Raw genomic sequence first — 56,197 nt, forward strand, 5'->3', positions numbered from 1 at the left:
GTGAACAGGGATGATCCCTGGTCACGTATTTAGAATATATGAAGCGAATCCAAAAGTCACGTTCTGATCACGGAACGGTGACAATTGCCGTTATAACCAGGCCTCGGGGTTTACCCACTTGCCGTTGACGATGACTTCCAGGTGCAGGTGGGGGCCGGTTGAGTTGCCCGTGCTGCCGCTCAAGGAGACGACTTCGCCGCGCTTGACCTTCTGGCCCACCGAAACCTTCAGCGACGAATTGTGGTTGTAGCTGGTGTGCAGTCCGTTGCCGTGGTCGATCTCCACACGGAAGCCCGAGTGGCCGGCCCAGGCGGCCTGCACGACGGTGCCGGCGGCGCTTGCCTTGATCGGCGTGCCCATGGGAACTGCGTAGTCCAAGCCGTTGTGGTTCATGTACCCCGGACCGGTCGGATTCTTGCGGTGGCCGAAGCGCGAGGTCAACCGGATGCTGTCCACCGGCTGGGCCAGGACTCCTTCGGCGGCCAGCTTGGTGACGTCTCCGCCGGCTGCGGTCAAGACCGTTGCCAGCTTGTCTTCCTCGGTGAATTCGCTGGTCAGCGAGGCTCGCTCGATCTTGACCTCGTCGTCGGCCGGGGCCATGACGTCGACCACGACGGACTGGGCGACGCGCTCGGATCCCGCAGCTGCCGTTTCGGCTTCCTTTGCGGGAGAGGCTGCGGCGAACGCCAGACCGGAAACGGCGGCGACTGCCGCCAGCTTGTGCGTGAAGCCAAGGCGGGGGCGCTGGGCCCGGGGGGCGAACTTCAGGACATTGTCCAGTTCGTCGACCTCGGCCGGGGCGGCAACGGGTGCTGCCGGCGCAGCCAGGGCGACGGGAATTTCGGTGGCGGCAATTGCGTCCGCGTCCGGGGATACGCCATAGCGCAGGCCCGCTACGAAGCGGCGGCCGGTGTACTGCGTGTTGTCAGGGGTCTCGACGGAATCAGGGACCGCGCTCAGGGCGCGTCGACCGGAACGTCGGGAAGTGTTTTCACCACTCAGGGCGGTGTCCACGATCTGCTCTAGTGAACCTTCAGCAGGCGAAGCATCAACGGGTCCGGAAGCACGGCGGCGCCCGGGAGTGTGCTGCTGAGTCAAATGTCAACCTCTCATGTATCGCCTGCGAAGTTAGCTGTCGGATTCGAGTCATGAGATCAACTCGGCAGAGCCTACATAGTGGACTCAGCTTCACCCCAAGATCCATGGTCCAAGACCAGGAACGGCTGAATGGGTCCTCCGCCCCTACCGGGAATTCTTGCTCCGCGATCCGCCGGTAGGGTTATGCGAACCGGATCGGGACTAGATTGCCTAGGTGCAACCCAACGTGAAACACTACCGGGATTAATGTCAAAGTTACAATTCCGTTATCAATCCATGCGGCGGACAAACACGTGGGCGCTGACTTCCGTCGGAAGCTCCAGCGCGCCCTCGATCCCCTGCACCCGAACAACGACGTAATCGCCGGCCCGTTCGAGGGTGACTAGGGCGCCTGGGCGGATGCCACCCTCATCGAGCTGCACCAGCAGCTCGGGTTCCACCTGGATGGTTTCGGCCAGTCGCTCGACGCGGACCGGGCCCGTATTCCCGTCGACCAGGGCCGAATCGAGACTTTGGACACGTATCGAGATTTCACCCAGTTCCGGCCCTCCCAGGGTCTCGAGCCCGGGGATCGGATTTCCATAGGGAGAGGACTCGGGCGAACCGAGCAACTTGAACAGGCGCTGCTCCACGCGCTCGCTCATCACGTGCTCCCAACGGCAGGCCTCTTCATGGACGTACTCCCACTCCAAGCCAATGACGTCGGCGAGCAGGCGTTCGGCCAGACGGTGCTTGCGCATCACGCCCGTTGCAACTTCTGCGCCATGTGAGGTCAGTTCGAGGTGGCGGTCGGTGGTCACCACGACCAGTCCGTCGCGCTCCATGCGGGCCACCGTCTGTGAAACCGTGGGCCCGGAGTGCCCCAGTCGCTCGGCAATGCGCGCGCGCAGGGCAATGATGCCCTCTTCCTGGAGTTCCAGGATGGTGCGCAAGTACATTTCGGTGGTATCGATCAAATCTGACACGTTTGCAGCTCCCGCAGGGGTTGATTGTTACAAGAGATCACTACGCGATCCACTCTACCCGCGTTCACATTGGCGACTCGCTATTACACAATGGGCCGCCCAGTGCGCGATTATTGAACCACTGGGCACCCTCAATGCGCATCGGATTGCCGCATCGGAAGTGCCCACAGCGGATAACCCCCCCTTATGAGGAGCAACATGAGCACCGGCGTGACCATCCCCCAAGACCTTTTGCCCGTGGACGGACGATTCGGCGCAGGACCTTCCAAGGTCCGCCCCGAACAGATCCAGGCTCTCATCGATGCCGGCACGCAACTCCTGGGGACCTCTCACCGCCAGGCCCCGGTGAAGAACCTGGTCCGCGACATCCAGGAAGGCCTCAAGACGTTCTTCAACGCCCCGGCCGACTACGAAGTGGTCCTGGGCGTGGGCGGATCCACCGCGTTCTGGGACATTGCCGCATTCGGCCTGGTCCGCCACAAGGCCCAGCACCTCTCCTTTGGCGAGTTCGGCTCGAAGTTCGCCGCCGCAACCAACAAGGCGCCCTTCCTTGAGCCGTCCTCCATCATCGTCTCCGAACCAGGCACCCGGCCTGTTCCCGTGGCCGAGGCAGGCGTGGATGTATACGCTTGGCCCCAAAACGAGACCTCCACGGGCGTCGCTGCACCGGTTCACCGCGTTGAAGGCGCCGACGAGGGATCGCTTGTCCTCATCGACGCGACCTCCGCAGCCGGCGGACTGGACGTCGACGTCTCGCAGGCAGATGTGTACTACTTCGCCCCGCAGAAGAACTTCGCCTCCGATGGCGGCTTGTGGATTGCGCTCTTCTCCCCCGCGGCCATCGCCCGCGCCGAGGAAATTGCCGCCTCCGGCCGCTGGATCCCGGACTTCCTGAGCCTGAAGACGGCGATCGACAACTCGCGCCTGAACCAGACGTACAACACCCCGGCCCTGTCCACCCTGGTCACTCTCAACGCCCAGGTGCAGTGGCTCAACGCCAACGGCGGCCTGGCGTTCGCCGCAGCCCGCACCGCGGACTCGGCCTCCCGCATCTACGACTGGGCCGAGGCTTCCGAAGTGGCGACCCCGTACGTCACCGCCCCCGGGGAACGCTCCAACGTCATTGCCACGATCGACTTCGACGATTCGATCGATGCCGCTGCGGTGGCCAAGACCCTGCGCGCCAACGGCGTGGTCGATGTCGAGCCGTACCGCAAGCTCGGCCGCAACCAGCTGCGAGTGGCGACCTTCGTCGCCATTGAGCCCGAGGACGTTTCGTCCCTGCTCAAGTGCATCGAATACGTGCTGAAGAACAGCTAGCTTCTTCAGCCTACGAATCGGGCGGCGCCCACCCACGGTTGATCCCGCGGGTGGGCGCCGCCCGATCTATTTGAGCCGATACCTGCCGCCCGACGGCAAGGGAGCGGGTAGCCATCCAACGATCGCTACCCGCTCCCTTGTTCATTTCAGGGGACAAGTCCCCTGGTTGCCTATTCAGCTATTTGACGTCTTCGTCCCAGACGTCTTCACCGGAGGCGACTTCGTCCGTCGCGGCCGCGGATTCGGTCTCGGTTTCCGCGGATTCTTCCTCCGTGCCTGAGGGGGCGGAATTGTCCGAGCCCTCCGGAGCCGATGCTTCGGCGATACCGTCCGCAACTGCGGCGGCGTCTTCGGCGGCCTGGCGCTCGGCGTCCATTTCCTCCGGTCGAACTCGCTCGGCCCACGGCACCCAGGCCGGGGCCAGCAGTGCGTCCTCGCCGGGAAGGATCCCGACCTCGCACACCGTGAGGTCCTTGGCCTGGGCACGCGGGATGCGGGTCAGCGTGGCAAACCAGCTCCAGCCCTCGTAGCCGGGGAGCAACACGTCGAAGCGGTGGGTCACCAGGCGTTCGCCGTCGTTCACGGCTTCCTGGTATTCTCCGATCGTTGCCTCGTCGGTGATTTCCAGCAGCGCCTTGCGCGCCTGGTCCACGGCCTTGGCCAGTGTCGTATCGAGCATTACTTTGCGGGACATGGGTTCAGGCATCCAAATCGTCGGCTACGGCGCGCAGCACTGCTGCAACCTTGGCGCCTTGGGCTTTTTCGGGGTAACGGCCCCTGCGCAGTCCGTTGGAGACCGAGTCGAGCACCTTGATGAGGTCTTCGATCAGCACCGCGGTGTCCTCGGCAGGCTTGCGCTTGGCGCGGGCCACCGAGGGTGCGTCGTCAATGATGCGAACGCTCAGGGCCTGGGCACCCTTGCGGCCTTCGGCGACACCGAATTCCATGCGGGTACCCGGTCGCAGCTCGGTCGTGCCCACGGGCAGCGCCGAGGCATTCAAGTACACTTCCTGGCCTTCGTCGGTCACCAGGAACCCGAACCCCTTGGAGGGCTCGTACCACTTCACTTTGCCGGTTGGCACGTCTAACTACCTCGTTCTTGCGTCTCAATGGGGCAACGACGGCGGGCCATTCAGGTTCCGCGTTCCCATTTCTGGCGATGTCCCGGCGCGAAACCACGCAGCCCGTCCCCCTATGGAGGGCTTGCGGGCGGGCTCATGCGTCCGGGGAAGTCTATATCTTCTAGGGTACGACATCAGCGGCGTGCCCCCTTCCCACCCACGGGCCAGGGCCTCCATGATGGCCGTTTCGCCGGTGCACGGTAGTTTTAAGGGGTGAACACCTCCGCCGCCACCCCCACATCCCTACGCATCCTGACCTTTCTTGCCGGTGGCGTTGCCATCGCCTCACTCGCCGCGCTGGCCGTGATCCTCATCCAATACGCGATGCAGCTTTCCCCTGCCCCGGCGCTGCTGGCCGTGGCGCTCTATGGATTGCCGTTGGCGTTCATCCTGCTCATCGTGATCCTGGTGCTGAACTTCCGCGAGCGCCGCCGCTCCCACTAGCCCAGGTCCCCTGATACCCACCCAAGTGCCCTGCCGGCTCCGGGCATCTTGGGGGTGATCATGGGGCGCGGCACCCTTGCCCGCACACCAAACACACAGCGTTCTTACAGATAGCGGTTGCAGACTGGTACCCATGAATGCCAAAACCCCCGAAGCGAAGCTCCTGGTCGTCGACGACGAACCAAACATCCGCGAATTGCTCTCCACCTCCCTGCGTTTCGCGGGCTTCGAGGTGGTTGCCGCGGCGAACGGCCGCGAGGCCCTGGCAGCCGTGGAGGCCGACACCCCCGATCTGGCGGTGCTCGACGTGATGCTCCCGGACATGGACGGATTCACCATCACCCGCAGGCTGCGCGCCGCGGGCAAGCACTTCCCGGTCCTCTTCCTCACCGCACGCGACGACACCGAGGACAAGGTCACCGGGTTGACCGTCGGCGGGGACGACTACGTCACCAAGCCCTTCAGCCTCGACGAGGTGGTCGCCCGCATCCGTGCCGTGCTCCGGCGTACCCAGCCGGCCGAGGAAGACAGCGCGATCATCCGGGTGGATGACCTCGAGCTGGATGACGACGCGCACGAGGTCCGCCGCTCCGGCGAGGTCATCGAGCTTTCGCCCACCGAATTCAAGTTGCTGCGCTACCTGATGATGAATCCCAACCGGGTGCTGTCCAAGGCACAGATCCTTGACCACGTATGGGAATACGACTTCAACGGGGACGCTTCCATCGTGGAGTCCTACATTTCCTATCTGCGCCGCAAGATCGATTCCCGCGCCGAGTGGCCCTCGCTGATCCAAACCAAGCGCGGCGTCGGGTACCTCATGCGCACCGCCGACCGCCGCTAAGACGAAAGGCCGGTTCCCACACGTGGAAAGTGCCCGCAGATTCTGGCGACAGGTGTCGTTGCGGACCAAGCTCGTGGCGCTCATGAGCTCCCTGATGATCCTGGGGATCGTGGTCACGGCCGTCGGCTCTGCCCAGTCGCTGCGGCTGATGCTCACCGCACAGCTGGACACTGACCTGAGGTCCAACAGCGCGACGATCACTGCCACCATGCTCAATGACTATGCGGGCATTGCCAATATCAACCCCAAGTCCAACGGGCTCGCCCGTTTCTACGGGGATCTGCGCAACGAATCGGCCGAAATCCTCTACACCATGCCGCGCCGTGCCGCGCCGGACAACAAGCCGCTGGATGCCCCGGCTGTCGATGCGCAGGTCATCGAGCGCTTGCGGGAGGACCCCGCAGCCTCGCTCTCGGTGCCCGGCAGCACCCTGGGCTCCGCCGGGTGGCGGGTGCGCATCGTGGACCTACCGCGCACCGACTACGACCTCATCTATGCCCTGCCGATGACCTCGGTGCAGGACACCGTCACCAAGGCAACGATGCTGGTGATGTCCACCGGAATGCTGGCCACGCTGCTGATGTCGATGATCGCCTACGGGATCACCACCCGGGCCCTGCTGCCGTTGCTGCGCGTTGAACGCACGGCGGCGGCCATTGCCGCCGGGGACCTGTCCCGCCGCGTGGAGGACTACCCTCCGGAGACCGAGGTCGGACGGCTATCGCGCTCGCTCAACGCCATGCTGGCGCACATCGAACACGCCTTCCGCGGGCGTGCCGCTTCCGAACGCAAAATGCGAAGATTCGTCCAGGACGCCTCCCACGAACTGCGCACCCCGTTGGTGACCATCCAGGGCTACTCCGAGTTCTACCGGCAGGGCGGGCTCAACGACCCGGAAATGCTGCGCACCGCCATGGGGCGCATCGAGGCCGAGTCCAAGCGCATGGCCCAGCTCGTCGAGGACCTGCTGACCCTGGCGCGGCTCGACGAGCAGCGCCCGCTGGACCGCAAGCCCATCGATTTGCTCCTGCTGGCCGGTGACGCCGCCGAGGACACCCGGGTCAATGCCGTGAACCGCAAGGTGCGCCTGATCGGCCTGGATGGCGGGGCCCCGCAACCTGCACCCACTTCCGGGGACGAGGCCCGGCTGCGGCAGGTGGTGGCGAACCTGATGACCAACGCGCTGCGCTACACCCCCGAGGGCAGCGACATCGAGATCGCCGTGGGCGTCAAGCCGGTCATCGACGGAAGGTCCGATGCGGTGCTGGAAATCCGCGACCACGGCCCGGGGATTTCCGAGGAGGACGCGGGACGGGTGTTTGAGCGGTTCTACCGCGCCGATTCCTCGCGCCAGCGCGAGACCGGCGGCACCGGGCTGGGGTTGGCCATTGTCGCGGCGATTGCCGCGCAGCATGACGGCTCCATTCGACTCAGCGAGACCCCCGGCGGCGGGGCCACCATGTCGATCCACCTGCCCTACGTCAAACCCGAGGACGACCCGGCCGAGGATGAGGACGACTGACCCATCGGCCGCGGAGTTGTCCACACCCCGTCGCGACCACGGGGTCGCGGCGGGACAGGGGCCCTAGCCTGAACTCGGAGGCGTGCATCCATCCATGGCGCGCCTCCCGCCGGGCCGCTTGCGCCATTGCCATTGCGTCCCAAGGCCCGGTGCCAAACAGCCATTGCACGGGAGTGAAGCCAATCATGAGCACCTTTGCCGCCAACACCAACGAAATGCAGGCCCGGTCCATGAACCTGCATGCCACCATCGAGCGCGTGCGGGCGGAGGTGAACTCGCTGACCTCCTCGCTGCAGGACCTCCAGGGCACCTGGCAGGGAGCGGCCTCGACCAACTTCCAGTCCGTGGTGGCCGACTGGCGCAACACCCAGGCACGCGTCGAGGAATCCCTCTCCTCCATCGGCACCGCGCTGAACCGGGCCTCTGTGCAATACGACGAGGCGGAAGCCGCCAACGCCTCCCTGTTCACGTACTGACCTTTCCAAGGCCACTTGCCGGGACGGGGTGTGCAGGCGTATTAGTCTGGGGACGTGTCCATCCTCATTGATCCCCCGTTCTGGCCGGCCCACGGAACGCTCTTTTCGCATTTGGTCTCCGATGCGTCGCTGGACGAATTGCACGAATTTGCCAGGGAACAGGGCCTGCCCGAGCGCGCCTTCGACCGCGACCACTATGACGTGCCGCAAAAGCGCTACGACGACCTGGTCGCGGCCGGGGCCGTCCCGCTCCCGGCCACCGAGCTGGTGCGGCGGCTCATAGCCTCGGGGTTGCGCGTGCGGGCCAAGGAACGGCCCGAGCGCCTCGACGCGGTGCTGCTCGCGCGCTGGGACAACTTGGGCCTCAATGACCCGGGCTTGGGCCGCGAACTGCTGGGGTGCTGGAGCCAAGAGCAGCGCGTCTACCACGACAGGGCGCACCTGCTGGCGGTCCTGACGGCCCTGGACGCCCTGACGGGCGGGGCCGCCTCCGCGCAGTCACACCTGTCGGTGTATCTGGCGGCTTGGTTCCACGACGCGGTGTACCGCGGCACGGCAACCGATGAAGATGAATCTGCCGCGCTGGCCGCGGCACGCTTACCGGACCAAGGCATCGGCTCATCCGTTGTGGACGAGGTCGTGCGCCTGGTCCTGCTGACCAAGACGCACAAGCCCGCACCCGGCGATGTCGCCGGGGCCCTGCTCTGCGACGCGGACCTGGAGGTCCTGGCCCGTCCGGCGGCCGCCTACCGGCGATACACCGTGGCCGTGCGCCGCGAGTACGCCCACGTGCCTGACGCCGATTTTGCCCGCGGGCGTTCAGCGATCCTGCGCGCATTGCTGGCCGGCGGCTCGCTCTACTCCAGTGACAGGGGCCGGGCGTTGTGGGAAGAAGCCGCTCGGGCCAACCTCGTGGCTGAGCTTAAGGACCTGGAAGCCCTCGCCCCATAGGCTTCGGCTGCCTGGCCCTAAAGCGCAAGGGCTGACACCCAGAGCGCTTCGTGTTTCCTCACGAATCTGGCGGCATCGGCCCAATGCCGGCCATGCCCGTTGGCGAACATCCGGCCCCACGGCTGGACGTCCTTGAGATGGGCGTCGCGAAGAAAGCCGTACATGGCTTCGGTGCGTTCGCCCATGGCCGCCGGCAGCTTGGCGCGCAGATCGGCATCGGCCCTGTAGCCGTTTACGACCAACGTCCGCAACCGCGCCGCGGCCTGGTCCGGATCCTCACCGGAGACAAGAAGGGCAAGCGACTGGGCAGCATAGGCCAGATCCCAGAGACGCGTGCTTGGCCCCGCACCGTCCCAGTCGATGAAGGCCGGGCGGTCCCGGCCAACCAGGTTCCAGGGTGCCAGGTCGTTGTGGCAGATCAGGTCCTCACTGGGTGCCTGGATCAGGGTGGACCAGCAGTCGTCAGTGGATCGCTTGAAGCTTGCGGAGGCGTCATGGATCCGGCGTACCAGGTCCCATGCTTCTTCCAGGGGTTTCTGCGCCAGGGGCCGGTCGTGGGGCGCTGGGGCACCGGAAACAAATTCCGTAATTTGCCGGCCTTGCCTATCCCGGCCCAATGGCCGTGGGACCTCGGACAGCCCATGCTCACGGAGGTGGGCCATGAACCTGTGAACCGATGGCGTGCTTTCTAGCCAGGGCTTGCGCACTGTGGAACCGACGCGCACCACCTCACCGGCGGCGTTCCCGCCGACCAGCGGCACTTCGATGTGGGTCACGGCTCCATGCTAGCCCGCCGCAAGCAATCCCCCCATGCCTGAAGGCGTAACCGGCGCGCATGGCGGTCCGGGCGTCAGGAGCCCGTTAACGCCGCGAGCCGCCTTCCATGCGGTGTCCCATCCTCCCCGAGGGGGAACGGGACACCGTGGGAAAGCGGCTCACGGTTTAGTGCCAGGTACTGCTAACGCGCGGGGCGTGGTGAAACAGGAGGGATTAGAATCCGCCCATGCCGCCCATGCCACCCATGTCGTCGCCGCCCGGTGCTGCTGCGCCGGCCGGAACCGGCTTGTCAGCGACAACCGCTTCGGTGGTCAGGAACAGACCGGCAATGGAGGCGGCGTTCTGCAGGGCAGAGCGCGTAACCTTTACCGGGTCGTTCACGCCGGCGGCGAGGAGGTCCTCGTAGACGCCGGTGGCTGCGTTCAGGCCGTGACCTGCGGGCAGGCCCTTGACCTTGTCGGCGACAACGCCCGGCTCCATGCCGGCGTTGAAGGCGATCTGCTTCAGCGGAGCCTCGATGGCAACGCGGACGATGTTCGCACCGGTTGCTTCGTCGCCGGTCAATTCCAGCTTGGCGAATGCGGCAGCGCCAGCCTGGATGAGGGCCACGCCGCCACCGGCAACGATGCCTTCTTCAACGGCAGCCTTGGCGTTGCGCACTGCATCTTCGATGCGGTGCTTGCGTTCCTTGAGCTCGACCTCGGTAGCGGCACCGGCCTTGATGACTGCAACGCCGCCGGCCAGCTTGGCCAGACGTTCCTGCAGCTTCTCGCGGTCGTAGTCCGAATCGGAGTTCTCGATCTCGGCGCGAATCTGGTTCACGCGACCGGCGATCTCCTCGGCGTCGCCTGCACCCTCGACGATGGTGGTCTCGTCCTTGGTGACAACGACCTTGCGGGCGGAGCCCAGCAGGTCGATGGTGGCGTTTTCGAGCTTCAGGCCGATTTCCTCGGAGATGACCTGGCCACCGGTGAGGATGGCGATGTCGGCCAGCATGGCCTTGCGGCGGTCGCCGAAGCCCGGCGCCTTGACGGCGACGGACTTGAACAGGCCACGGATCTTGTTCACGATCAGGGTGGCAAGGGCTTCGCCTTCGATGTCCTCGGCGATGATCAGCAGCGGCTTGTTCGACTGCATGACCTTCTCAAGGATCGAAACCATGTCCTTGACGTTGGTGATCTTCGAGTTGACGATCAGGATGTACGGATCCTCAAGGACCGTTTCCTGACGCTCGTTGTCGGTAACGAAGTAGGCCGAGATGTAGCCCTTGTCGAAGCGCATGCCCTCGGTGAGCTCAAGCTCGAGTCCGAAGGTGTTCGACTCCTCGACGGTGATGACACCTTCCTTGCCGACCTTGTCCAGTGCCTCGGCGATCAGGGCGCCGATTTCGTTGTCGCCGGCGGAGATCGATGCGGTGGCGGCGATCTCTTCCTTGGTTTCGATTTCCTTGGCGGAAGCCAAGAGCTCAACGGTGACGGCCTCGACGGCCTTCTCGATGCCGCGCTTCAGGGACAGCGGGTCAGCGCCGGCGGCAACGTTGCGCAGGCCTTCCTTGACCAGTGCCTGTGCCAGGACGGTTGCGGTGGTGGTGCCGTCGCCTGCGACGTCATCGGTCTTCTTGGCAACTTCCTTGACGAGTTCCGCACCGATCTTCTCGTACGGATCCTCGAGCTCGATCTCCTTGGCAATGGAGACACCGTCGTTGGTGATCGTGGGGGCGCCCCACTTCTTTTCCAGAACGACGTTGCGACCACGCGGGCCAAGGGTGACCTTGACGGCGTCGGCCAGGATGTTCAGGCCGCGCTCAAGGCCGCGGCGTGCTTCCTCGTCAAATGCAATGATTTTGGCCATAGCGGCTTATGTCCTTTCGGGACGTTCATGCGTATCTACGACCTGAGGCAACGCCCGCGACGGACGAAGAATCCACGATGTCATGGGACGATCGCAAAAGCTTCTCGCTGCCCTGGTCAAGGACTCACTCAAACACCGCCCCAAGGCTGCATGTATCCGCTCGAAACTCCGATCGAATTAGCAGTCGGGACGTGCGAGTGCTAATACAAATCTTGGCACTCAACCACTCGGAGTGCAAGCTGTGGGTCTTTGCCGTAAGCGTATTGCGGCGCCAGTGCGGCTAGTTGTAGTTGCTTCCCAACACGATGGCGATATTGCCCGGGATGTTTGCGCTCTGCATGACCGAGGTGATGCCCAAGGCGTCGGCCGCGGCCTCCGCGGTGGCCCGATGGGTCTCGGCGCGGTAATAGACCGTGGAATAGTTGACTTTCTTGGTCCAGTTCGATGCCGCGACATTGCTGAACCCGGCATCCTGCAACTCCGTGCGCGCCTTGCCGGCAAGGCCGCCGACCTTTGCACCGTTGTAGACGCCCATTGCCATGGAGGTGTCAGCGTCTTCCGCCAGACCGCTTTCGCTGGCCTCGGTGGAGGAGCTGGCTTCCGTGGATTCGCTAGCCTCGTCCGCCGATTCGCTCTCTGCGGGCGTTTCGCTGGCTTCGTCTGCCGATGTGGACTCTGAGGAGTCCGCGGCGTCCTGGGTGCCCGAGGAGCTGGCGGCAACCGGTGCCGGGTCGGTCGTGGCGCCCGTGAGCTTGGGCAGGACCATGAAGGAGAAAAGTCCCACCACCAGTGCAATCGCCCCAAAGACCATCAGCCAACGCAAGCCGGATCGAGCCCCGCCCACGGACGCGGCGGAAGCCCAGCCGTTTTCGCGGTGCGAGCCGCTACGGTTGCTGAACTCTGGGACGCGATCAAATTCATCGCGCGGATAGTTGGTCATGCCCGTCCTCGGTGATCTGGCTTGCAATGTGGGCATGCGCGGCTGCAGGAATACAAGCGCGGCCGGGCCCCGAAACGCCAGACGTGCGTTGCAATCATGCCTCGGGTCCGAGCCGTTTCGCCGACCGAGCGCGATGCCTCGTCGTTCGTAGTCTACGCAATCGCTTGACCAGCATGGGGTCATGGGCCAGCGCTGCGTCCGTGTCGATGAGTGTGTTCAACAATTGGTAGTAGTTGGTTGGCGAGATGGAAAACAGCTCGGAGATGGCTTGTTCCTTGGCCCCGGCATACTTCCACCACTGGCGTTCCAGCGCGAGAATCCGCTGGGAACGCTCGTCCAGCCCGCTGGATTCGTCGAGCTCAAACTCGAGCTCAAGTGCCTCGGATGACATTGCACTTCCCTCAACTATCCGGTTCCCGGTTTACGGTGAACTACCGGGCAATCTGCCCCAACCGTAACTATTCTAACGTGTTGCCCCCGCAAACCGTTTGCCCTCTCGGCTTGGCATCTGCCCACAATGTATGTCATGGACACCCATGAGACGCCGCTCTTCGAGCTCCCCGAGCCGCAACCCGACACCACTGTTTTCCCCTTCGGCCAAGGACTCGCCGAGGCGGTGGACGGCGGATTCGTTGCCGCCGACTGGGCAGAGGCGCTTGCCCCGGTGGAGGGAAAGCTGGTGTCCCTCGCCAAGGAACTCGAAGCCAGGCGCGCCTCCGGCGAGCGCATCCTGCCCGCACCGCCGAACATCCTGCGCGCCTTCAGCCGCCCGTTGGCCGAGGCCCGGGTGTTGGTCATGGGCCAGGACCCTTACCCCACGCCCGGCCATTCCATGGGGCTGAGCTTTTCCGCCCTGCCCCAGGTGCGCCCGTTGCCACGCAGCCTGAAGAACATCTACCTCGAGCTGCACGAGGACACCGGCCTGCCGATCCCGGCACACGGCGACCTCTCCGCCTGGGCAAACCAGGGCGTGATGCTGTTGAACCGGGTGTTGACGGTGGCTGCGGGTGCCGCGGGTTCGCACCGACGGCTTGGCTGGGAGTCCGTCACCGATGCCGCCATGGCGGCGCTGGCGGCACGCGGGGGGCCGCTGGTGGCGATCCTGTGGGGCAAGGACGCCCAGGCGCTGGCGCCGGCGCTGGGCTCGATCCCCATCATTGCCTCGGCCCATCCCTCGCCCCTTTCGGCGCGGCACGGGTTTTTCGGCTCCAGGCCCTTCACCCGGGCAAACGCGCTGTTGGTGCAGGCTGGCGGCGCGCCCATCGACTGGGCACTGCCTCTGGTGGTCCCGCGCGGCTAGCGGCGGCGGATGTTTCGGCGCTCCGCCAGCACCTCGGCACCGATCAGCGGGCGGGCGATGGTGTCGCCGAAGACCACACCCCCGGCAATCGCCATCATGATGGTGAACGCGGTGAACATCTGCACGATGGCCGAGTTCATGTCGTCGACGTCAAAGACGATCCCGTACATGGAACGGAAGATCATCAACCCGGGCAGCAGGAACACGATGGCGGGGGCGGCCAGCACCAGCTGCGGAGCACCCATCTTGTAGGCCACCCAGCGCCCGGCCAGGCCGACGAAGGTCGCCGCGACGGCCGGCGCGGCCCGGTCTCCCACGCCCAGGGCCTGGATCCCCAGCAGGATCAGGTAGCCGAGCAGGGCGATGCCGCCGGTGGGCAGCAGGAGCTTAGGTTCCGATTGCTCGGTGATCGCGCCCATGATGACCGCCGCAACGACCAAGGCCGCCAGCAACCAGCCGGGATAGGAAATCGTGTCGATGACCCGCACGTCCAGCTCCGGGGCGCCCAGTAGCTCGCCGCCGACCAGTGCCGTCATGATCCCCGTCAGGATCGCGGCATAGGTCAGTGCAGCGGAGAAAAACCGTCCGGCGGCGGTGACGGGGAACCCGTTGATGGCATCCTGCAGGGCGGAGACAAACCGGGCCGAGGGCAACAACAGCAGGATGCCGCCGGCGACCACCAACGCCGCGTCCATGGGCGCATTCAGGGCGTGGAAGAGCACCGCGATGGCCGTGACGACAAAGCTTGCGGTGGCAATCGAGAAAAACTCGGGCACGCGCCAGCGTGCCGCGTACTTGATGATCTGTCCGACAGCCAACGAGGAGACGAAGGCCAGGATCGCCCCGGGCAGGGAGCCGCCGATGAAGATCACGAAGAAGGCAGCAAAGGCGCCGGCGGCCGAGCCGATCATCCAGCGCGGGAAGGGCTTGGGCCGACGCGAGATCTCCCGCAGCCGGTCCACCGACTGCTGCCGGGTCACGCCTCCGGAGACGATGTCGGAAACCAGCCGATGCACCTCCGCCAACCCGGCAAAGTTGTTGGTCCAGGAGCGCACCACGCGCAGCATCGAAAACGACTCACCCTCCGGCGGGGAAAAGTTCAAGTGGATCGACTGGTTGGTGATGTCGACGTCCGTGTAGCTGAGCCCGAGGGCCGCGGTCACGGCAATGACGCTGGTTTCCACTTCCAAGGCGCCGGCACCGTAGCGGAACATGGTTTCAGCAAGGTCCAGGGCGAATTCCAGGGTCTTGCGCGCCGAGGCGTCCTGTGCGGCATTGACCTTCGGGTTGGCATAGGGGGTTCCCTTGAGCCGCTCGACGATGTTGAACGCCTGGGTGGGCGGGGTGTCGGAGGCCAGCAAACGCGAAATCATGCGCTTGGCTGCAGGGTTCGCGCGCGGCGGCAGCGCCGGGGCACCCGTGGAGGTGATGCCCACCTGGCCGGTCTTGGCGTTGATGGCGTCCTGGGCCAGCGTGGTGGGCCGCGGCCGCTTCGTGGGCTTGGCAGGCTTGGGCGCCTTGGGCGGCCTGGGGCCTCCGACCCGCTTGGCGGCCGGCCTTCCCGAGGGCTTGCCCGCCTGTTTGGGAACGGGCTTCGTGGGCGCCGGCGCGACGGCCGGCGTGCCGGTTGCCGGTTTGCCGGTTGCCGGCGTGTCAAGGTGGGGGAACAGCGGGGAGTTCTTGGCGTGCGCGGCAGCGTCCTTCAGGGCCTGGGCAATATGGGTCATTTCCCCCGCTTCGACACGGCGAATGCTTGAGACCTGCGGGTTGGGATCCTCGCCCGGTGACGCCGGGGCGGTGGCGTCCGGCCCCTTACCTGAAGACACGCTTCCTCCTGTCGTTTGCGCTTGCTTCACCCACCATACCGCCGCCTTATGGCCCATTGATCCACTGGCCACGCAACTCACATTTGACTGATTGGACACAGTGCGACGCCGGACCCCGGGAATATCCGCAAGGATTCCGGAGTTGAGCCACAATGAATGCAAACGCATATAACTCACGACAGGAGAAACACGGGAAATCATGAGTGAATCCACCGCGAATACACAGCAATTCGAGATCGGCATCGAGACCTTCGGCGACATCACCGACGACGCCAATGGCCAACCGCTCCACCCGGCCCAGGTCCTGCGCAACGTGGTCGCCGAGGCCAAGGCCGCCGAGGCCGCCGGACTCGACTTCTTTGGGGTGGGCGAACACCACCGCGACGACTACTCGGTCTCCGCCCCCGAGGTGGTCCTGGGCGCCATCGCCTCGGTGACCGAAAGGATCAAGCTAGGATCCGCCGTAACCGTGTTGAGCTCGGATGACCCGGTGCGCGTCTACGAACGCTTTGCAACCGTCGATGGCCTGTCCAACGGACGTGCAGAGGTCATCCTGGGGCGCGGCTCCTTCATCGAGTCCTTCCCGCTCTTTGGTTACGAGCTTTCCGACTATGAGCTGCTCTTCGAGGAGAAGCTCGCGCTCTTCGCCAAGCTGCGCAAGGGCGAACCTGTCAGCTGGTCCGGTCAGACCCGCTCCGCGCTGCGGAACCAGTCGGTCTACCCGCCGATTGAAAACGGCACCCTGGACGCCTGGGTGGGCGTGGGCGGCAGCCCCGAATCGGTAGTCCGTGCGGCACGGCACGGCCTGCCGCTGTTCCTGGCTATCATTGGCGGGCAGCCCATGGCCTTCGAGCCGCTGACCCGGCTCTACAAGCGATCGCTAGAGGAATTCGGACACCAGCCCCAGCGCATCGGTGCGCACTTCCACGGCCTGGTGGCCGACAGCGACCAAGAGGCACTGGACCAGCTGTGGCCGCACTACAAGCTCACCATGGACCGGTTGGGCTCCGAGCGCGGCTGGCCGCCGGCGAGCCGCATGCGTTTCGAGGCCTCGGCGGGCCGCGACGGATCACTGCTGGCCGGCAGCCCGGAGACCGTGGCCCAGAAGATTGTCCGCTTTGCGAGCGGGCTTGGCCTTTCGCGTGCCGACATCAAATACTCTGCCGGCTCGTTGCCGCACGAGACCATGATGCGAAGCATCGAATTGCTGGGGACCAAGGTCAAGCCCCTGGTCCTGGAGATGCTCGAGGCAAAGTAGGGGGCCGTGGCTTCCCGCGGAAGCGCGCACCATGCTTAACGAAAAGAACCCCCGGTTTTCCGGGGGTTCTTTTCCGTTGGTGGTTCTTAGCAGACTCGAACTGCTGACCTCTCGCGTGTGAAGCGAGCGCTCTAACCAACTGAGCTAAAGAACCGCGCTGCGTCTCCCAAAGGAGTACCTAGCAAGATTAGCCGAGCACCGCGGTGCACGCCAAATCGACATCAAATCCAACGGCGCTCCCCGACCTGCGACCCGCTCGCCCCACCGGCTGCAAGCCTTCGGTTTTCGCGCCACGCCCGGGCATCAAATACACAGGTGAAATGCTGGCGAACGAACCACTCAGCGAACCCGTCAAAACCCCCGGAATCGCGGTGATTTTCGACGCTTGAAACCACGCCGTGCGGAGGACGTTTCGGGGCAACCGGCGCGTCGCGCCCAAGCCGTATTTACAACATGGCTTTCGGCAGGTAATAATTTCACTGTCGACTTCTTCGACGCCCAAACTGGGCCCTACAAGGAAGCTGCCGGGAACCGCCGGCAGCGGTCCCCTACCGGCCAAAGAACCGGCCCGGCGTAATTCCGGGAACCCCTTCTTTCGTTCGCTCTCTTTTTGCTTAGAGGACCGCTCCCAGTGCTTCCCAACATCGAGTATTCCCTGTCTTACTCCGCGCCCACCGGCATCGAACGCGATGCCCTCTCCGCGCTCGCCCTGAACCCTGACGCGCGCTGGCACGAACGCATGGACCATGCCCTGTTTGTGGTCACCGCGCTGCACGAGGGTATCCGGGTTGGCCTCGGAATCGTACACAATTCCGTCACCGCACCGACCCATGCACCGCGCCCCATGGAGCTTGGTGGCATGTTCGTGCACCCCGCCTATCGCAGGCTGGGCATCCGCCAGTACATGGCCGAATCACGGCTGACCTACGCATTGTCCATGGGTGGCACCCCGATCACCGTGATCGACAACCGCAACCAGGCTTCATGGGGCTACTACGAGCGCTCGTCCCGATGGGCGCGCGAACGCGAATACACCGGTTACTTCACCGGACTGCCCATGACGATCTGGGTATCCACGGAGTCCTCTTGGCACCGCACCGGCATGGGATTGACCCCGCTGGTCCCGGCCCAGCCGAACACCGTGCTTCCCCAAGGCCTGAACCGGGCAGAGCCGCTTGGTTTTGGCCCCGACCAGGGAAACCCCGTGCCCGCATAAAGCATGGAGCCCGTTTTGCCCACCCCAAAGGCGTGCAAAACGGGCTCCACTGGGTTGCCGGACCCTATGCTTCCGCCGCTGCCGGACGCATGTCGCCGGTGTCGATGTAGCGCTGGTGCCAGGACAACGACTCTCCGAGCAGGTGCGGTGTGTGCTTGCCGTAGCTGCCCATTTTGGCGCGGTCGAAGTAGTCCTGCAGCATAGGGCGGTATGCCGGTGCCGCGCACTTGTCGATGACCACCTGGGCACGCTGCTTGGGCGAGAGCCCGCGCAGGTCGGCCAGTCCCTGTTCGGTAATCAGGATCATGGTGTCGTGCTCAGTATGGTCCACGTGGCTGGCCATCGGCACGATGCCGGAGATCTTGCCGCCCTTGGCGACCGACGGTGACATGAACACCGAGAGGTAGCCATTGCGGGCGAAGTCGCCCGAGCCGCCGATGCCGTTCATGACGTGCGAGCCGACCACATTGGTGGAATTCACGTTGCCGTAGATGTCGGCCTCGATCATCCCGTTCAGGGCGATGCAGCCCAGCCGGCGCACGAGCTCGGGGTGGTTGGAGATTTCCTGCGGGCGCAGCAGGATGCGCTCGCGGTAGAAGTCCACGTGCCTGTTGAACTCGTCGATGCCGTCGGAGGACAGAGAGAAGGAGGTTGCCGAGGCGAAGCCCAGGGTCCCGTCCTTGAGGAGGGACAGCATGCCGTCCTGGATGACCTCGGTGTAGGCCTGCAGGCCCTCGTAGCCTCCGCGCGCCAGCCCGGCGAGCACCGCATTGGCGATGTTTCCCACGCCCGATTGCAGCGGCAGCAGCTTGTCGGTCAGGCGCCCCGCCCTGATCTCGTGGTCAAGGAAGTCCAGCAGGTGGTCGGCGATCTGCGTGCTGGTCGCATCGACCGGGGCAAAGGGGCTCAGCCGGTCAGGGGCGTTGGTTTCAACCACGGCGACGATCTTGGCCGGGTCCACGCGCAGGTAGGGCTCGCCGATGCGCTGGTCGGCGGTGGTCATCTCGATGGGCTTGCGGTGCGGCGGCAGCGCGGTGCCGTAGTAGATGTCGTGCATGCCCTCCATGGCGGCGGACTGCTGGCTGTTGACCTCGATGATGACCTTGTCGGCCATGTCCAGCCAGGTCTTGTTGTTGCCCACCGAAGAGGACGGGATCAGGCTGCCGTCCTCCTTGATGCCCACCACCTCGATGATCGCCAGGTCGATCTTGCCGTAGAAGCCGAACCAGGCGTGCTGGGCCACGTGGGAGAGGTGGATGTCCATGTATTCCATCTCGCCGTCGTTGATGCGCCGGCGCAGCTCCGGATCCGACATGTAGGGCAGGCGCAGATCCATGCCCCCGGCCCGGGCGAGCACCCCGTCAAGCTCCGGGGCCGTCGAAGCCCCGGTGAGCACGTTGATCTTGAACGGATTCCCCGAGGCCTGTTCCTTTTCCATGAGGGCGGCGAGCGCTCCCGGGACGGCTTTCGGGTAGCCGGCGCCGGTGAAGCCGCTCATGGCCACCGTCATGCCGGGCTTGACCAAGGCCGCGGCCTGTTCGGCCGGCATTCGAAGGTCGAGAAACTTGGGGTATTGGATCCGATCGTGCACGGCTGCCCTTCCTGAAGATGTGTGACACACACGCGCTGCTTCGTGTCATTCGCGCCACTTTAGTCGGTGATCGCGTCACATTTGGGCCACTTTGCGCCTTCGATGCGCCGAACCGTTGGCTGGCTCGGTGAGGCGGTCAGTATTTGCGGTGACTGGCACCCGGCAGCAAACCTCCCGGATACCCTGGCAGGATCGAGGGGCGCCGGAAATGGGTGGGGGTAGTTGGGGTGCCGCGAGGCCATGGTCATCACGGACCGGGTCGCTGGTTCGGGCATCCCGGCCCGGCTGCTTGATCCCCAGTTCTTCGCTCGGCCGGACCAACGACAAACGGGCGCACCGGCCAAATCAATGGCAGACGCCCCCGTTTCCCTATTCATAGACCAGGACAATTCATTCTCGTGCCAGCCAGATTCCTCTGTGGTCTGCGGTTGGTTCCTGATGCCGCATGTGGGCCTTCCGGTAGCGCGCGACCATGGCGAAGGACAGCGCACATAGTAGGCCGAATCATCGTGAAGGCCGCAATGACCAGCTCTTCATGACCTGGTGTCATAGTGGTCGGTCATTCACGACAGGGCGGCAGATCGACGGGCGTGCCGCGCTTTATTCACCGCCGGACGCGCCGTGTTCGACGCCGGGAGGCGTCGAACAGTTGGCACATTCCTAGTGGTGCTATTGCATGCACTCCACCTCGATGGAAGGGCATGCCGAATTTCGAACAATCCTCGTTGATCCACCGGTCCACTGACCGGCCAACTCCAACGTGCAATCGACATCCGAAGCGACGTGCAGGGGCCTGTCAGCAAAGATTTCTGGCAGGCGTGCATCATCGAATCGCGCGGCCCGTTTTCGGTTCAGGCTGCAGAGCATGGGTACGGGGGATTTGCTGTCGCTACCTTCAGCGCTGCATCCGGCCCTGACAAATTCATCCCGGCCCAACTGTCCGTTCCGCCCAAGTGTTTGCACTGCTATACGAGCGGCCGTGCGGAAAATTCCGCTGCTCACGCTCTTCTGGCAAACCTCAAGGGGACCTTTAACTGTCGCATCTTTGTACGAGAAATACAAATCGGCTGGCACATCGTCGTCCAACGCGCGCCCGATCCGCCACTGGGAATCACCATTCCACCTCGTCAAGCAGGAGTGCGCCGTTGGCGGCGTCGCGCTCGATTGCCCCACCTAGCCGCACCGCGGCCTTCCGGTAGCTCGCTCCGAGAGCGGAAGGTGACTCCTGTTCCGGTTGCCTGCTCCTGCATGGAATCATCGGCGAGCATCACGACACGGTGTCCCCGAACAGCGATCCGGCGGGCGACGCCGAGCTCCGGCGGCACTGCGCCGCCGGCTTCTTGAGTGCGAAAAGGTAGGTGCGGCGTCTGGCTTCCGTAGCGGGCACTGCGCCGGGGCACGTCAGTGGGGTCGATCATGGCTGCAACGGTACGCCGCGGGCATGACGCGCAACATCCGTGCCGGTACCCGTTGATTTCCTGCACTGGGCACCCGGGGATGCCCGTAAAGATCGCCGGTCGTCACCCGACATCCGCTGTTCGCCGGAGCAGAGTAGGCTTCCGTCCATGACCACCGCCGTCGTTTTCGTCGCCGTGCTTGCCATGCTGGCCCTCTTCCAGCTTGCCCTGGCGCTCGGTGCCCCGTGGGGACGGTTCGCGTGGGGCGGGCGACACCCCGGAACACTGCCGACCGGCTTCCGGATCGCCTCTGCGTTCTCCATCCTGGTCTACGGATTCATCGCGGTGCTCGCGCTGGACCGTGCCGGGATGCTGGACGTTTTTCCGGAAGGCTTCTCCCGGATTGGCATCTGGGTCGTGTTCGCCTACCTCGCCCTCGGCGTGGTGATGAATGCGATCTCCCGATCCAAGCCGGAACGATATCTCATGACACCGGTGGCACTCGTGCTTGCGGTACTCGCGCTGCTCATCGCACTTTCACCTGCCGCCGAGAGGTCTTTCGCCGGCATGGTGTTGGACAACGGGAACGGGCCGGTGTTCTGCACGACCGTCATGGAGTCCTACCCGCCGCAATGCGGCGCCGACTCCCCAGCCGTGCTCGGCTAGGACTGGAATTCCGTGGATCACGAGCAGTCGCAGTCGGTACGCTGGGGCGAGTACAGCTTCGAGGGAGTGCGAGAGCGCGACACCATCACTCTGGGCGACGGGGCAACTCCGTTGCGCTGAGCTGGGCGGGAAGAGCGGGGTTGCTCGGGCCCCTCAAATGTGGCGGAGCGGGGCGTCCGGTCACCTTCACCCTGACGTATCCGAACCAAGGTGAACCGACGATGTTATCCCTGGACTGAGCACCTGCCGCAACGCTCGGACGCCAGATCCCTCCCGGGGAAAGGTCCGGGAGGGATCTGGCGTTGAATGAACCCGGGTTTGTCCCCCGGGGATCGGGGACAAACCGGGCCCCCCTAGCCCTTCAGTCTGGCGTTGACCGCGGCGGCATCCGGGTAGGCGGCCTGCGTGCCCTTCTTGGTGGCTGCCAGTGCGGCGCCCACCGAGGCAAAGGCTGCCGCGTCGGCCAGCGCGTCTCCGGCGGCCAGGCGTGCGGCAAGCCCGCCGGTAAAGGCGTCGCCGGCACCGGTGGTGTCCACCGCGTCCACGCGGGTGGGATGGATGCGGACAATGCGCTTCTGCGCTGCCGCGGTCGAGTCCAGCACCACGGAGCCCTGGGCACCGAGGGTCACCACTGCGCTTGGCAGCCCGCGTGCCACCAGGAGCTCCAGCACCGGCTCCCAGGCCGAGGCCTCGGCGTCGGGATCCGGAATTTGCTCCCCGTCAAGGAACTGCGAGGCCTCGTGCGCGTTGACCAGCAACACATTGGAGAGCCTTGCCAGGCTGGCCGGGATCGGGGCGTACGGGGACAGGTTCAGCAGCACCCTCGCGCCGGCGTCGGCCCCGGCGCGGGCCGCTGCCTCTACGGTGTCCAGGCCGACCTCCAGGCACAGGCAAAGCACTGCGGCGCCATCGAAGGTGGAGCCGGCGGCCTCGACGTCGGCCGGGGACAGGGTCCCGTTGGCTCCGGCGGAAATGACGATGCTGTTCTCCCCGTGCGCATCCACGGTGACCACGGCGACCCCGGTCTCCACGCCGTCGGCACGGCGGACCTGGCTGACGTCCACGTTGGCCGCGGCGCAGGAGTCAAGCAGCATCTGCCCGTTGGCGTCCCGGCCCACGGCGCCCACCAGGGACACGTTGCCGCCCAGGAGGCCGGCGGCCACGGCCTGGTTGGCGCTCTTGCCGCCGGGGTTCACCGTGAAGCCCTCGCCGTGCAGGGTCTCCCCCGGGGACGGCAGGCGCTGGGTGTAGATGGTCAGGTCGGCGTTCAGCGAGCCGACCACCACGATCCGGCCGGGCTCTTGCCCCTGGGCTTGGGTCTGCATTTACTTCACCTCTGCGTCGACGGGTTTGGGGATCAGCAACGAGGCGGCGAAGGCCGCCACGGTGATGACCAGGCCGACCACCACCACCGTCACGTAGGAGGCGCGGTCGCCCAGGGACGAGGTTCCCACGAGCACCGCGGGCAACACCAGGAAGCTCAGCCCGGCGCCCAGGTTGAAGGCGCCCGCATTCATGCCCGGCAGGAAGCCGGGGTTGCCCTTGGGCGAAAGCACCACGCCCAGGCCGTTGAGCATGATGTTGGCGGTGCCCGCGTACATGATGCCCAGCAGCGCGGTGCCGGCAACCATCATGGGCAGCGAGTCCATGCCGAAGAACACGATCAGCAGCAGCGCGGCGACGGAGCCGATCATGCCGATGCGCAGCACCTTGTTATAGCCCCACACGGGGGCCAGGCGTCCGCTGATGGGCCCGAAGACCCATCCGAGCAACGCGTAGGGGGTGAGAATCAGCAGCGCGGTCTGGGTGGGACCGACCCCGAAGCCGGGGCCCGCTGCCTGCACGTAGGCGGGGACGATGCCGTTGATGACGGCGAAAATGCCGGTCATGGTCAGCACCGTGGTCAGCAGCGGCGCCCAGGTGGCGCGCTGGCGCAGGTGCTCGAGCTGCACCATGGGCTCGGCCACGCGCTTCTCGGTGGCCCAGAAGCCGTAGAAGGCGGCGGCGGCCAGGGCCAGCAGCACCAGCGAGGTGATCACGGTGGCCGGGTCGATGCCGCTGACCAGTTTGGCGGCCTCGTTCAGGGCGGTCAGCAGGGCGCCGACGGCAACGACGATGAAGAACACGCCGAGCCAGTCCATCTTGGTGCCGGCTTGCGGCTTGGACTCGCGCGTCAGCAGCGCCACGGCAGCCGCTGCAAGGACGGCCAGCACCACCATGAACCAGAAGATGGAACGGAATCCATGGTTCTCGGCCAGGTAGCCGCCGAGGAAGGAATCGACGCCGGCGACCCCGCCGTTGACGGCAAGGATCAGGCCCATGAGGGTGCCGTAGCGGCGCGGGTTGGGCACCGCGCTTCGCAGCATCAACAGGCAGAGCGGAACCGTGGGACCGGAGATGCCCTGGACGATGCGGCCAACGAAGAGCCATTCGATGTTCGGGGCCAGGGCCGCGACGACGGAGCCGACGGCGGTCAGCAGCATCATGATGACCAGGATGCGCTTGCGGCCCACCACGTCGGAAAGGCGGGGCAGGAAGAGGGAGAACAGCGCGGCGGTCGTGAAGAACCAAGTCTGGGACAGGCCGATGGCCGCCTGGTCGGTTCCCAGCTCCTCGCCCATGGTGACCAGCGCAGGGCTGAGCATGGAGGCGTTGAGCTGGAACGCCACGCAGGCGGTGAGCAGGGCGGCGGTCAGCGCCGCGGCGCCGCCGCGGGTGCCGGTGGCTTTTTCGGTCAGGGTGCTCATGCGCTTGCGAGCTCAACGTCGCCGATGCGCACCAGCGCGTCGGTCACCAGGTTCCAGAAGCGCTCGTGGTCAAGGTCCACGGCGACGGAGGTGTGGCAGTCGGCGGGGGCCGGGGCGCGGAAGTCGGCCACCGTCATGCCCAGGGTCAAGGTGCCCGTCAGTTCGATGTTCACCGGCACCTTGCGGGTGGTGACGATGGTCGGGTCGATGACGTACGCCACGGCGCAGGGGTCGTGGACCGGCGGGAAGTCGAAGCCCTGGGCGTCCTTGTAGGTTGCCTTGAAGAAGTCCATGAGTTCGCGCACGAACTTGGCCGGGCCGGTGCCCACTGCCTCGATCTGGGCGACGACCTCGTCGGTGGCCAGCGCCTGGTGGGTCAGGTCGAGTCCGACCATGACGACAGGCCACTTCTCGTTGAAGACGATGTGCGCGGCCTCGGGGTCGATGATGATGTTGAATTCGGCCACGGCGCTCCAGTTGCCCACGTGGTAGCCGCCGCCCATCAGCACGACTTCCTTTACGCGCTCGACGATGCGCGGCTCCTTGCGGGCGGCCATGGCGATATTGGTCAGTCCGCCGGTGGGTACCAAGGTGACGGTGCCCGGCTCGTGGGCCATGATCGTGTCGATGATCAGGTCAACGGCGTGGCGGGGGTCCAGCTCGATGGCGGATTCGGGCTGGAGGGGGCCGTCCATGCCGGATTCGCCGTGGATGTCGGGCGCGTTTTCGATGGTGCGCACCAGCGGGCGGTCGCAGCCGGCGGCGAAGGGAACCCCGGTGATCCCGGCGATGGTCCCGGTCGCGAGTGCGTTCTTGGTGACCTTGGCCAGGGTCTGGTTGCCGACCACGGTGGTGACGGCAAGCAGTTCGATTGCGGGGCTGCCGTGTGCCAGCAGGATCGCAACGGCGTCGTCGTGCCCGGGATCGCAGTCGAGGATGATCTTCCGCGGTTCGGTTGAAGCGAGGGGTGCGCCCATGGTTTTCTCCACATCTTCGGGGATAACTTACCGGGGTTTGCGGCCGCGGAAAGGAAATGCTGTTTCCCCGAAATTCTGGCACCCTGGGGCAGCTTACGTCAAACGCTTAACTGCGGCGGCGAATATGCCCTAGTCAAACGCTTGACTTTCGACGGGTCCCGACTGCTGCCGCTCGACTAAGATTAAGGCCATGCATTCGACCCAAAAGCCGCGCGCCACGGCAATCAACCGGCGACGGGTCACGGCCGCGATGGTGGCAGAACGCGCGGGGGTCTCAACTGCCACGGTTTCCCTGGTTGCCAATGGCAAGGCCAGCGGCCGGGTTTCGCCTGGGAACGAGGCCAAGGTCCGCGAGGCCATCCGGGAACTTGGCTACGTGGTCGACGGGATCGGCAGTTCGCTGGCCAGGGGTGTGAGCAATACCGTCATCATGGTGGCGCCCGACATCTCCAACCCTTTCTTTGCCACGGTTATTGCCGGGGTCCGCGCCGCGCTGGGCTCCGAATTCCAACTGCTGCTCTCGGTCACCGATGCCGGCCAACTGCCCAGCGCCGATGACACTCGCCGCCTGCTGGGCCTGCGCCCGGCAGGGCTCCTGGTCGACGCCCCGGACCCCTCCTTCCTCGAGGAACTTTCGGCGCCAGGTCCCCTGGTACTGCTTGATGCCCCCGGCCTCGGGCCCGAGGTCCCGGCCGTGAACCTCGATGTCGCCCAGGGCGGACGGCTCCTGGCCGAGCACTTGGCCGCCACCGGCCACAAAAAGGTGGCCTACATCGACGGCACCACCGGAACCACCACCTTTGAGGTTCGCCGCATCGCCTTCCTCGAGGCCGCGGGCGCCCTGGGCATGGAAGTCCCCGAGGGAGCGCGGATCGCCGCGACCATCAATGTCGGCCTGGCCGCCAATGCCTTCGCCGAGGCCTGGCCGCAGTGGAAAAAGCTGGGGGTGAGCGCGGTGGTCTGCGCAACCGACACCCACGCCTATGGCGTGCTGCAGGAAGCGCGGGCCGCCGGCATCTCGATTCCCGGCGAACTCGCGGTGACAGGCTTTGATGACCTGCCCTATTCGACCACCAGCTCCCCCGGCCTGACCAGCGTCAACCTGCCCGGCGAACTGCTGGGCCGGCGGGCCGCCGAACAGTTGCTGCGACTCATCGCGGGCGAGGACCTGGAGACCCAACAAGTCACCCTGGAGAGCACGCTCATGGTCCGTGGATCGACCGTCCAGGGCTGACGCTTTCCTCAGGAAGCTGGCACCCTGCGCAACTGGACCCGGGTTCCAGCCGCCGCGTCGTGCGGTCCACGTCCGGTGACAAACACCAGCACGATGTAGAGAAGCGCCGCGACCGTTACCGCGTTCAGTCCCACGACGACCCATGCCGGCGGCGTTGCCTCATAGCCTTCGCGGTAGTACACGTACATCATTTGCCACACGAAAAAGTGGGCGCCTTCCCACGGCAGCAACTTCACGATGGTTCTCAACAGGATTTTCGTGCGGTTCGGCGCCGCACCGTCTGCGGCCCTCACCTCCAACCCCAGCTTGCGCTTGCCCCAGGTCGCATGGTGCGGCCCGGACTCGGTCCTGTACAGGTAGACGCCGACTACGAACGTGAGAAGCAAAAAATAGACCAGCTGACTGCCGAGCGGGCCAATGGTTCCCAGGGTGTCGGGCAGTTCCCCGCGGATCAGGAAAACGACAGTTGAAACCACGCCGAGAACGATCATCCAAGCCAAGATGACCACGTAGTCAAGCCCCAGGGCGGCCAAGCGCCGCGTCCGCTCACGCATGGAGCCAGCCTAACTGGCGCGGTATTTCCTGCCAACGGTGCCAATGTCGCTGGACAGGGCCTCGGAATCGCCAGCAGCCGAGAGGACTCACAACACCGAACCTCCGTGGGACCGACAGTGCCAAGATAGGCTTCGTCATGTTGCTGCCCCCATTTTCCTTGTGGAAGGACCCTCATGAAGTTCACCGGCCTGAGCGCTTTTCCCTTGACGCCACTTACCGCCACCGGCATTGACGAGCGCGCCTTCGAATCCACTATTGGCCGACTCGCGTCCGCAGGTGTCGATTCGATCGGTGCCCTCGGTTCCACCGGCAGCTATGCCTATCTCGACCGGAGCGAGCGGGCCCGCGCGGCATCCCTGGCCGTTCAGTGCGCCGGCGGCGTTCCGGTGATCGTCGGTGTTGGCGCGCTGGGCACCCGGGAGGTGCTGCGCAATGTGGAAGATGCCCAGAGCGCCGGAGCGGACGCCGTGTTGCTGGCACCGATGACGTATCAGCCACTCACCGAGGACGAGGTGTTCGGGCTTTATGAGGATGTCTCGGCGAACCTTTCGGTGCCCTTGGTTGTCTACGACAACCCCGGTACCACACGCGTGAATTTCAGCGATGAGCTGCACGGCCGGATTGCGCAGCTCAAGGCCGTGGCATCCATCAAGATTCCACCTGTGTCTGCCAATCCGGCCGAAGCTGCGGAACGTGTCGCTGCCCTCCGGGCGCTGGTGCCCGGGCATGTAACGATCGGCGTCAGCGGTGACGGCGCGGCCGCCAATGGACTACTGGCCGGATGTGATGCCTGGTACAGCGTGATGGCGGGGATCCTGCCGGAGCATTGCCTGGCGATCACGCGCGCCGCCACGTCCGGCGACGTGGAAAAGGCTCGATCGCTGTCGATGGCCATGGAACCCCTGTGGGCGCAGATGGCCCGATACGGGAGTTTCCGGGTCGCTTCGGCAGTGGCCGAGGATCTCGGATTGGTGAAGCCGGGAAACCTGCCCATGCCGGTAAGAAGCCTGGATGCCGACGGGCGCCTCGCGGTGCGGAGCGCCCTGAATGAAATTGGGATTACCACTCTGGCCTGACGAATGGGCATTGCTCCGCAACATTTGAATCCAACTGTGCGCGAAAGCCGTTTGGCCGCGTCCCACGGAGGCGCCCGCACCATGGGACGAGGCCGGCTTTGAGCTCGGGCGGAGCCCGCGGCCCTGCAACTCGAGACGCATGGGGCACTGCACGTCCTGGACTGCGGAGCATTCCCGGTGGTGCAGGCGTGGACAGAGCCGGATGAATGGCAGCAGCCGCGCCGCGCCCTCACCCTCTACGTGCCGGGGCCTTGGGCGGCGGCGTCGTCAGTGTCGGTGTCGACCGGCTGCACCGATGCCTCCGGGATCCACACGATGTCCCCGTGCTCGGCATTAGCCCCCCGCGCCAGGACGAACAGCATGGACGACAAGCGGTTCAGATAGCGGGCGGTCAACGGATTGACCGCATCCGGATACTCCTCGACGGCGATCCAGACCGCCCGCTCGGCGCGCCGGACCACGGCCCGGGACATATACAGCAGCGCCGCCCCTGCAGTGCCGCCGGGGAGCACTGTGCCGCTGACGTCCTCGGAATCCGCGTCGAAATGCTGCGTGGCACGTTCCAGCCGGTCGATATGCCCCTGGACCATCCTTGCCCGCGCCGGCTCCTGTCGGGATAACGGGACAGAGAGGTCCGCCGCAAGATCGAAAAGATCGTTCTGCACGCTCACCAGCATAGATGTCAGGTTGATTGGCAGACCGCCCATGGCAACGGCGACGCTGATGGATGCGTTGGCTTCATCGCACTCCGCAAAGGCGACAACCCTTGCGTCTCGCTTGGCCACGCGGCCGTGGCCGCCGAATTCGGTATGTCCGTCGTCTCCATTCCGGGTGTAGCCGGCGGGCTCCGGGGCTAGGGATTCTTCGCTCTCACTCATGTCTGCAACTATACTGACGAAGGCCATGCGGCGAACAACTAGCCATCCTCCCGGACGGCGGACCGCACAATGACCCGGCATTGGCCGCCAGTTGGTGAGGAGTTCGATGAAACATCATTCAAGCGACCAAGACCTGGAGGAGCGGGTGGGCGAACCCGCATCATTGCCGCCGACCCAGGGCTGGGCGAGCGTTGACAAGACGGTCTTCGGCGTCTCAGCCGGACTCATTGTGGTGCTCATCCTGCTGGGCGTGTTCTTCACGGATGCCGTCGGGGACGGCGCCGCGGCGGCCCTGTCCTGGATCACCAATACTTTCGGCTGGCTGTTCATCCTGGGTGCCTCCGGATTCGTCGTCTTTTCCCTGGTCCTGGCCTTCGGCCGCTACGGACGGATCCCACTTTCCAATGAAGGCGAAGCGACAGAATTCAGCACTCTCTCCTGGGTCGCCATGATGTTCAGCGCCGGCATGGGGATCGGGTTGATGTTCTACGGCGTGTACGAACCCGTCACCCATCTGGCTTCCCCGCCGCCCTTTGTCGACGTCGCGCCCGGCAGCCCGGAGGCCGCCAGCACTGCCATGGCCTACACGATGTTCCACTGGGGTCTGCATCCCTGGGCGATTTATTCTGTCGTCGGGCTGGCGCTGGCCTATTCCACCTACCGGATGGGCCGCGGCAACCTGATGAGCGCCCCGTTCCAGTCCCTGTTCGGCAAGGAACGCATCGAAAAGAGGGGCTGGGGCAAGCCCATCGACATCCTGGCCATCATCTGCACCAAATTCGGTACCGCCACCTCGCTCGGTCTCGGGTCGCTGCAGATCGCAGCGGGCCTCGCGCTGCTGCGCACCGGCGAGTTCGAGGAAGACCCCTCGGCCGCGGTGCCGATTATCGTGATCTGCGTGCTAACGGTCGGCGTGGTGCTCTCCGCCGCCAGCGGCATCTCCAAGGGCATTAAATGGCTGAGCAACACCAATATGGTCCTGGCCGGAGTCCTGCTGGTGTTCGTTTTCGTGGCCGGCCCCACGCTCTTCATCCTGGATCTGCTGCCCTCTGCCATCGGTGCCTACCTGACCGAGCTGGTCCCGATGAGTTTCCATTCGGCCGTCTTCGGCGGCAGTGACTGGCTGGCCAGTTGGACCATCTTCTATTGGGCCTGGTGGATCTCCTGGACCCCGTTTGTTGGCACTTTCATCGCCCGGATTTCCCGCGGTCGCACCATCCGGGAATTCGTCCTGGGCGTGCTGCTGGTGCCCACCGCCGTCAGCATGGTGTGGTTTGTCATCTTCGGCGGGGCCGGCATAAACCTGCAGCTGAACGGCGTGGACATCGCCGGCACCGGCAGCGAGGCGGCGGGGTTCTTCGCAGCCCTGCAGAACTATCCGTTCTTCATCGGGGCGGCGCTGGTGGTCATGGTTCTGACCGCCGTCTTCTTCATCAGCGGCGCCGATGCCGGCGCCCTGGTGCTGGGGACCTTGTCCACACGCGGCAGCAAGCACCCCTGGAAGCCGCTGGTGATCTTCTGGGCTGTACTCACCGGTGCGGTGGCCGCGGTCCTGCTGGCCGTCGGCGGGCTCGCTGCCCTGCAGACTTTCACCATCCTGGCCGCCAGCCCGTTTGTGCTGATCATCATCGGGCTCTGCGTGGCACTGTACGCTGACCTGCGCCGCGACCCGCTGCGCCAGCGCCGGCCCGGCCCGGTTCGCGGAGCGACGGGGCTGCAGGCAGCCGTCCCCTTCAGCGAGGCGGCCATGGCCGAGGCCGAGGCCGAAGAAGGTGCCGACCCCGCCGACGACGGAAACGGGACAAAAGAAACACCTACGCCGCCCGCCGGTGGGAGCGAATTTGGGCCGGATTTGCCCAAGACGCCCCGTTGAACCTCTTCCGACTCCGTCCTAGGCCAGCACCTCCAGGGCCAACAACATGTACAGCAGCGCTATCACCAGGATGTTCATGGTCGCGGCACGCCCCGCAGTCTTTTCCGGGTCCTTGGGCTCCTCATTCAAGGTCAGCGTGACATCCAAGCCCCAGTAGATGAAGATGGACAGCGAGACGCCGGCGGCGAAAGCTAGCGATCGCCCATGGGTTCGACGAGTCCCGGCCCGTTGTTGCGCACATTTCCCACGGGCTTGCCGACTTCACGCGGCAGGATCTCGGGATCCGGAATGGCATCCAACAGTGAACGGATTTCCGTCTTGTCGGAGAGTCCGGGATCCAGCCAGTCCGCCTGCAGGTCGGCAGGCACGATCACCGGGGTGCGGTCGTGGATGTGGCCCAGGGCATCGGCTGCCGGTCGGGTGAGGATCGTCGTGCTCATCCGCCACTCACCGTCCTCGCCGTCCGGAATTTCCGGGTCGCGCCAGAACCCATAGTGACGGGCGAAGCCCACGATTCCCCCATCCTGGGGGCTCACTCATGCAATCGAAAAGATCGACGCGCGAGCCAGCCGATACGCACGTGGCCCCAGCAGGGAATTCGATATCGATTGGGAAACCAAGAGCTCCGACGCGTGATAGCCCTTCACGTTGTGAAGGGCTGGTCTACCAAGTATTCTCGGTCAATCGCCGATAACCGCACATACGTAGTCGGCTTGTGGCTGGCTGCCGATCCACGCCCCCGATCGTTGGTGGCGGGACGCGCCCCTCAGCTCGTGCCCAGGCGGAACCCACAGGCTTGGATAAGGTGGAGGAATGACCGCAGCCGAATTGCTTCCGCATCCCGGAGACTACGCCTGCTGAACATGATGATGAACCGCTCAATGCAGCGCACTGGGACCGCGCCGTCAAATTTCACCCAGCACCTGGCGGCCGCCGATTCGGAGTTGGCGCAACAGGTCGCCAAGGACCCCTACGCCTTCGAGTTTCTCGGGCTTTCCGGCGAAGTAGCCGAACGCGACCTGGAACAGGCCCTCATGGACCGTATCGTGGAGACCCTGCGCGAAATGGGACCCGGGTTCGCCTTCGTCGGACGACAGGTGCACCTTGAGGTGGAGGGGGACGATTTTTACGTGGACCTGCTGTTCTTCCACGTCGAGCAGCTGCGCTATTTCGTCATCGAGCTCAAGACCGGGCAGTTCCAGCCCGAGTTCGCCGGCAAACTGAACTTCTACGTGGCACTGGTGGATGACAAACTCCGCCGCACAGCCCACTCCCCCACCGTGGGCATCCTCATTTGCGGCAGCAAGAACGACCACACCGTGCGCTACGCGCTGGGGCGCTCCACCTCTCCCATGGCCGTCGCCGCCTACACCTACGACCAACTCACCGCCGCCGACCGCGCGCTGGTCCCTGCCGAGGACCAACTCACCGCGGCCCTCGATGCGCTCCCGGACGAAACCAACTAGCCCAACTTCTGAGCCGATGAGATGCAGCTCCTCCTAAATTCTCTGTCAAGCTATATTCGGTACCCGGAGGCTCCAAAGGGGCCAGCTCCGCATATCTTCTTTCTCTTGTTTACTGAGAAGCCCAAAGCAGTAGTCGACTTCCTCTTGGTCGTCCAAAAGCATCGCACATGCCGTCTCAATGAAGGGGATTTTCCTGCGCTTGTTGACTGACTGAGCTCTTGAGAGCACGGATGGCTTTTCGATCATCTTGGCTGAGACTGACCGGTATGGATTTGGGCGTGGAGCCCCAACGCTGCCACGCGGTCCGGGGCAGTGTCGCACCAAGTCCACGCGACGCTGATGATTGCTTGTTCGGGTCAGGGTTTTCTTCTCGTGCCGTCCCTCGTCGCCATCGCGGGGATCCCGACGGCGACAGCGACGATCGCAGTCGCAACTGCTGCGGAAGGAACAAAGAAGATCAGAGCGCCGATGCCCATTGGCGTGACAAGAAGTGAAATGGCACGGAACGTGCCGACCGAGGCGATGGCACGCCCGCGTTCCTCCAACCCGACGGCCTCCGTGGCGAGCGCTGGGCCAAGCGTCTGCAGGATCCCCGCTCCCATCCCCGAGATGAACAGGAACGCACCGGCCAGCACAAGGTGGGGCGTCATGAACACCATCAACGCCACCCCTCCGACTGCGAGGGCCGCGCCGAGGACAGCCGACAGCCTCACTCCTGCTCGACGAACTGACCTCGCGACCGCGGAACCGGCCAGCGCCGCGAGGTTCGCCAGCGTCATCATCGCGCCAACGACCGGGATGGAGTGCCCCGCCTCGGTCAAGAGAACGGGCAGATACGAGTTCAGGATGCCCCGCCACGCGCCGGCCGTCGCGCCCATCCATCCAGCCGTCGTCACTCCATCGCGCCGCCACATAGGAACTGCTTTCTCGGCGGTTTCCGTGCGCGGCTTCGCGAACGGTTCGTATCGGATGAGGAATGCACAACTCAAGACACCCGGTCCTGCGATGCCTGCGGCGATGAAGAGTGCGAAAGAGAGCGACGAGGCGCCGATGATTCCTGCGAGGAGGGGGCCGATGAGCAATCCGACGCCGTTTGTCACATTCATGATGGCTAGAGCGGACACCGCCGGTCTCGATGCACGGATCACGTGCGTCTGCATGCCCGTGAAGAAGTACGCGCGGGCGGCCCCCTGGAGGAGTTGCGAGGCGACGAACGCCCACAGCTCATCGGTCACGCCGAGGATCACGCACGAGGACGCCAACAAAATCAGCGCGACGAGGACGAAGGTCCGCGTGCTGAAGCGATCCATCAGCGCGCCCATTCCTGCTCTCGCGATGATTTGCGTGATGGCGGACACTCCGACGAGGAATCCCACAGCCCCTAACTGGTACCCGGCTGCCGTGGCCACGAGCGGGACGACGACTGTCGCCATTCCGAGCGTGACGGAGAACAGAAGAATAGTCGTCTGGGAGAGGATGTCCTCCCGCCGCGGCGTGGGGGCCGTGCTGTCCTGCACTGACGTCATGTCTCATGCCCGTTCTCACGACCTCCCGGTCGCACAAAGAAAAAGGGGCCTTCGTCTCCGCAAGTTGTTCGCGGAGACGAAGGCCCCGGTGGTTATGTGCGCGAACGAGTCAGTACGATGCTTTGAGCACGTCGATGAAGTTCGCCGGCAGTTCGTCGAAGGCCGGGACGACGTCGTTCGCGAGTTCCTCGCCCGAGAGGTAGGACAGTTCGCGCTGCATCTTCTCGGCCTGCTCGAGGACCTCGGGGTCCTCCACTGCCGCTGCGAGCGCGTCCTGCAGGCAGCCGCGCGTCTGCTCATCCATGCCCGCCGGCGCGACCAGCGGGCGGCCGTACTCTGTGAGCAGTTTGATGCCATTGATGATTTCCTCCGCATCCGCAGAGAGGTCGAGCTCGCTGAACACGGTGGCGTCGGGGGCAACCGCCGGTGCCTCGTCCGCGAACGACAGCGGGACGATCGTCTCACCGTTCTCGATGCTCGTGCGGCGGCTGTCCAGCGGACCTGCGATCGCGTCCACGTTGCCCTGGATGAGGGCAAGGTCGGTTTCGGCCTGGCTGTTGAATCCTACGACGACCTCGGCGTTCTTCAGGTCGAATGCCTTGATTAGCGCGTTGGCTACGATGTAATCGGAGGACCCGCGGCCGGTTGATCCGAACCTGAATCCATCGCTTTTCATGACGTCTTCCCACGTCTGGTAGTCGCTGTCAGCATTGGTGGTGACGACCAGGTCATCAACGGCAACGCGTCCGATGTAGCTGAGGTCGTCGAATCCGAATTCCGGCCCTTGGGCGCCTGCAAGGATCGCGGCGGCCGCGCCCGTTCCATTGACGATGGCGATCTGGCTGCCGTCGGCAGGGGCCGTGGTGAGCTGATTGATTGCGAGCAGGCCGCCCGCGCCGGGCTTGTTCATGGGGATCACCTTGGCATCCAGCGCGTTCTCGATGCCGGGGATGATGACACGTGAGAGCACATCGTACCCTCCTCCGGCGTTGTATGGGATCACGAGCTCGATGGTCTTTCCCTTGAAGGATGAGCAGCTTTCGGCCGCAGCCGCGCTGGAAGTTGATCGCTCCTGACCGGGTGCCGTGCATCCGGTCAGTGCGAGAGCGCCGATCACACTCGCCCCCAGGGCGACACGGGCGATGCGAGATTTATTTTGAAACATGAACATACCTTCCTTGGTACTTATGCCGGGTTTTGAGGTGGAGGTCATCCTCCGGGAAGCAAGGCTCCTGGGGGGCTGGGGATGTACGTTACCCAGCGCATGAGGACCCACAGCAGCCCAGTCAGGACCACTGTGTATATGAGCGAGAAAATCCAGGTCTTCTTGCCAATTGCCATCAGGTATACGAGGGACAGCGCGGCCGCGGCGACGAACAGCCCGCACAGGTAGAGAACCAAGAAGAACCCGGCGATGAAACCGAGCGTCGTCAGCCACACGCGCCGCGAGGTGTGCGACAGGACGTACTCCGCGTCGTTCGGATCAATCTCGTCGTTGTCTTCTGCGGACTCGTTGAGCATCGCTGCCTGCTCCTCGGCGGGGCCGGCGGTCCTGTCAGTCCCGGTCTCCCCACGCTGCCGCGCCAGCGCGATCGACTTGCTGACGAGCAGCCAGGCTGCGCACAGCAGGCCGAGGCCCGCAGCCAGCCGGGGCAGCAGCAGCGACACCGCGGGCGGATAGGTGACGCTCGTGACGAGCGCCCCGCTGCAGATGACAAGAACCACACACGAGATGACAAGGTCCGGCATCGCGGACCGCTTCGTCGATGGGGCCGTCATTTCTTCCTTCCAATCGTTTGCATTGCACGGGTGCGGGGCCCCGGGACCGTCTCATCGGCAAGGCGTGCGCGGTGGTCGCGGTGCACCGAGCGAATGCTGAGGAACAGCGTCGCGAGGACGGCCAGGCCGACGATGAGGACGCCCGGACGGGTGAGCCATTCGGCGCCGAACAATGTGTTGGAGAGGTTCAAGTACTGCTCAAGAAGTTTTCCGAGCACGAGCGCGAGCAGGAACGGCACGCGCGGCCAGTCCCACCGCAGACACACCACGCCGAGCACTGAGGCCCCGAGCATGACCAGCAGGTCACCCCAGCTGTTGTTGGCTGTATAGGCACCGATCACGATGAACATGAACAGAATCGGTGTGATAACTGGGCCGCTGATCTTCGTCATGGCTGCGAGCGGGCGAACGAGCGCGAACGCGAAAACGACTCCGAGAATCCCGGCGATAATGACCGTCCACACCATCGAAAATGTGATGCCCAGCTGCGTGGTCAGCATTTCCTGACCCGGTTTGACTCCGAGAACGAGGAATCCGCCGAGCAGGACCGCTGTGGCCGCCCCGCCGGGGATTCCGAACGCGATCGTGGGTATGAGCGAACCTGCGTCTTTCGCGTTGTTCGTCGCCCCCGCCGCGACGAGCCCATCGACGGCGCCCTTGCCGAATTGCTCGGGGTTCTTGGAAGTCTGGCGCGCCTGCCCGTACGAGATCCACTGCGCGACAGTGCCGCCGAGACCGGGGAGCATTCCGATAACCACGCCGATCGATGACGAACGGATTACCACGGGCCAATGGCGGAGGGCGTCAGTCACTCCACGCATCGTGCCGGTGAGCTTGGTATCGCCGAGCGGTCCGTTGGCGATGGAGGACCGGGTCAGCATCAACTGGAGCACCTCGGCGCCACCGAAGAGACCCACGACAACAGGGATCAGCGCAATGCCGCTCCAGAGATACATCTGGTCGAAGGTGAACCGTGGCAGGCCCGCAGAGGGGTCTGATCCGACGTAGGAAACGAGGAGGCCGAAGGCCACCATCGCCATCCCCTTCGCTAGGTTCTTGCCGGCGAGCGTCACCACGAATGCCAAACCCAGGAGCACAAGCATGAAGAACTCGGGCGGTCCCAGCAGCAGCACGAGGGGGCGGATCACGGTGATGAAAACACCGAGGACGATCGCACCGAAGACGATGCCCATAGCGGAGCTGGTGAGTACGATTCCAAGTGCGCGTCCCCCTTGCCCCCTCTTCGTCATCGGGTAGCCGTCGAGCACCGCGGCCGCCGACGTGGCTTCGCCCGGGATGCCGAACAGTACGGAGGTGATGTCGCCGGCTGTCCCCGTCACGATCCACATGCTCAGGAGGAACACGAGCCCCTGAACCGGCTCCATCGCGAAGGTGAATGGAAGCAGGAGGGCGAGCGCCACGGCGCCTCCGAGTCCCGGCAGGATCCCCACGACGAATCCGATGAGCATTCCGATGAGCATCAGACCCAGGGTCTCCCACTGGAGCACCTGGTCCAGACCACTTGTGATCGCGTCGATCATGCGAGACGCCTCCTTGTGCACGCACTGTGCATAGCGTGCAAGCCCACGCTACCCACGACTTCTCGAGGGAGCGGTCTTAAGACCCGCCTTCGTGTCGCTGACACCATCGAACGCCCTTCACTTCGTTTTGATTCGCAGGGCATCGCCTGCGATTCCCTGCCCGAACACATCGGTGTGATCGGACTCATATTCTCAATGGAAGGACCATACCACCATTTACCCTTTCGTCAACAGCCCGGTATCCTAGCTATGTGCACCCGCACCGCGATCATCGATTGATCTCGACGCATCCGAATGACAGGAGACGGCATTGTCCGGAACCCCCCTAAGCCCGCCACCCACACAGCTTTTCAGCCAGGTAAATGTGGACCGCGCTTATCACGTCATCGTCGAGCAGATCAAGCAGCTAATCAGGGACGGCAACCTGAAGCCGGGCGACCGCCTGCCGAACGAACGCGAATTCTGCCAACAGCTTGGGGTCAGCCGCGTCACGGTTCGCGAGGCGCTCCGCGTTCTCGAAGCGACGGGATTGATCCAGGTAAACCTCGGCGCACGCGGCGGGTCGTTCTTGACCTCCCCCTCGCCAGAACTCGTGGGAGAGAACCTCGCGCACCTCCTGACCCTCTCGCCAATCACAGCGAGTGCCACAACGGAGGCCCGCCAAATATTCGAGCTCGGAATCCTCCCCCTGGTCCTCGAGCGGGCAACAGCGGAGGACATCGCCGCCCTCCACGACCTCGTGGCCGAGGCGAAGGCCGACGGCGCCTCCTCCACGGACATGTCCGCCGCGTTCCACGTGCGACTCGCGGCATGCACGCACAACCCAGCCATCGAAGCGTTGATGCACAGCTTCCACGGGCCCCTCATCTCCTCCCTCCGCGTGGCGAAGACCATCGCCCCGCATATGGGCCTCAAGGGCGTCGAGGAGCACGGCCACCTCGTAGAGGCGATCGAGGACGGCGACCTCGATCGCGCTCGTGCGATCCTCGCCCAGCACCTCGAGCGAACGGCGCAACGGCTCGCGGAGAAGTAGGGACGACCTCGACATAATGTGGTCTAATGGTCCTACCCTTAAGGAGGACCATGAATCACATCGCAACGCCTCGAATTTCCGCCCGCACCCTGATCATCGGCGCCGGCCAGGCTGGTCTCCAGCTCGCGGCCACCCTGCGCGAGCTGGGGGACACGGCGCCGATCACCGTTGTCGGCGGGGAGAGCCGGCCGCCATATCAGCGCCCACCGCTGTCGAAGGCCTTCCTCAGCGGCAGAGCCGCGGAGCACGAGCTGGCGCTTCGCGGCGCCGACTATTACACGGCGAACGACATCACCCTCGTCTGCGGCGAGTGGGTGGATACGATCACGCTCGACGACGATGCCGCCGGGTCGGGCGAAGCCGTGACTCGCAGCGGCCGGACGATCGCTTTCGACCGGCTCGCGTTCACTGTTGGCGGCACACCCCGTCGTATGCGTGCGCACGGCGCTGAGCTCGCGGGAATCCACTATCTGCGCACCATCGACGACGCCGTCGCGCTCAAGGAATCCCTCGACGATGCGTCTCGCGTCGTCGTCGTCGGCGGCGGATTCGTCGGTCTTGAGATCGCAGCGGCGGCGACGGCGAGCGGCAAGGACGTCACCGTCCTGGAAGCCCAGGACCGCCTCATGGCACGCGCTGTCGCGCCCGAGATGTCCCGCTTCTATGCAGACGCGCATCAGCGCCGCGGCACACGCATCGTGCTCGATGCCGCCGTGTCGGGCTTCCGCGGAACAGATCGCGTGAGCGGCGTCGAGCTCGCTGATGGCCGTGTGATCGACGCCGATGTCGTGGTCATCGGCATCGGCCTGATCGCCCACACGGAGCTCGCCGCGTCCGTGGGGCTGGCCAGCGAGGGCGGCATCGACGTCGACGCCTTCGGGCGCACCCGCATCCCGGGCATCGTCGCCGCAGGCGACTGCGCGGTGAGCTCCCACCCCGTCCACGGCCCTGTCCGGCTCGAGTCGGTGCCGAACGCGATCGCGCAGGCGAAAGCGGCTGCCGCCTCCTTGATGGGCCATGAGCCGGGCGTGACGGCGGTGCCGTGGTTTTGGTCGGATCAGGCCGACCTCAAACTCCAGATGGCCGGTCTCACGATGGGCCACGACCAAGTGGTCGTTCGCGGCGATCCCGACAGCGAGCGCTTCTCGGCGCTCTACTACCGCGATGGTCAGCTCGCATCGATCGAGGCGGTCAACGCTCCGCTCGACTACATGACGGCGAGGCGCATCCTCGAGGCAGGCGGAAACATCCCACCGGAGGCTGCGGGTGACACGGACATTCCGCTGAAGAAATACCTCACGAGGTGACGACGCAGTTCGGCCGGAGCGCCGCGGGAGCGCTCCGGCCGAACTGCGTCAGATGACGAAGGACTCCAGCGACTCGGGAGCAAACAGGTCCTCGGGCTCGCGACGCGCTCCGGACAATCCCTGCTCGTGGTGGTACCTGAGGAACGTGGTGAGCACCTTTCGATCGACTCCACCCAACCCGTACGACCAGTAGTCATCGCCCAGGAGCTCCCGCGCCTCTTCGAGATGGAACATCAGCCATGGCTCCATGAACTGCAGAGCCGAGGAGTCGTAGATGCGCGCTGCCGCCTGGGCCTTAGCTGCGGCCAAGGCCTTGGTCAGCGATTGCGCAACCCACCGGTGGCGCTCGTACAACTCGCGACGCAGCACGACGACGTGCATCACCGGGAAAATCCCCGTGGCCCGGAAGTACGCCTGCTCGGCCTGTTTCGTGTCGGGGAAGAGTCGAGCGATGCGCCCGTCCGGCCGCCCGAAGGTACTCGGGATCCGCGGCGAGAAAATCGCGTCGAGGTCCCCCACGGCTAGCATCTCGGACAGCGTGCGGTCCGAGGGAATCGGATGAATGTCGAACGGCACATCCACGACGCCCTTCTCGATCCGCCCGGGACTCTCCTGGCCGCCGGTGAAGAACGTCGATGCATCGAGCGGCAGGCCGTGGTGGTCGGCCAGGATCCCTCGTTGCCACACGCACGCGGTCAACTGCACCTCGGGCATGCCGATCCGCTTGCCGCGCAGATCGGAGGGTTTCACCACCCCGGCATCGACGTTGACGAACATCCCTCCGTGGCGGAACTGACGCGACGTGTAGATCGGCAGCGCGACGAACGGCGGTTGCTCTCCCCTATCGAGCGCGTTGAGGGTCGAGACGTAGGTCGACAGCGACATCTCCGCCGCATCGAACTCATGGTGCCGCGCCATGCGGAAGAAGGTCTCCTCCACGGGCAAGCGCAGGTACGTGAGGTCGATGCCGTCGACCGCCACGCTGCCGTCCTCGACCCCGCGGGTGCGGTCGTAGTCGCCACAGGCAAAGGTCAGCTGCAGGCGACTCATCCGCCGCTCCCTACCAGGCGCGCGGCAAGCCGCGGGTAGATGCGCAACGCGTTCCCGTGCGTGATCGCATCCCAGTCTGCCTGCGATCGTTCAGATGCCCGCAGATACGTGAGGGTGTCATCCCATTCCACGCCGGTGATGGGGTCGGCGCCGCGCACGGCTCCGAGCATCTCCGAGGCGAAGAGCACGTTCGATGCCGGGATCAAGTCGACGAGGAGGTTGTATCCGGGCTGGTGGTATACCGCCGTATCGAAGAACACGTTGCCCAACAGCTCCGAGGGATCCTGCCAGCCATTGCGCATCGCAAGTCCGCGATAGCGGCCCCAGTGATAGGGAACCGCGCCGCCACCGTGGGGGATGACGATCCTCAAGCCGGGGAACCGGGTGAACAGATCCGATTGGAGCAACTGCATAAAGACGCTCGTGTCGGCGTTGAGATAGTGCGCGCCGAGCGTGTGGAAGTTCGGGTTGCACGCCGCCGAGACGTGGACCATGAGAGGCACATCGAGGTCCTCGGCGGTCTCGTAGATCGGGAACCAGGAGGGATCCGTCAGCGGCTTGCCGGCCCACGTCCCCGATGGATCCGGGTTGAGATTGGCACCCACGAATCCGAGCTCCCCCACGGTGCGTCGCAACTCGGCGAGCACGCCGTCGAGGTTTCCTTCCGGCGTCTGGGGAAGCTGCGCGACGGGAGCGAAATGCGCGGGAAACAGCTCGCTGACGCGATGGACCATGTCGTTCGACGCCTGCGCCCACGTATTGGCGATATCCGCATCCGGCTCGTGATGTGCCATCCCGGAGGCGCGTGGCGAAAACAGCATTAGGTCGCCACCGCGCTCACGCAGGACCCGGACCTGGTGGTCTTCGACGCTTTGGCGGAGCTCTTCATCCGACACCTGGTCACTGAGACCCGCCGCGCTCGGAGACTCTCCCCGAAGCAGTGCCGCACGGAACCGATGAAGCGCTTCGGGTTCTGTCGTATAGTGCCCGTGGATGTCGATGATCATGATGTCCGCCCTTCCTGCCACATGCGATAGTCGACGTATCGGATCCCTGCAGCCTCGATCATCGGCCGCATGTTGTTCACGTCGAGCGCTGTCTCGCCCGCGAGGTACCGGGCCCGGGAGAGCTCTTCCTTCGCTTCGCGCTCCTGTGCCGTGACCAGCACCTCGGCGACCCGTGCGCGTGACACGATCACGACGCCGTCATCATCGGCGAGTACCGCGTCGCCGGGATGCACGATCTGACCCGCGATAGAGATCGGCACGTTGACATCGCCGAGGTTGCCCTTCGTCGTCCCCTCGGCACAGACATGCCGCGACCACACCGGGAAGCCCATCGTCTGCAGGTCGGCGACGTCACGCACGCCGGCATCGATGACCAGGCCGCGCACGCCACGGGCCTTCAGCGAGGTGGCGAGCAGGTCGCCGAAGTAACCCATGTCGCACGGCGCCGTCGGGGTGATGATGAGCAGGTCACCTTCCTGGCACTGCTCGACTGCCACAGCGATAGTCGTGTTGTCCCCAGGGGTCACCGTCGCTGTCACAGCCGACCCGGCGACGCGCATTCCGCTCTGAATCGGCGTGATCGCCGATGCGAGCAGTCCTCTGCGGCCCTGAGCCTCGTGCACCGTGGCGACGCTGTACCCGGCCAGTGTGCCAAGGAGATCGAGGGGCGTGCGGGGCGTGCCCGTCACGACGAGGCCGCCCATCAGGCTGTCGCCTTCGCGCTCGTCCGCCCACCGGGCTGGCCGATCATGTCGGGCATCATCGAAATGTGGATCGCATCCTCGTCGGTCTGGCCGGCGAGCACCCGGATCGCGTGATCGACCTCATCGATTCCATACCGGTGCGTAGCGAGCTTCTCGAGCGGGAACCGGCCCGATGCGATCTGCGCGACGGCCAGTTCGCAGGCGCGGTACGAGTGGCCACGCGCCGACTTGATCGTGATCGACTTCTCGGTGATCTTCTTCAGGGGGAAGTCGGGGAAGGCGGCCAGTTCGCCCTGCACGAGCAGCGTGCCATCGCGACGAGTGAGGACGTCGACTCCGAGCAGCAAGGGGGCCGTACCGGCTCTTGACGTGCAGTCGAGCACGTAGTCGACCCCGCGCCCCTGAGTCAGATCCATGACCTTTTCGCGCGCATCCTCCGTCAGGATGTCGATGACGTCATCGGCACCGAGCTCGAGCGCGAGCTCGAGACGCTCCTTGTCACGGGTTGTGCCCGAGACGATGATTCGCGAGGCGCCCGCCTGCTTCGCCGCGATGAGCTGGGAAAGTCCCTGCTGGCCGGGACCCTGGATGAGCACGGTGTCGTTGTACCCGATCCCGGCGGTGAGCAGCGCCCATTCGATGCCGTTCGACAGCGGCATGATGAGTCCCGCGAGCTCAGGAGACATCGTCTCGGGGACCTTGTGAAGCACCGCATTCCATGGCAGGTACATGTACTCGGAGAATCCACCCCAGAGGCGGCCGGGCATGTCGGAGGACGTGTAGCCGAAACGTCGCGCGTCGGGGTTCGTGCGCCAATCGGTGGCTTCGCAGTGGCGATACTCGCCGATGCGACACCACTCGCAGTTGTAGCAGGCCACGTAATGCTCGACGAAGACCCGGTCTCCCTCCACTAGCCCGTGCCGGCTCCTGAACCGCTCTCCTGCCTCGACAATCACGCCGACGTTCTCGTGCCCCATGATGACGGGTCCCTGGGTCGCCGGAGTGTCGGGCGGTGAGAAATACAGTTTGGCGTCGGTGCCGCAGATGCCCGCCACCTCGATCTTGAGCAATGCGGAGTCTGCGTCGATGCGCGGCTTGGGGAATTCGCGCATCTCGGTCATTCCGGGGGCTGTACGCACGGCGGCGAGCACTGAATCAGTCATTGGCACTTCCTTGGGCTAGTGATTGGCATAATGGTAATACCAAGGCTAGCATCCAATAAGACAACTTTTCTGACGACATGGAGGATTCATGCACTTGTCACTACTCACGCGCCCGCAGGGAGCAAATCGCGCACTGATCGAGGGTGGCGCGGCGGCGTCCGGGCTCCGCTTCGACGTCGTCGAAGAACCCGTCCTCGTGAAGGGGTTCCGCAGGATGGTGCGCGATCTCGAGTTCGATGTCGCCGAGATGGCTCTCACCACATATCTCACTGCGAAGGAGCACGGCGTAGCGTTCACCGCACTGCCGATCTTCCTCGTGCGCGACTTCCACCACGGTGCCGCCCAGGTGCTGCGGAAGAACAGCAGTCGACCCGTCGCAGACCTCGCCGGCAGGCGCATCGGCGTGAACCGCGGCTACACGGTGACCACGGGAGTCTGGGGTCGAGCGGCACTGGCCGAGGCCGGCCTCGATCTCGACTCAGTGACCTGGGTGTGCTCAGGGGACGAGCATGTCCCCGCGTATGTGCCTCCGAAGAACGTGCTTCGCGCACCCCACGGGGCGACGCTCCAGGAGATGCTCCTCGCCGGTGAAATCGACGCCGTCGTCGGTGCCGGCATCACGCATCCCGAGGTGGTCTCCCAGATCGCAAACCCCGACGAGGCGGCGACCGACGTGCTCCGGCAGCGCGGGGTCTTCCCCATCAACCACCTCGTCGTCGTGCGAGACGAGCTGCTCGCACAGCACCCCGAGTTGGCCTCGACCTTGTTCGCTGATTTCGCCGAGGCGAAGCGTCGCTACGTCGAGCGGCTGCGCAGCGGTCCCGGCGACAGCCGCCAGGATCAGATCTTGGCGCGGGTCATGAAGATCACGGGATCAGACCCCCTGCCCTACGGCGTCGAAAAGAATCGGGGTACGCTCGAAGAGCTCATCGACAACGCGATGAGCCAGCACATCGTCCGCACCCGTCCGGCGATCGAAGACCTCTTCGCCGACGGAACCTTGGAGCTTCAGGGATGATGCCAGATCTCGCACGCATCGCCATCGCAGGAGACCACCACGGCGTGCGGCTCATCGACCGCATCGTGGGCGTCTTGAGTGCCCGGGGGCATCATGTTGTCTTGGACCTAGCCCCGCGGGGCGGCACAACGGTGGACTATCCGCCGTTGTGCGCTGCCGTCGCCCGGGCGGTCGCCCGGGGCGATGCCGACCTCGGCATCATCGTGGGCGGCAGCGGCCAGGGAGAGGTGATCGCCTGCAACAAGGTGCGTGCGATCCGCGCGGGGCTCGCGTACTCCGAGTTCTCCGTCGACATCTCGCGCGGCAACAACGATGCCAACGTGATGGTGATCGGCACGAAGGTCGTCGACGACGAGACCGCCCTCACGCTTCTCGACCGGTGGCTTGCGACGCCGTTCAAGGGTGGCGTCCACGCAGAGCGGATCGCGCAGATCGCGCGTATCGAGAGCGGCCTCAGTGGCGCGAAAGGAACTCGCGCACGCGTGCCGTCGACGCTTCGGGCGTCTGCTCGATGACCGGCACATCCCAGTACTCGGCCCGGGGCAGGCACTCCTCGAGGTAGCGCGCGGCCGAGCGGGTGTGCGAGAGATCCTCGCCGGGCACGACGAGCGCGGGGACTTCAAGTAGCTGGAGATCCTCCGGTTCCGGCCCTGGAACGGTGTCGCGGTCGAACAACAGCCGCGCAGATCCCGACACGATCGTTCGGTACCGCTCGAGACTCGTGGACGCGTAGCGCTCGGCGAATGCCTCGTCAGTGCGGAGCGCCGCGGACCATGGCCCGACGCGGGGATCCTTGGTGAACCCCGCAGTGGTGGACCGTGCGTGCTCGACGACGGCATTCACTCCGTGTTCCAGGGCGAACCCGAGATGCTGCGTGAAGCGCTGGTGCTGGGCTGCCCGGTACGTCACTCCGCCAGCTGGGGAGAACAGCACCATGCTGCGTACGCGCTCAGGCTGCGCGATTGCGAGCAGTGCGGCGGACGAGCAGCCGACGCACCCGCCCATCGTGTGCACGGCGTCGAGACCGAGGTGGTCGATCAGACCGATCGCCTGGTCGATGTACTTCGGCCACGCCAGCCGCTCGAGGCGACCGCCTGACTGGCCCGATTCGCGCCGATCGAACACGATGCAGGTGTACTCCTGCGACAGGGCATCGACGAATCCAAGCTGCTTGTAACGCCCGAACGTCGTCCAGTTATCCAGGCTCGAGTCGAAGCCGCCTGGGCTAAACATCAGGATCGGCGGACCCTCGCCGACCATCTCGTAGCGGGTGCGGATTCCATCCACTTCAATAACGGGCATGGCCCTCTCCTCTGGTTGTCAACTTGCACCGGGGACCTTGATGCCGCCACGGATCTGGCGTCCCGCGCGGATGTCCTCTGCGCAGGCAGCAAGTCCGTCGTACGCGATGCGAGCGACGTTCGCGTACGTGTCCGGCTCGGCATCAAGCCATTTATCGTTGTATCCGAGCGCCGCCGTGGCCATGCGGATCCTGCCGTCCAGCCAGGGTCCTCCGCCGAAGCCGCCGAGCACGGGGATCGAGACCGCCTGGGCCACGGCCGGTCCCACGACCGACCCGGAGTTCGTGAAGTTAAGCAGCACGGCGCCGGCCGACTCCAACCGCTTGGCTTCGGCGACGAGCTCCTCCGTCAACTCGTCAGGCACCTGGACGGTGTGGGCGCTCGAGTAGTCGAGACCGTACTTCAGCGAGGTCTGGGGCGTGATCCCGAACTGCGCGAAGACAGGGATTCCCGCTCGCGTGAGCGCTTCGACCTCCTCCGGGAAGTCGGCGGCGCCGTCGAGTTTGACGAGGTCGATCCCCGCCTCCTTCACCAAGCGGATTGCGGCGGGCAGCGCACCGCCGGACTGCAACGGACCGAAGGGGAAGTCGCAGCTCAGGAGCGCGTTCGTCACGCCTCGGCGCACCGCCTTCGCGACTACGAGTAGCTCGTCGAATGTGATCTCCAGCGGATTCGGCTGACCCCACAAGTTGACGCCGACCGTGTCGCCGATCGAGATGATGTCGGCGCCGACTCGATCGGCTATGCGCGCCATCTGGAAATCCCAGCAGACAAAGCAGACTGATTTCTCACCCGCATGCTTCATCGCCTGAAGCTGAGGAATCGTTCTCATGCCCTGATCCCCTTCAGTAACTCGAAGAGGTCTTCCTCGTCCGCGGGAACCAGCAGGATGCGGGCATATGGACGAAGCGCGCTCAATGCATCGCCTCCGAGCGCGCCCGCGTCCAGCAGGAGCAGACCCGCGGTCATGATCGACCGTTCGCGACAGGCGACTCCCACTGCCGCGGCGGCATTCGAGACGATCGAATTCGTCGCGACCATGATGACGGAGTCGGAGTGCTCGATCTCCATCGCCATCGGGCGCCGCTCGCCATCGAGGGTTATGAGCTCCTCGCCGGAGTCCGACGTCGTATAGAACTGTGCCTTTCCCCAAGGTCCGTCGGAGACCGACCGCACGGTCTTCGCCGCCGTTTCATCGAATGCGACCACGCGGGTCGAGCGGGCGTATGCCAGCGGATAGTCAATGCGGTACGCGGCCTCTTCCGCCGTGGCCGCACGAGCACAGGCGCTGACCGAGATCGGTGTAGTCATGATCATACCGTGGTCTGCCGGACGCCTGCGCGCGCCTCGAACCCGTCTCCGATACCTTCGACGAACGGTTGGTCCGCCGGAAGTACGATCGCCACGGAACGGATGTTCTGGTGCTCGGGAACGTTGCCCATCGGCTCGGTGCCGTGATCACGCAGCGCCTCAACGGCACGACGCAGCTTCTGACGAGCCTTGATAATTCCGGCGTCGGTCGCGACGAGCCGCTCCTTCGTGCGATCGACTGTCGGACCCATGCTCTCCTGCAGGGAAGAATCCTGAATTGCGATGCCCTCGACGCCTGAGAACAATTCACCCGTCTTCTGCTTATCGCGATTGATCAGGTAGTCGTTGTCCTTGTTAGCCTCGGGACGATACGTGCCGGGGATGTTCTTGCTGTGCACACCCGCTCCGGCCTTCATCGCCGCGACCTCCGCTTCCGTGAGGTCTCGCGTAGGGTGATAGTCGAAGCTCCAGGCCCAGCAGTTTTCGTCGTCGATCGGCACCCAGAAGTGACCGTGCACCGGGTGATCGCCACGTGGTGGCACCAGGGTGAAGTTGGGCAGCACCCAGGGGGTGACTCGCCAATAGTAGTGGTCCTCCTCCGCATTGCGGCGTGCGCCGATCAGCAGTCCTCCCTCGTTCTCGACGACTTCGAAGGAGGGCTTCACGTCGCCCTTGTTGTATTGATTACCCTTCGCCCCTGCGAACAACGGGTCGGCCTCAAGCCCGGCACCCGTCGGTCCACCGCCGTGGAGCCACGTCACATGGCTGGAGTCGATCCCACCCTCGAGCGCTTGGAGCCAGTTGCTCTCCTGGAGTCGCTTCGAGGTGAAGGTCTGTCCCGAAGGGACTGTCGCGAACTCCCAAGTCGGAAGCGGCGGCTGCATCTTGGGTTCCCCAAGGTAGGCCCACAGAAGGTCACCCACCTTGACCAGCGGGTAAGAGCGGAGCTTGACGTTCTTGCAGAACTCGGAGTTGTTGAGCTCGCTGGGTACCTCGATCGCCTGTCCATCGGCGTTGTACTTCCAGCCGTGGTAGGGACAACGGATACCGCCGTTCTCAACACGACCAAAGAACATCGACACGCCGCGATGCGCGCAGAACTCGTCCATGAGTCCGTATTCGCCCTCAGGCGTGCGAACGGCGATGAGCCGCTCCGAGAGAATCTTCACTCGCACGGGTGGGCACCCGTCCTCAGGCAGCTCATCAGTATGCAGGACCGGCTGCCAGTAGCGCCGGAACAACTTGCCCATGGGGGTCTCTGGGCCGGTCTGCGTGAGCAGGTCATTTATATCTGGACGCAACATCGTTATCCCTTTTCTCTCAGTGCCATGCTTCAGGGCGCGGCTCGACGACGAGTTCGTCGAGCTCGTCAGTGATGGAGATCTGGCAACCGAGACGGCTCGCCTCCGTGTAGTCCGACACCCCGAGGTCGAGAAGGTCAGCTTCCATCTCGCCAGGACCGCCGACTCGCTCGCGGAATTCGTCATTGACCCACACATGGCACGTGGCACAGGACATCTGTCCTCCGCATTCGCCAACGATTCCGGGGACTCCAGAGCGCACAGCCGCGCTCATCACGTTCTCACCGATCGTCGCATCGACCACATGCTTTTCATTGCCGTTCCCGACATACACAACCTTGGGCATTTAAGGCTCCTCCGATATAACTAATGGCCTGACCAATATACCTCAGGTTGAGGACCTGTCAAGAGAATTCCGCTGGCGCCCCCGCCATTCGCCCACTTTCGCGCTCTCGGGCTATGCTGGCTGGCGACGGCCAAAGGTCGAAACCCCCAGGGGCAATATGTGCGCCACCAACGGGCGCAGTGCGGCCCGGCTTCGAAGGCGGACCGCAGATCCAACGGATGAGAAGGAAGAGCATGCTCAACAGCTTCGAAGAAGAGCGGTCACTCCTCGCTGACGCATGCCGTGTACTCGCCAACCGCGGCCTCGCCGACGGGATCCTCGGACACATCAGCTTGCGCATCAACGACGAGAGTCTCCTTGTGCGCTGCCGGGGTCCGCGCGAACGAGGTCTCGGCTACACCGAGGCCGAAGACATCCGCCTCGTCCGGTTCGACGGCACCGAGGCCGCACCGGGCGAGCTGGACGGTTGGTCCGTGCCGAACGAGCTGCCGCTGCACACAGCGGCGCTCAGGGCCCGCGACGACGTCGCGGCGGTCGTGCACGCGCACCCGCCGCGCATCGTCGCAGCCGACCTTGCCGGCATTGCGATCCGCCCAATCGTCGGCGCATTCGACATCCCCGGCACTAGGCTCGCGGCAGGAGGCATACCGGTGTATCCACGGGGCGTGCTCGTACGAGATCACTCGCTCGCGGCCGAGATGGTTGCCGCAATGCAGGGACGTCCCGTCCTCGTGCTCAGGGCGCATGGCATCACCAGCGTGGCACTCACCGTGGAGCAGGCCGTGCTCCAGGCGATCAGTGTCGACACGATCGCGGGCCTCTCGATGGACATCCTCTCCGCCGGGGGCACGCTAAGCGATCTCTCCGACGAGGACATGGCCGAACTGCCCGACCTCGGAGCGGGTTTCAACACGGGCACGGCGTGGCGTCACGAGATGGCGCGAATCGATGGTGTCCGTGCCTCCCACTAACACCCGATCATCGCCGTCCCGGCGCAGGTGGAGTGAACTGGAGAATCCGGTTGCCGACATGGGATCCACCATTCGCCGCTAGCAGCGCCGCCAAATAGCCCTCAAAAAACAAGGATTCTCTATCGAAATTTCCTTATAACCGCCTTGCGTCTACGGCCTGCCACGTTAAGTTCAAGTTCACGCGCCTAGGTAACCCTGCTGCGCTTGGTTGGGGCATGATTGCTGAAATCGTCTTGGTTGGTCGCCGATAACCGCACATACGTTTTGGAGTGACTGGATCCCGACCCATGCCACTCCGATCGTTGCTGGAGTGCCATGACGAAGTCCAAGAGTCCAAACATCATTTTGAAGGTCACGACTGCGAATGGTGTTGTCCGCTACGTCTGCGAGACTGCCGACATCATGCTGACGGCACCTTGGCAGGGCGGCGTGGAAGCGCACGAATCGCTTCGATTCCATCATCGTCGTAGAGCCGATGCGATTGGGTTTCCACGAGGGCTCAGAGATGGTGTGGGGGCAAGTGCTTTCAAGGCATCCTGTGCGCAGCATCGAGCCAGCTGGCAAAGGCAATCTTCTGGACGTTTGGCTCCGGGGCCGCACCCTATGAGCTGAATTGATGTTGCCCATGGAAGCCATGAACATCCATTTTTGTTTCGCCCGAGGCTCCAAGTGGAGGCAATGTGGAGGATTCCCCAATTCGGACTACTTTTGAACATGAAAAATCCCCGTGGTTCTGGGCTGTTTTACCGCGGAACCACGGGGATTTCAGTGGAGCCCCCTGCCGGATTCGAACCGGCGACCCTCGCTTTACAAGAGCGATGCTCTGGCCAACTGAGCTAAGGAGGCAAACTGCCCGGGTCCGATAAATCATGACCCAAGTGCAGGAACTAGCGTAGCCGACAATGCCCCTCAGCAGGAAACGGGATGCCGACCGCCCATCGAACCGGTGCCCGGGGTTGGGCGGTTCACCAGCATGTGGTCAACTGTCCAACCCCGGCAAAGGTCCGGTGTATGGCTTTTTACTTGTTGGCAGCGATTGCCGCGTTGACGACGGAAACGAAGTCCGGCTCGGCGTTCGCATCCCAGTACTTGCCCTGGATGAAGACGCTCGGGGTTCCGCCGATGGAATCCACGCGGGAAGCCTCGTCGGTGAACTTCACGAACGAACGGAAGGTCCCGTCTTCGATGCAGCTGGAGACATCCGCGCCGTTGTCCTTGGCGAGCTGGGCCAGTTCCGCATTCTTCATTTCACCCTGTGCATGGTGGGCGAACAGGCCCTTGGCGAACGGCAGGTACGAGGCCGGGGCCTGGTCCGCTACGCAGGCAAGCGCGTTGGCGCCACGTGAAGAGTAGTTGGTCGGCGATCCGCCATCGAGGTATGCCACGTTGCGGTACTCGACCTGCACGTCGCCGGCTGCAAGCCAGGTGCTGATCTGGTCGGCATACTGCTCTTCGAAGCTGGCACAGTGCACGCAGTTAACGTCCACGTAGATCAACAAGTTGACCGGCTCGCCCTTGGGAGCGGCTTCCGCATCGCGCGGCGCAGGAGCCTTCGCCTCGGTCGGCTTGGCGCCGGCCTTGGTGACGTCCACCGTCAAACCGGAGGTGTCGGCCACGGTCGTATCCGAGGTGAGCGTAATGCCACCGGCTTCATTGCCGCCCTTGGGCACGGCACCGGAATTGGCCACCTTGCCAGCGTTGTTCTGCAGGACGATGCCAACGATCAACGCAATCACGGCGAGCACGGCCACCAGCACGCCAAGTTTGATAAACAGTGACTTGCGCTTGTCAGCGGCTTCCCGGGCGACACGCATGGACTGTGCCTGCTCTCGCGCGCTTGCTGTCCGTTCGGCCTTGCTCGGCCGCTGGCTATTGGATGCCATAGGTCAAAACGTCCTTTAAGTTTGGTTTGGTACTCCCCCGACCCAACCAGTTTAGGGTAAGTCGGCGGCGTAGCTTAGCGCCATGGTGTCGCTTACATCACGAGCTTCCCCTAAGCTCAACATTAATCTTGAGCAAGAAATGGAGGGTCAACATGCAAGCGGATTTCGAAATTGAACATGCATCCGGTAGCGACAAACCAAGCTACGACTTCATCGTGGTGGCCAATCGACTGCCGGTGGACCGCGTACAGGGCGAGGACGGCGAGCTGTCGTGGCGGCGTTCCCCCGGGGGGCTGGTGACTGCAATTGCTCCGGTCATGCAGGAATCAGACGGAGCCTGGGTTGGCTGGCACGGAGCCACCGACGAAGAACTGGAACCCTTTGAAAACGACGGAATCCACTTGATCCCCGTTCCGCTTGAAGAGTGCGACCTGGAGTTGTATTACGAGGGGTTCTCCAACTCAACGCTCTGGCCGCTGTACCACGATGTCATCGTGCCCCCTGAATTCCACCGTACGTGGTGGGACAACTACAAGAAGGTCAACAAGCGCTTCGCCGAAGCCACTGCAAGCGTCGCCAAGCCGGGCGCCACGGTATGGGTACAGGATTACCAATTGCAGCTGGTGCCCAAGCTACTGCGTGAGGCCCGTCCGGACTTGCGCATCGGGTTCTTCAACCACATTCCTTTCCCGTCCCCCGGAATCTTCTCCCAACTGCCCTGGCGCAGGCAGATCCTCGAGGGTCTGGCAGGAGCCGACGTGGTGGGCTTCCAACGGACCGCCGATGCCAGCAACTTCCTGCGCTGCATGCGCCGCTTCACCGACCGCACCGTCAAGGGCTCCTTGGCGATCCCGCCGGCATCGCCCGGGGAGAGCGGATCCACCGGCAACATCTGTCGTGCCGAAGCTCACCCCATCTCCATCGACACCCAGCAGGTAGCCGAGCTGGCGCACGATCCCGAGATCATGGCCCGGGCAAAACAGATCCGACAGGAACTGGGCAACCCGAAGACCATCATGCTGGGCGTTGACCGGCTCGACTACACCAAGGGCATCCGACACCGGCTCAAGGCCTATGGTGAGCTTTTGGCCGACGGAGAGATCCACGTCGGCGAGGCCTGCATGGTGCAGGTCGCGAGTCCCAGCCGCGAGAATGTCGAGCGCTACCAGCAGCTCAAGGACCAGGTTGAGCTCATGGTCGGCAACCTCAACGGCGAGCACGACACCATGGAACACACAGCAATCCGTTACCTGCACCATTCCTACCCGCTGCGGGAAATGATTGCCCTCTACCTGGCGGCGGACATCATGCTGGTGACCTCGCTGCGTGACGGAATGAACTTGGTGGCCAAGGAATTCGTGGCTGCACACACCGATGACACCGGGATGCTGGTGCTTTCCGAATTCACCGGTGCCGCCGACCAACTCACCCAGGCCGTCCTGGTGAACCCCCACGACATCGACGGGATGAAATCCGGGATCATGCGCGCGTTGCGCATGGATCCGCAGGACTCGGCCCGGCGGATGCGACGCATGCGTCGTCATCTGCGCGACCACGATGTGGCCACGTGGTCCCAGACGTTCCTTTCCTCGCTGGCCCAGCCTTTGCCGGTTGACACCCTGGTCTAGGCCGATTCGTGTTGCGGCGCGGATGCAAAGGGGGAAGATCGTCCCCCTTTGCATCCGCGCATGACATTTTGATGTTTGGTCTAGGGTCGAGCCGGTGACCTGCCTTGACCCAAGTTTCCGCTTTTACCCGCCCCGAACGCCTGAAGGATCCACCGGACACCCATGAGCCCCATTTCCCCTGACCTCGCCGATGCCATTGAAGCCCTGGTCGACACCCCAATCCTGCTCGTAGCCGTGGACTTCGACGGAACCATGGCCCCTTTGGTGGACCGTCCCGAGGACGCGCGCCCGTTGCCGGCAGCTTCCGAGGCACTGGCCAACCTGGCCGCCCTGGAAAACACCGTGACCGCCGTGATCTCGGGCCGCGACTTGGCAGCGCTGAGGACCGTCGGCAACCCGCCCGAACAAACACTGCTGGTGGGCAGCCACGGCACTGAGCGCTGGGCACCTGCCGCCTTTGACGCCGAAGACGAACACATCGACCTCAGTCCCGCACAGACCTCGGCGCTGGCCAAGGCCACCGAAATCCTTGTAGCCGTCTCCTCTGCCCACCAGGGAACCACGCTTGAATACAAGCCCGCCTCGATCGTTCTGCATGTGCGGCAGGCCGACCCGGAAGTAGCGGCCAGGGCGTTGCGGGCCGCCCACGAGCAATTGGACGACATCGAGAACCTGCAGGCGTTGGACGGCAAGGCCGTGCTGGAAGCCAGCGTGCTGGTGGGCACCAAGGGAGACGGGCTGAATTGGTTGCGCGAGGTAGCCGACGCCTCCACCGTACTCTTCGCCGGTGACGACGTCACTGACGAGGATGCCTTTGCCGTACTTCGCCCGGGGGACATTGGGGTAAAAATCGGCTCCGGAAATACCAAGGCACAATTCCGCCTTAATGGGCCAGGGGAATTGCCAGCCCTTTTGGAATTGGTACTCGATATGAGAAGCTTGTGATTCCATTCACTACGGACCGTCGGGCACGTACCTGCCCGTGAAAGGATCGCTGCCTCATGGCATCAGTAACTTTTGACCAGGCCACCCGCATTTACCCCGGAGCCACCACGCCTTCCGTGGACAAGATCTCCCTGGAAATCGCCGATGGCGAATTCCTGGTCCTTGTTGGCCCCTCGGGTTGCGGAAAATCCACCACGCTGCGCATGCTCGCAGGCCTTGAGGACGTGAACTCCGGACGAATCCTCATTGGCGACCGCGACGTCACCAACGTCCCGCCCAAGGACCGCGACATCGCCATGGTTTTCCAGAACTACGCGCTTTACCCGCACATGAGCGTCGCCGACAACATGGGTTTCGCCCTGAAAATTGCCGGAATCGACAAAGAAGAGCGTGCCCGCCGCGTTCAGGAAGCAGCCAAGCTGCTTGACCTCGAGGACTACTTGGACCGCAAGCCCAAGGCGCTCTCCGGCGGCCAACGCCAGCGCGTGGCCATGGGGCGCGCCATCGTCCGCTCCCCGCAGGTCTTCCTCATGGATGAGCCCTTGTCCAACTTGGATGCCAAGCTCCGCGTGCAGACCCGCACGCAGATCGCCTCGCTGACCCGTCGTCTGGGCGTCACCACCGTGTACGTGACCCATGACCAGGTCGAGGCACTGACCATGGGCGACCGCGTTGCGGTACTCAAGGACGGCTTGCTGCAGCAGGTCGGCACCCCGCGCGAACTGTACGACCGCCCGTCCAACGTCTTCGTGGCCGGCTTCATCGGCTCGCCTGCCATGAATCTGCTGGAGCTTCCGGTGGCCGATGGTGGCGTAGCCTTCGGAGGGTCCATCTACCCGGTGGCCTCGTCGACGCTGGAGGCGGCAACCGGCAACTCGGTCACCCTGGGCGTACGGCCCGAGGACCTGGACCAGGTCTCCGAGAACGAGGGACTTGCCGTCGGGGTCGACGTGGTCGAGGAGCTCGGCGCCGATGCCTACGTCTACGGCCACACCACCGTGGGCGGCACCGAATACCAGATGGTGGTGCGTGTCGACGGTCGCAAGCCTCCGTTCAAGGGCGAAACGATCCACGTTGCGCCGAAGATCGGACACGTGCACCTCTTTGACACCGCGTCCGGCGAGCGCCTGGCCGAGCCGTCCCGGAACGGTGCACACGCACAGGTTTCCTCCGAGGCCTAGGGACTTGCAAGTTATCGTGTGATTGCACGATAACTGCCCATGGCGGCCGTATTCAGCCCGGTGCTGGGTGCGGCCGCCTTCGCATTTCCGCTTTCCACACTTCCCCTCATCACCGCACCAAGGGACGGCACACACGCCATGATTCGCCACACCGCCAGCTGGCGCGACGAGCCCACCAACCATGCCCAGAACGGCAAGTTGCCGCGTGATTCCGCCCCTGCCGCTCCCCCGCCCGTTGCCGGTTCGCTGTCAATCACCGCGGCCACCGCCGATCCGGGCCTGCTGAACCTGCCGTGGCAAATCCCGCTGGAGGACTGGCCGAGCGACACGCTGGCCCCGTTGCCGCGCGGCATCTCCCGGCATGTGGTGCGCTTCGCCCTGATGGGCAAGGCAGTCATCGCCATCAAGGAAACCGGTGAGCACGTGGCCCGGCACGAATACCATATGCTGCGCAAGCTGCGCCGCCTGGCCGCGCCCTGCGTGGAGCCGGTCGCGGTGATCACCGGGCGCACCGACACCGAGGGCAACGACCTTGACCCGGTGTTGGTTACCCGGCACCTGAAATACTCGCTCCCGTACCGCGCACTGTTCTCCCAGAAGCTGCGCCGCGACACCTTGACCCGGCTCATTGATGCCCAGGCGCTGCTGCTGGTGCGCCTGCACCTGATTGGCTTCTACTGGGGCGATGTGTCGCTGTCAAACACGTTGTTCCGGCGCGATGCGGAGTCCTTCGCCGCGTACCTGGTGGATGCCGAGACCGGCGAGCTATACCCCGAGCTATCCTCCGGCCAGCGCGAATACGACCTGGAAATCGCCCGGGTGAACATTGCCGG

At 64.5% G+C, this 56,197-nt stretch carries 52 protein-coding genes, 2 tRNA genes, 2 pseudogenes and 1 riboswitch (1 of these 57 cut by a window edge); of the genes and pseudogenes, 23 read left to right on the top strand and 33 right to left on the bottom strand.

Annotated elements, in window-relative coordinates:
* Positions 1-90 precede the first annotated feature (90 nt).
* Complete coding sequence (locus tag OIU93_RS02805) at positions 91-1,014, bottom strand: M23 family metallopeptidase (protein WP_264268528.1); 924 nt, start codon at positions 1,012-1,014, stop codon at positions 91-93.
* An 87-nt stretch (positions 1,015-1,101) separates the two neighbouring features.
* Positions 1,102-1,282: riboswitch (cyclic di-AMP (ydaO/yuaA leader) on the bottom strand.
* 85 nt (positions 1,283-1,367) lie between these two features.
* Positions 1,368-2,063 (bottom strand): metal-dependent transcriptional regulator, encoded by a 696-nt coding sequence (locus OIU93_RS02810; protein ID WP_264268529.1) that lies wholly within the window; start codon positions 2,061-2,063, stop codon positions 1,368-1,370.
* Between the two features lie 198 nt (positions 2,064-2,261).
* On the opposite strand from OIU93_RS02810, the gene serC reads away from it, so the two are divergent.
* A complete protein-coding gene (gene serC / locus OIU93_RS02815; RefSeq protein WP_264268530.1) occupies positions 2,262-3,383 on the top strand; it encodes a phosphoserine transaminase in 1,122 nt (373 codons plus the stop codon).
* 178 nt (positions 3,384-3,561) lie between these two features.
* Here serC and OIU93_RS02820 read toward each other — a convergent pair whose 3' ends face one another.
* Both OIU93_RS02820 and OIU93_RS02825 read right to left on the bottom strand, forming a co-directional pair.
* Positions 3,562-4,077, bottom strand: coding sequence for a DUF3027 domain-containing protein (locus OIU93_RS02820; RefSeq protein WP_264268531.1), 516 nt, complete (start codon positions 4,075-4,077; stop codon positions 3,562-3,564).
* A 4-nt stretch (positions 4,078-4,081) separates the two neighbouring features.
* On the bottom strand, positions 4,082-4,465 hold the full coding sequence (locus tag OIU93_RS02825) for a cold-shock protein (protein WP_264268532.1): 384 nt from the start codon (positions 4,463-4,465) through the stop codon (positions 4,082-4,084).
* Between the two features lie 252 nt (positions 4,466-4,717).
* Here OIU93_RS02825 and OIU93_RS02830 point away from each other — a divergent pair, with 252 nt between their 5' ends.
* The 5 genes from OIU93_RS02830 to OIU93_RS02850 all read left to right on the top strand — a co-directional run bounded on the left by OIU93_RS02830 (position 4,718) and on the right by OIU93_RS02850 (position 8,741).
* Positions 4,718-4,948, top strand: coding sequence for a hypothetical protein (locus OIU93_RS02830; RefSeq protein ID WP_264268533.1), 231 nt, complete (start codon positions 4,718-4,720; stop codon positions 4,946-4,948).
* A gap of 133 nt (positions 4,949-5,081) precedes the next feature.
* Positions 5,082-5,792, top strand: a complete 711-nt coding sequence (locus OIU93_RS02835; RefSeq protein WP_217388348.1) for a response regulator transcription factor — start codon at positions 5,082-5,084, stop codon at positions 5,790-5,792.
* 52 nt (positions 5,793-5,844) lie between these two features.
* Entirely contained in the window at positions 5,845-7,314 is a 1,470-nt protein-coding gene (locus OIU93_RS02840; protein ID WP_310289501.1) for an ATP-binding protein, read from the top strand.
* 185 nt (positions 7,315-7,499) lie between these two features.
* On the top strand, positions 7,500-7,790 hold the full coding sequence (locus tag OIU93_RS02845) for a WXG100 family type VII secretion target (RefSeq protein WP_264268534.1): 291 nt from the start codon (positions 7,500-7,502) through the stop codon (positions 7,788-7,790).
* 54 nt (positions 7,791-7,844) lie between these two features.
* On the top strand, positions 7,845-8,741 hold the full coding sequence (locus tag OIU93_RS02850; RefSeq protein ID WP_264268535.1) for a DUF4031 domain-containing protein: 897 nt from the start codon (positions 7,845-7,847) through the stop codon (positions 8,739-8,741).
* A 17-nt stretch (positions 8,742-8,758) separates the two neighbouring features.
* Here the strand turns inward: OIU93_RS02850 and OIU93_RS02855 are convergent, their stop codons facing one another.
* The 4 genes from OIU93_RS02855 to OIU93_RS02870 all read right to left on the bottom strand — a co-directional run bounded on the left by OIU93_RS02855 (position 8,759) and on the right by OIU93_RS02870 (position 12,700).
* Positions 8,759-9,517, bottom strand: a complete 759-nt coding sequence (locus OIU93_RS02855) for a phosphotransferase (protein ID WP_264268536.1) — start codon at positions 9,515-9,517, stop codon at positions 8,759-8,761.
* 214 nt (positions 9,518-9,731) lie between these two features.
* On the bottom strand, positions 9,732-11,369 hold the full coding sequence (gene groL / locus OIU93_RS02860; protein ID WP_264268537.1) for a chaperonin GroEL: 1,638 nt from the start codon (positions 11,367-11,369) through the stop codon (positions 9,732-9,734).
* Between the two features lie 280 nt (positions 11,370-11,649).
* Entirely contained in the window at positions 11,650-12,309 is a 660-nt protein-coding gene (locus tag OIU93_RS02865; protein WP_264268538.1) for a LytR C-terminal domain-containing protein, read from the bottom strand.
* 94 nt (positions 12,310-12,403) lie between these two features.
* Positions 12,404-12,700, bottom strand: coding sequence for a DUF3263 domain-containing protein (locus OIU93_RS02870; protein ID WP_264268539.1), 297 nt, complete (start codon positions 12,698-12,700; stop codon positions 12,404-12,406).
* A 135-nt stretch (positions 12,701-12,835) separates the two neighbouring features.
* Here OIU93_RS02870 and OIU93_RS02875 point away from each other — a divergent pair, with 135 nt between their 5' ends.
* A complete protein-coding gene (locus OIU93_RS02875; RefSeq protein WP_264268540.1) occupies positions 12,836-13,609 on the top strand; it encodes a uracil-DNA glycosylase in 774 nt (257 codons plus the stop codon).
* Here the strand turns inward: OIU93_RS02875 and OIU93_RS02880 are convergent.
* Positions 13,606-15,435: a threonine/serine exporter family protein gene (locus tag OIU93_RS02880; RefSeq protein ID WP_264268541.1), complete on the bottom strand. Its 1,830-nt coding sequence runs from the start codon at positions 15,433-15,435 to the stop codon at positions 13,606-13,608. The two genes, OIU93_RS02875 and OIU93_RS02880, sit on opposite strands and share 4 nt — an antisense overlap.
* Positions 15,436-15,634: 199 nt before the next feature.
* On the opposite strand from OIU93_RS02880, the gene OIU93_RS02885 reads away from it, so the two are divergent.
* Entirely contained in the window at positions 15,635-16,693 is a 1,059-nt protein-coding gene (locus tag OIU93_RS02885) for an LLM class flavin-dependent oxidoreductase (protein ID WP_264268542.1), read from the top strand.
* Between the two features lie 77 nt (positions 16,694-16,770).
* Here OIU93_RS02885 and OIU93_RS02890 read toward each other — a convergent pair.
* Positions 16,771-16,847, bottom strand: a tRNA-Val gene (locus OIU93_RS02890).
* A gap of 477 nt (positions 16,848-17,324) precedes the next feature.
* Here OIU93_RS02890 and OIU93_RS02895 point away from each other — a divergent pair.
* The gene (locus OIU93_RS02895) at positions 17,325-17,909 is read left to right on the top strand and encodes a GNAT family N-acetyltransferase (protein ID WP_264268543.1); all 585 of its coding nucleotides are present in this window, start codon (positions 17,325-17,327) and stop codon (positions 17,907-17,909) included.
* 64 nt (positions 17,910-17,973) lie between these two features.
* Here the strand turns inward: OIU93_RS02895 and OIU93_RS02900 are convergent, their stop codons facing one another.
* A complete protein-coding gene (locus OIU93_RS02900; protein ID WP_264268624.1) occupies positions 17,974-19,458 on the bottom strand; it encodes an acetyl-CoA hydrolase/transferase family protein in 1,485 nt (494 codons plus the stop codon).
* Positions 19,459-21,065: 1,607 nt separating this feature from the next.
* Here OIU93_RS02900 and OIU93_RS02905 point away from each other — a divergent pair.
* Positions 21,066-21,563 (top strand): hypothetical protein, encoded by a 498-nt coding sequence (locus tag OIU93_RS02905; RefSeq protein WP_372342855.1) that lies wholly within the window; start codon positions 21,066-21,068, stop codon positions 21,561-21,563.
* A gap of 353 nt (positions 21,564-21,916) precedes the next feature.
* Here OIU93_RS02905 and OIU93_RS02910 read toward each other — a convergent pair whose 3' ends face one another.
* The 3 genes from OIU93_RS02910 to OIU93_RS02920 are packed head-to-tail and all read right to left on the bottom strand — an operon-like array spanning position 21,917 to position 25,287.
* On the bottom strand, positions 21,917-22,888 hold the full coding sequence (locus OIU93_RS02910) for a ribokinase (RefSeq protein WP_264268544.1): 972 nt from the start codon (positions 22,886-22,888) through the stop codon (positions 21,917-21,919).
* On the bottom strand, positions 22,889-24,310 hold the full coding sequence (locus OIU93_RS02915) for an MFS transporter (protein ID WP_264268545.1): 1,422 nt from the start codon (positions 24,308-24,310) through the stop codon (positions 22,889-22,891).
* On the bottom strand, positions 24,307-25,287 hold the full coding sequence (locus OIU93_RS02920) for a nucleoside hydrolase (protein WP_264268546.1): 981 nt from the start codon (positions 25,285-25,287) through the stop codon (positions 24,307-24,309). The genes OIU93_RS02915 and OIU93_RS02920 overlap by 4 nt, the downstream gene beginning before the upstream one ends.
* Positions 25,288-25,477: 190 nt before the next feature.
* On the opposite strand from OIU93_RS02920, the gene OIU93_RS02925 reads away from it, so the two are divergent.
* Positions 25,478-26,521 (top strand): LacI family DNA-binding transcriptional regulator, encoded by a 1,044-nt coding sequence (locus OIU93_RS02925; RefSeq protein WP_264268547.1) that lies wholly within the window; start codon positions 25,478-25,480, stop codon positions 26,519-26,521.
* A gap of 8 nt (positions 26,522-26,529) precedes the next feature.
* On the opposite strand, the gene OIU93_RS02930 is transcribed toward OIU93_RS02925, so the two are convergent.
* Positions 26,530-27,075 (bottom strand): RDD family protein, encoded by a 546-nt coding sequence (locus OIU93_RS02930; RefSeq protein ID WP_264268548.1) that lies wholly within the window; start codon positions 27,073-27,075, stop codon positions 26,530-26,532.
* A 174-nt stretch (positions 27,076-27,249) separates the two neighbouring features.
* On the opposite strand from OIU93_RS02930, the gene OIU93_RS02935 reads away from it, so the two are divergent.
* Positions 27,250-28,152 (top strand): dihydrodipicolinate synthase family protein, encoded by a 903-nt coding sequence (locus OIU93_RS02935; RefSeq protein ID WP_264268549.1) that lies wholly within the window; start codon positions 27,250-27,252, stop codon positions 28,150-28,152.
* Between the two features lie 236 nt (positions 28,153-28,388).
* On the opposite strand, the gene OIU93_RS02940 is transcribed toward OIU93_RS02935, so the two are convergent.
* Positions 28,389-29,030, bottom strand: a complete 642-nt coding sequence (locus OIU93_RS02940; protein WP_264268550.1) for a cob(I)yrinic acid a,c-diamide adenosyltransferase — start codon at positions 29,028-29,030, stop codon at positions 28,389-28,391.
* A 106-nt stretch (positions 29,031-29,136) separates the two neighbouring features.
* On the opposite strand from OIU93_RS02940, the gene OIU93_RS02945 reads away from it, so the two are divergent.
* A complete protein-coding gene (locus tag OIU93_RS02945) occupies positions 29,137-30,903 on the top strand; it encodes a BCCT family transporter (protein WP_264268551.1) in 1,767 nt (588 codons plus the stop codon).
* A 21-nt stretch (positions 30,904-30,924) separates the two neighbouring features.
* Here OIU93_RS02945 and OIU93_RS02950 read toward each other — a convergent pair.
* A pseudogene (locus OIU93_RS02950) lies at positions 30,925-31,095 on the bottom strand (amino acid transporter); the annotation flags it as partial.
* The gene (locus OIU93_RS02955; protein ID WP_264268552.1) at positions 31,095-31,439 is read right to left on the bottom strand and encodes an SOS response-associated peptidase; all 345 of its coding nucleotides are present in this window, start codon (positions 31,437-31,439) and stop codon (positions 31,095-31,097) included. The gene OIU93_RS02955 and the pseudogene OIU93_RS02950, both read right to left, overlap by 1 nt.
* Positions 31,440-31,757: 318 nt before the next feature.
* On the opposite strand from OIU93_RS02955, the pseudogene OIU93_RS02960 reads away from it, so the two are divergent.
* Positions 31,758-32,369 (top strand): annotated as a pseudogene (locus tag OIU93_RS02960) (PDDEXK nuclease domain-containing protein); the annotation flags it as partial.
* A 356-nt stretch (positions 32,370-32,725) separates the two neighbouring features.
* Here OIU93_RS02960 and OIU93_RS02965 read toward each other — a convergent pair.
* From OIU93_RS02965 to OIU93_RS02980, 4 genes are all read right to left on the bottom strand, one after another.
* Positions 32,726-33,895 (bottom strand): MFS transporter, encoded by a 1,170-nt coding sequence (locus OIU93_RS02965; RefSeq protein ID WP_264268553.1) that lies wholly within the window; start codon positions 33,893-33,895, stop codon positions 32,726-32,728.
* A gap of 109 nt (positions 33,896-34,004) precedes the next feature.
* Complete coding sequence (locus OIU93_RS02970; RefSeq protein WP_264268554.1) at positions 34,005-35,060, bottom strand: tripartite tricarboxylate transporter substrate binding protein; 1,056 nt, start codon at positions 35,058-35,060, stop codon at positions 34,005-34,007.
* A gap of 44 nt (positions 35,061-35,104) precedes the next feature.
* Complete coding sequence (locus tag OIU93_RS02975; RefSeq protein ID WP_264268555.1) at positions 35,105-35,674, bottom strand: tripartite tricarboxylate transporter TctB family protein; 570 nt, start codon at positions 35,672-35,674, stop codon at positions 35,105-35,107.
* Complete coding sequence (locus OIU93_RS02980; RefSeq protein ID WP_264268556.1) at positions 35,671-37,215, bottom strand: tripartite tricarboxylate transporter permease; 1,545 nt, start codon at positions 37,213-37,215, stop codon at positions 35,671-35,673. The genes OIU93_RS02975 and OIU93_RS02980 overlap by 4 nt, the downstream gene beginning before the upstream one ends.
* Positions 37,216-37,579: 364 nt before the next feature.
* On the opposite strand from OIU93_RS02980, the gene OIU93_RS02985 reads away from it, so the two are divergent.
* Both OIU93_RS02985 and OIU93_RS02990 read left to right on the top strand, forming a co-directional pair.
* The gene (locus OIU93_RS02985; RefSeq protein ID WP_264268557.1) at positions 37,580-38,248 is read left to right on the top strand and encodes a FadR/GntR family transcriptional regulator; all 669 of its coding nucleotides are present in this window, start codon (positions 37,580-37,582) and stop codon (positions 38,246-38,248) included.
* A 50-nt stretch (positions 38,249-38,298) separates the two neighbouring features.
* Complete coding sequence (locus OIU93_RS02990) at positions 38,299-39,555, top strand: NAD(P)/FAD-dependent oxidoreductase (protein WP_264268558.1); 1,257 nt, start codon at positions 38,299-38,301, stop codon at positions 39,553-39,555.
* Positions 39,556-39,603: 48 nt separating this feature from the next.
* Here OIU93_RS02990 and OIU93_RS02995 read toward each other — a convergent pair whose 3' ends face one another.
* Genes OIU93_RS02995 through OIU93_RS03010 form a run of 4 tightly spaced genes read right to left on the bottom strand, consistent with a single transcriptional unit; the run spans position 39,604 to position 43,479 of the window.
* Entirely contained in the window at positions 39,604-40,605 is a 1,002-nt protein-coding gene (locus tag OIU93_RS02995) for a hypothetical protein (RefSeq protein WP_264268559.1), read from the bottom strand.
* A complete protein-coding gene (locus OIU93_RS03000; protein ID WP_264268560.1) occupies positions 40,602-41,612 on the bottom strand; it encodes an amidohydrolase family protein in 1,011 nt (336 codons plus the stop codon). The genes OIU93_RS02995 and OIU93_RS03000 overlap by 4 nt, the downstream gene beginning before the upstream one ends.
* A complete protein-coding gene (locus OIU93_RS03005; RefSeq protein ID WP_264268561.1) occupies positions 41,609-42,316 on the bottom strand; it encodes a 4-carboxy-4-hydroxy-2-oxoadipate aldolase/oxaloacetate decarboxylase in 708 nt (235 codons plus the stop codon). Before OIU93_RS03005 ends, OIU93_RS03000 begins: the two co-directional genes overlap by 4 nt.
* Positions 42,316-43,479, bottom strand: coding sequence for a zinc-binding dehydrogenase (locus OIU93_RS03010; protein WP_264268562.1), 1,164 nt, complete (start codon positions 43,477-43,479; stop codon positions 42,316-42,318). The genes OIU93_RS03005 and OIU93_RS03010 overlap by 1 nt, the downstream gene beginning before the upstream one ends.
* 88 nt (positions 43,480-43,567) lie before the next feature.
* Here OIU93_RS03010 and OIU93_RS03015 point away from each other — a divergent pair, with 88 nt between their 5' ends.
* Together OIU93_RS03015 and OIU93_RS03020 are read left to right on the top strand one after the other, a co-directional pair.
* On the top strand, positions 43,568-44,497 hold the full coding sequence (locus tag OIU93_RS03015) for an ABC transporter substrate-binding protein (RefSeq protein WP_264268563.1): 930 nt from the start codon (positions 43,568-43,570) through the stop codon (positions 44,495-44,497).
* Positions 44,494-45,012, top strand: coding sequence for an RpiB/LacA/LacB family sugar-phosphate isomerase (locus OIU93_RS03020; RefSeq protein WP_264268564.1), 519 nt, complete (start codon positions 44,494-44,496; stop codon positions 45,010-45,012). Before OIU93_RS03015 ends, OIU93_RS03020 begins: the two co-directional genes overlap by 4 nt.
* Here OIU93_RS03020 and OIU93_RS03025 read toward each other — a convergent pair.
* From OIU93_RS03025 to OIU93_RS03045, 5 genes are read right to left on the bottom strand one after another with little or no spacing between them, the layout of a single operon-like run.
* Positions 44,951-45,799 carry an alpha/beta fold hydrolase gene (locus tag OIU93_RS03025; protein ID WP_264268565.1) on the bottom strand — a complete coding sequence of 283 codons (849 nt, stop codon included), beginning with the start codon at positions 45,797-45,799 and terminating at the stop codon, positions 44,951-44,953. The two genes, OIU93_RS03020 and OIU93_RS03025, sit on opposite strands and share 62 nt — an antisense overlap.
* 18 nt (positions 45,800-45,817) lie before the next feature.
* Positions 45,818-46,630, bottom strand: a complete 813-nt coding sequence (locus tag OIU93_RS03030) for a 3-methyl-2-oxobutanoate hydroxymethyltransferase (protein ID WP_264268566.1) — start codon at positions 46,628-46,630, stop codon at positions 45,818-45,820.
* Positions 46,627-47,109 carry a hypothetical protein gene (locus OIU93_RS03035; protein WP_264268567.1) on the bottom strand — a complete coding sequence of 161 codons (483 nt, stop codon included), beginning with the start codon at positions 47,107-47,109 and terminating at the stop codon, positions 46,627-46,629. The genes OIU93_RS03030 and OIU93_RS03035 overlap by 4 nt, the downstream gene beginning before the upstream one ends.
* A gap of 2 nt (positions 47,110-47,111) precedes the next feature.
* Positions 47,112-48,413: an aromatic ring-hydroxylating dioxygenase subunit alpha gene (locus OIU93_RS03040; RefSeq protein ID WP_264268568.1), complete on the bottom strand. Its 1,302-nt coding sequence runs from the start codon at positions 48,411-48,413 to the stop codon at positions 47,112-47,114.
* 16 nt (positions 48,414-48,429) lie between these two features.
* Positions 48,430-48,756: a 2Fe-2S iron-sulfur cluster-binding protein gene (locus tag OIU93_RS03045; protein ID WP_264268569.1), complete on the bottom strand. Its 327-nt coding sequence runs from the start codon at positions 48,754-48,756 to the stop codon at positions 48,430-48,432.
* A 233-nt stretch (positions 48,757-48,989) separates the two neighbouring features.
* Between OIU93_RS03045 and OIU93_RS03050 the strand changes: the two genes are divergently transcribed.
* On the top strand, positions 48,990-49,727 hold the full coding sequence (locus OIU93_RS03050; RefSeq protein ID WP_264268570.1) for a class II aldolase/adducin family protein: 738 nt from the start codon (positions 48,990-48,992) through the stop codon (positions 49,725-49,727).
* A 769-nt stretch (positions 49,728-50,496) separates the two neighbouring features.
* Here OIU93_RS03050 and OIU93_RS03055 read toward each other — a convergent pair.
* Both OIU93_RS03055 and OIU93_RS03060 read right to left on the bottom strand, forming a co-directional pair.
* A tRNA-Thr gene (locus tag OIU93_RS03055) sits at positions 50,497-50,573 on the bottom strand.
* Between the two features lie 173 nt (positions 50,574-50,746).
* Entirely contained in the window at positions 50,747-51,610 is an 864-nt protein-coding gene (locus OIU93_RS03060; protein WP_264268571.1) for a DsbA family protein, read from the bottom strand.
* Between the two features lie 152 nt (positions 51,611-51,762).
* Between OIU93_RS03060 and OIU93_RS03065 the strand changes: the two genes are divergently transcribed.
* The 4 genes from OIU93_RS03065 to OIU93_RS03080 form a co-directional block, all read left to right on the top strand.
* Positions 51,763-53,238: a trehalose-6-phosphate synthase gene (locus tag OIU93_RS03065; RefSeq protein WP_264268572.1), complete on the top strand. Its 1,476-nt coding sequence runs from the start codon at positions 51,763-51,765 to the stop codon at positions 53,236-53,238.
* A 162-nt stretch (positions 53,239-53,400) separates the two neighbouring features.
* Positions 53,401-54,183 (top strand): trehalose-phosphatase, encoded by a 783-nt coding sequence (otsB, locus tag OIU93_RS03070; protein ID WP_264268573.1) that lies wholly within the window; start codon positions 53,401-53,403, stop codon positions 54,181-54,183.
* A gap of 56 nt (positions 54,184-54,239) precedes the next feature.
* On the top strand, positions 54,240-55,364 hold the full coding sequence (locus OIU93_RS03075) for an ABC transporter ATP-binding protein (protein WP_264268574.1): 1,125 nt from the start codon (positions 54,240-54,242) through the stop codon (positions 55,362-55,364).
* Positions 55,365-55,502: 138 nt separating this feature from the next.
* Positions 55,503-56,197, top strand: the 5' portion of a protein-coding gene (locus OIU93_RS03080; RefSeq protein WP_264268575.1) for a DUF4032 domain-containing protein. It continues 637 nt past the right edge of the window; the window shows 695 of its 1,332 coding nt (coding positions 1-695); it begins with the start codon at positions 55,503-55,505; its stop codon lies off the right edge, out of view.

The organism is Paeniglutamicibacter sp. ZC-3 (assembly GCF_025847175.2).
Lineage (GTDB): Bacteria > Actinomycetota > Actinomycetes > Actinomycetales > Micrococcaceae > Paeniglutamicibacter > Paeniglutamicibacter sulfureus.

Coding starts and splice junctions, on each gene's coding strand:
- serC (WP_264268530.1), top strand. CDS start 2,262: ATGAGCACCGGCGTGACCATCCCCCAAGACCTTTTGCCCGTGGACGGA.
- OIU93_RS02820 (WP_264268531.1), bottom strand. CDS start 4,077: ATGTCCCGCAAAGTAATGCTCGATACGACACTGGCCAAGGCCGTGGAC.
- OIU93_RS02835 (WP_217388348.1), top strand. CDS start 5,082: ATGAATGCCAAAACCCCCGAAGCGAAGCTCCTGGTCGTCGACGACGAA.
- OIU93_RS02845 (WP_264268534.1), top strand. CDS start 7,500: ATGAGCACCTTTGCCGCCAACACCAACGAAATGCAGGCCCGGTCCATG.
- groL (WP_264268537.1), bottom strand. CDS start 11,369: ATGGCCAAAATCATTGCATTTGACGAGGAAGCACGCCGCGGCCTTGAG.
- OIU93_RS02865 (WP_264268538.1), bottom strand. CDS start 12,309: ATGACCAACTATCCGCGCGATGAATTTGATCGCGTCCCAGAGTTCAGC.
- OIU93_RS02870 (WP_264268539.1), bottom strand. CDS start 12,700: ATGTCATCCGAGGCACTTGAGCTCGAGTTTGAGCTCGACGAATCCAGC.
- OIU93_RS02875 (WP_264268540.1), top strand. CDS start 12,836: ATGGACACCCATGAGACGCCGCTCTTCGAGCTCCCCGAGCCGCAACCC.
- OIU93_RS02885 (WP_264268542.1), top strand. CDS start 15,635: ATGAGTGAATCCACCGCGAATACACAGCAATTCGAGATCGGCATCGAG.
- OIU93_RS02900 (WP_264268624.1), bottom strand. CDS start 19,458: ATGCCGGCCGAACAGGCCGCGGCCTTGGTCAAGCCCGGCATGACGGTG.
- OIU93_RS02905 (WP_372342855.1), top strand. CDS start 21,066: ATGACCACCGCCGTCGTTTTCGTCGCCGTGCTTGCCATGCTGGCCCTC.
- OIU93_RS02910 (WP_264268544.1), bottom strand. CDS start 22,888: ATGCAGACCCAAGCCCAGGGGCAAGAGCCCGGCCGGATCGTGGTGGTC.
- OIU93_RS02915 (WP_264268545.1), bottom strand. CDS start 24,310: ATGAGCACCCTGACCGAAAAAGCCACCGGCACCCGCGGCGGCGCCGCG.
- OIU93_RS02920 (WP_264268546.1), bottom strand. CDS start 25,287: ATGGGCGCACCCCTCGCTTCAACCGAACCGCGGAAGATCATCCTCGAC.
- OIU93_RS02925 (WP_264268547.1), top strand. CDS start 25,478: ATGCATTCGACCCAAAAGCCGCGCGCCACGGCAATCAACCGGCGACGG.
- OIU93_RS02930 (WP_264268548.1), bottom strand. CDS start 27,075: ATGCGTGAGCGGACGCGGCGCTTGGCCGCCCTGGGGCTTGACTACGTG.
- OIU93_RS02935 (WP_264268549.1), top strand. CDS start 27,250: ATGAAGTTCACCGGCCTGAGCGCTTTTCCCTTGACGCCACTTACCGCC.
- OIU93_RS02940 (WP_264268550.1), bottom strand. CDS start 29,030: ATGAGTGAGAGCGAAGAATCCCTAGCCCCGGAGCCCGCCGGCTACACC.
- OIU93_RS02945 (WP_264268551.1), top strand. CDS start 29,137: ATGAAACATCATTCAAGCGACCAAGACCTGGAGGAGCGGGTGGGCGAA.
- OIU93_RS02965 (WP_264268553.1), bottom strand. CDS start 33,895: ATGACGTCAGTGCAGGACAGCACGGCCCCCACGCCGCGGCGGGAGGAC.
- OIU93_RS02970 (WP_264268554.1), bottom strand. CDS start 35,060: ATGTTTCAAAATAAATCTCGCATCGCCCGTGTCGCCCTGGGGGCGAGT.
- OIU93_RS02975 (WP_264268555.1), bottom strand. CDS start 35,674: ATGACGGCCCCATCGACGAAGCGGTCCGCGATGCCGGACCTTGTCATC.
- OIU93_RS02980 (WP_264268556.1), bottom strand. CDS start 37,215: ATGATCGACGCGATCACAAGTGGTCTGGACCAGGTGCTCCAGTGGGAG.
- OIU93_RS02990 (WP_264268558.1), top strand. CDS start 38,299: ATGAATCACATCGCAACGCCTCGAATTTCCGCCCGCACCCTGATCATC.
- OIU93_RS02995 (WP_264268559.1), bottom strand. CDS start 40,605: ATGAGTCGCCTGCAGCTGACCTTTGCCTGTGGCGACTACGACCGCACC.
- OIU93_RS03000 (WP_264268560.1), bottom strand. CDS start 41,612: ATGATCATCGACATCCACGGGCACTATACGACAGAACCCGAAGCGCTT.
- OIU93_RS03005 (WP_264268561.1), bottom strand. CDS start 42,316: ATGGGCGGCCTCGTCGTGACGGGCACGCCCCGCACGCCCCTCGATCTC.
- OIU93_RS03010 (WP_264268562.1), bottom strand. CDS start 43,479: ATGACTGATTCAGTGCTCGCCGCCGTGCGTACAGCCCCCGGAATGACC.
- OIU93_RS03015 (WP_264268563.1), top strand. CDS start 43,568: ATGCACTTGTCACTACTCACGCGCCCGCAGGGAGCAAATCGCGCACTG.
- OIU93_RS03020 (WP_264268564.1), top strand. CDS start 44,494: ATGATGCCAGATCTCGCACGCATCGCCATCGCAGGAGACCACCACGGC.
- OIU93_RS03025 (WP_264268565.1), bottom strand. CDS start 45,799: ATGCCCGTTATTGAAGTGGATGGAATCCGCACCCGCTACGAGATGGTC.
- OIU93_RS03030 (WP_264268566.1), bottom strand. CDS start 46,630: ATGAGAACGATTCCTCAGCTTCAGGCGATGAAGCATGCGGGTGAGAAA.
- OIU93_RS03035 (WP_264268567.1), bottom strand. CDS start 47,109: ATGACTACACCGATCTCGGTCAGCGCCTGTGCTCGTGCGGCCACGGCG.
- OIU93_RS03040 (WP_264268568.1), bottom strand. CDS start 48,413: ATGTTGCGTCCAGATATAAATGACCTGCTCACGCAGACCGGCCCAGAG.
- OIU93_RS03045 (WP_264268569.1), bottom strand. CDS start 48,756: ATGCCCAAGGTTGTGTATGTCGGGAACGGCAATGAAAAGCATGTGGTC.
- OIU93_RS03050 (WP_264268570.1), top strand. CDS start 48,990: ATGCTCAACAGCTTCGAAGAAGAGCGGTCACTCCTCGCTGACGCATGC.
- OIU93_RS03060 (WP_264268571.1), bottom strand. CDS start 51,610: ATGGCATCCAATAGCCAGCGGCCGAGCAAGGCCGAACGGACAGCAAGC.
- OIU93_RS03065 (WP_264268572.1), top strand. CDS start 51,763: ATGCAAGCGGATTTCGAAATTGAACATGCATCCGGTAGCGACAAACCA.
- otsB (WP_264268573.1), top strand. CDS start 53,401: ATGAGCCCCATTTCCCCTGACCTCGCCGATGCCATTGAAGCCCTGGTC.
- OIU93_RS03075 (WP_264268574.1), top strand. CDS start 54,240: ATGGCATCAGTAACTTTTGACCAGGCCACCCGCATTTACCCCGGAGCC.